The following is a 57671-nucleotide window of genomic DNA, read 5'->3' as shown; positions in this document are numbered from 1 at the left end:
AGCGACAGACCGCTCCATACCAGGACGTCCGCCGTCGGGCCGTTGTTCACCAGTGGTTCCCCGGGCCAATTGTTCGTGTAGGAATAATTGTGGCCCGGCCGTTCCGCAGCTGCAGCCCACGCGGTCCACGCAAAGAATGAGGTCAGCTGGCGGATATCCTCAGGACCGGTAATTGCGTTTGGAATCAGGCCATACTGCGTGGTCGGTGACCCAAAGTAGTCCGCGTAGTGCCCCTGGATGGCATCAAAGGCCTTAACCTGTTCTGCGGTATACACCAGGGTGTTCGTTGAACTGTCATAACGATTCGTCCGCATCATCTGGACAAGGGCGCCATGCGGATCCTGGATACCGGATTGGGTCAGATCATCGAGCACCATCGTGGCGGACCGACGCAAATAGTCAGCCGTATAGTCCGGGCCCAGATACCCGCCGTGTCCCACAATGGAGCCGTATTCCTGCAGACCCCGGCGAAGGAAAATCTGCTGCCCTGCCGTTATGTCGGCTCCGGTGAAAACGACCGTTCCCTGCGGATCCACGACCTGTTCAGGTTGCGGCATCGAGTCGGTGTAGGTACGCACCGCCAGGAATCCCATCACCAGGAAACCAAAGATCATCACCATGGCCACGGCCTGGATCCATCCCTTGGAAACCAGCAGTTCCGTTCGCTGCCGACCATTTTTTCGTGCAATCTGGACCATGGCACTCCCCCTCCGGCTCCCGTTCCAGAAAAGTCATGCGCATGCCGGCACTCAATCAACCATGTCGCCGGCATTGTGACTCTTCGTCAAAATGCCCAGCGGTTTTATCACCATGCATTTCGGGGAAACTTTTTTAGCTGTGTGGTGCAAGTGACTGAACCCTACGCCCGCAGAGGAGTACTTGGAAGTATAAAAAGATATTGCTGTTCCGCCGGGCCCTTCTGACACTCACCGAGCCCCCTCCGCGCATGTCCACCATGTCGACGGCTACAGCGCCGCTGGAATATAACTACACATACGAGGAGCACCTCAGCTTATTGCTGGCGCGCTGCCCGGATCGGTCCTATGGTGAGGACATGGTAGTGAGCAATGGAGCCGGGCAGCGGTCCAGGGCGCTGCGGTCGTCCGCGTCGCTGCATGCGGCCATGGCGGTCTCCGGCCTGATAATGGTTCTCTTTCTTCTGGCCCACATGTACGGCAACCTGAAGATCTTCGAGGGCAGGGAAGCTTTCGATGGATATTCGGGCTATCTGCGGGAGGTGGGCGAGCCGCTGCTGCCGCGTGTCGGCGCATTATGGATTATCCGGGTTGTGCTGCTGATCTGTGTCCTGGTCCATATCTACGCGGCGTTTACCCTGTGGCACCGGTCCCGTTCCGCGACGGCCGGAAAGGGCGGCTGGCGTTACGAGACCACCAAGAACCGCCGCGGCGTCCAGCGCAGTTATGCCTCGTTCACGATGCGGTGGGGCGGCGTCATCGTCGGTCTTTTCGTCATCTATCACCTCCTGCACCTGAGTGCGGATTACATCGCCCCCGGCGGCGCTTCGCCGAGTCCGTATCAGCGGATGGTTAATGGCTTCTCCATCTGGTGGGTGGTGCTCTCGTATGTGATCGCGCTGATCGCCCTCGGCTTCCATCTGCGCCATGGCGTGTGGAGCGCCTTCGCTTCATTAGGGGCCAACTCATCGGTGGCACGCAGACGCGGGCTCAACCAGCTGGCCACCGTCGTCGCGCTGCTGATCCTGGTGGGCTTCCTGATCCCGCCGCTGGTAATTTTCGCAGGATGGGTGAGGTAATGGTTGAACTCTTCACGGTCGGGGAGACCATCCGGGACACGAAGGCACCCGGTGGACCCATCCAGGAGCAATGGGAAGCCCGCCGCTTCGGCGCCAAGCTGATTAATCCCGCAAACCGGCGCAAGCTCTCGGTGATCATTGTCGGCACCGGTCTGGCCGGTGCCTCGGCGGCGGCAACATTGGGCGAGGCCGGCTACCAGGTCAAGAGTTTCTGCTACCAGGACAGCCCCCGCCGCGCGCACAGCATTGCGGCGCAGGGCGGCATCAACGCGGCTAAGGATTACCGCAACGACGGTGACAGTATCCGCAGACTCTTCTATGACACAGTCAAGGGCGGCGATTACCGCTCGCGGGAGTCAAACGTATACCGGCTCGCCGAGGTCAGTTCTGCCATCATCGACCAGTGCGTTGCCCAGGGCGTGCCGTTTGCCCGGGACTACGGCGGTCTGCTGGACACCCGCTCCTTTGGCGGGGTGCAGGTGTCCCGGACGTTCTACGCCCGGGGTCAAACCGGCCAGCAATTGCTGCTGGGTGCCTACCAGGCCCTCGAACGCCAGGTTGCGGCCGGAACGGTGGAGGTGCACACCCGGCATGAAATGCTGGATCTCATTGTCATTGACGGCAAGGCCCGGGGCATCGTGGTACGCGACATGGTGACTGGCGCCCTGGAAACCCACGTGGCCGACGCCGTCGTACTGGCAAGCGGCGGCTACTCAAACGTTTACCACCTCTCCACCAACGCCGTCGGATGTAATACGACGGCCACCTGGCGCGCTCATCGCAAGGGCGCGCTCTTTGCGAACCCATGCTTCACGCAGATTCACCCCACGTGCATACCGGTCAGCGGGGAGCATCAGTCGAAGCTGACTCTGATGAGCGAGTCGCTGCGCAATGACGGGCGCATTTGGGTGCCCAAAGAGGCCGGTGATGGCCGCGATCCGCGGGAAATTCCCGACGGCGACCGGGACTATTACCTGGAACGCCAGTACCCGGCGTTCGGGAACCTCGTCCCGCGGGACGTCGCCTCCCGGGCGGCCAAAAATCAATGTGATGCCGGTCGCGGCGTCGGCCCGGGCGGGCGCGGGGTCTACCTCGACTTCGCCGATGCGACCGCCCGGCTGGGCCGCGCCGCGATTGAAGAGAAATACGGCAACCTTTTCGACATGTACCACAAAATCACCGATGAAGACCCGTATCAAGTGCCCATGCGCATCTACCCGGCCGTTCACTACACCATGGGCGGGCTGTGGGTTGACTACGATTTGGAGAGCTCCATCCCGGGACTGTTCGTCGTTGGCGAGGCCAACTTCTCCGATCACGGCGCGAACCGCCTCGGTGCCAGCGCCCTGATGCAGGGACTGGCGGACGGATACTTCATCCTGCCCAACACCATCAACGACTATTTTGTCAAGAACCCGAGCACCGAAGCCATCGACGCATCCCACCCGGAGGCCGTCAAAGCGGTCGATGCGGTACGCGCACGCATCAACACTTTTCTGACAATCAACGGTGCGAGGAGCGTAGATTCGTTCCATAAAGAACTCGGCGCCATCGTGTGGGAGTACTGCGGGATGGAACGCAACGCCGAAGGACTGCAGCACGCCCTCGGCCTCATTGGCGCGCTCCGGGACGAGTTCTGGACCAACGTCAAAGTCACCGGCGCCAACGAGGAACTGAACCAAACCCTGGAACGGGCCGGCCGGGTCGCAGACTTCTTCGAACTGGCCGAGCTCATGTGCATTGATGCTTTCCATCGCCTTGAGTCCTGCGGCAGCCACTTCCGCACCGAGAGCCAGACCGACGACGGCGAGGCGCTGCGCGTTGATGATGACTTCGCCTACGTCGCAGCTTGGGAATTCACCGGCGATAACTCACCACCGAAGCTGCGCAAGGAAAGCCTCGAGTACCACAACGTCAAGTTGACCCAGAGGAGCTACAAATGAATGTCACCCTGCGCATCTGGCGCCAGCACGACCGGCACGCTGCAGGCCGGATGGTCAGTTACGGCGTCGAGTCAATCTCGCCCGACATGTCGTTTTTGGAAATGCTCGATGTGCTCAATGAACAGCTCACCGCTGCCGGGGACGATCCGGTGGCGTTTGATAATGACTGCCGCGAAGGAATCTGCGGGATGTGCAGCCTGGTCATCAACGGCATCGCCCACGGTCCGGAGGAGCTCACCGCCAGCTGCCAGCTGTATATGCGCCACTTCACCGACGGCGATACCATCGACATAGAACCGTGGCGTTCGCCGTCGTTCCCGATCCTGAGGGATCTGATTGTTGACCGCAGCGCGTTCGACCGGATCATCCAGGCCGGCGGCTACATCAGCGCCCCTACCGGGGCAGCACCGGACGCGGCGGCGATGCTGGTGCCCAAGAAGGACGCGGACCGGGCCTTCGACGCCGCCACCTGCATTGGCTGCGGAGCCTGCGTTGCCGCCTGCCCCAATGGTTCGGCGATGCTCTTCACGGGGGCTAAGGCAACCCACCTCGGTGCGCTCCCCCAAGGCCAGCTTGAGCGCAACTCCCGGGCGCTGGCGATGGTCAACCAGCACGACGCCGAAGGCTTCGGCGGCTGCACAGAAATCGGTGAATGCACCGCAGTGTGCCCGGTGGGAATTCCGCTGGACATGATCTCACGCCTCAACGGCGACGTGCTGTCCGCATTGCGGGACAACACCACCTGACCTGCGCCACGCATCAGTCCCTACCCGGCGGCGCGTAAAGGCGCCCTGGACTGACCGGCTGTCACGACCGACAATGACAGCAGACCATATTCCCTGCTAGCGATCCGGCGGGAGCCGGCGGAGGTCCACGATGAAGAACAGTTTTGACGCCAGGAATACCCTCACGGTCGATGATGAACGCTATGAAATCTTTCGCCTTGATGCGGTCCAGGGATCGGGCCGCCTCCCCTACAGTCTGAAGGTACTGCTGGAGAATCTCCTGCGCTGTGAGGACGGTTCATTGGTCACCGCCGCGCAGATTACGGCGCTTGCGGCGTGGGATCCGGACGCCGAGCATGGCACGGAGATCCAGTTCACGCCCGCTCGCGTACTGCTGCAGGACTTCACCGGCGTCCCGTGTGTGGTGGACCTGGTGGCCATGCGGGATGCGATGGCAGCTCTGGGAGGGGATCCACAGAAAATCAACCCGCTGATTCCCTCCGAGCTGGTCATCGACCACTCCGTCATTGCCGACGTTTTCGGCACTTCGGACGCCTTCGCGCAAAACGCCGATCTGGAGTTCTCCCGTAACAAGGAGCGTTACCAATTGCTGCGCTGGGCGCAGCAGGCCTTCAATGACTTCCTCGTCGTCCCGCCCGATACCGGCATCTGCCATCAGGTCAATCTCGAATATCTCTCCCGGGTGGTCTTTACCCGGGATGCGGTGCAGGAAGCAGATGAGACCAGCGCCGCTGCGCCACGCCAGGCGTACCCGGACACCCTTGTCGGCACCGACTCGCACACGCCAATGGTGAACGGACTCGGCGTGCTGGGTTGGGGCGTTGGTGGTATCGAAGCCGAGGCTGCCATGCTTGGGCAGCCAATGAGCATGCTGATTCCCCCGGTGCTGGGCTTCAAACTCACCGGGGCCTTGAGTGAGGGCGTGACGGCCACCGACCTTGTGCTGACCGTTGCCGAAAAACTGCGTAAGACCGGCGTGGTTGGAAAATTTGTCGAGTTTTACGGACCCGGAGTCGCCAACATACCGCTGGCCAACCGCGCAACGCTGGGGAACATGAGTCCGGAATACGGCTCCACGTGCGCCATTTTCCCGATCGATGACGTAACCCTGCAGTATCTGCGTCTCACCGGCCGGGCGGAGCACCAGATCCGGCTGGTCGAGGCGTATGCAAAGGAACAAGGTCTCTGGCACGATCCGGAGCACGAGCCCGTTTACTCCCAAACCATTGAGTTCGACCTGGCGAGTGTGGAACCGTCCATCGCCGGGCCCAAACGGCCTCAGGACCGCATCCCGCTGGCGAACGCGCGGCGCGTCGTGGGTGCCATTCTGAACGAGGGCTCGAAGGTACCCGAGGAACTGACGGGACTTGACGAAGCATCTGCCGAATCATTCCCCGCCAGCGACCCGATCGCCTTCGACTGGTCCACTGAAAATATCCCGCCGGTGGACCGGGCCGGTGCTGTACCGTCCCCGACGTACCCGTCCAATCCTGCCCGGGTGACATTCACGGACACGCAACCGGTCACCATCGACCATGGCCATGTGGTGATCGCCGCGATCACCAGCTGCACCAACACGTCCAACCCCTCCGTGATGATCGGTGCCGGACTGCTGGCGAAGAAGGCCGTGGAACACGGCCTGAGTTCCAAACCATGGGTGAAGACTTCCCTTGCGCCCGGCTCCCGCGTTGTCACCGACTATTTCGACAAGGCAGGGCTTACCCCCTACCTGAATAAACTTGGCTTCAACCTGGTCGGTTACGGCTGTACCACGTGCATCGGTAATTCCGGTCCGCTGATCCCGCAGGTGAGCCAGGCCGTGGACGCCAATGATCTGACGGTCAGTTCGGTGCTCAGCGGAAACCGTAACTTTGAGGGCCGGATCCATGCGCAGACGCAGATGAATTTCCTTGCCTCGCCGCCATTGGTGATTGCGTATGCCCTCGCCGGGACCATGAACATCGACCTGCTTACGGATGCCCTCGGCAACAATGCATCAGGTGAACCGGTCTACCTCCGCGACATCTGGCCCTCCAGCCAGGAGATTGACGAAGTCGTAGGCAAAGCCGTACAGGCCCAGATGTTCACCGCCGGCTACGCCAACGTCTTTGCCGGGGATCAGAACTGGCAGAACCTTCAGATCCCGGCCGCCGACATGTTCGCGTGGGACGAGACCTCCACCTATGTGCGCAGACCGCCGTACTTCGACGCTATGCCACGGGAACCAGAACCGCTGGATGATATATCGGGAGCCCGTGTGCTGGCCCTGCTGGGTGACTCCGTGACCACCGATCATATTTCTCCCGCGGGAGCCATCAAGAAGGACTCCCCCGCCGGCCGGTACCTGATGGAGCAGGGCGTGCAGCCCGGAGACTTCAACTCCTACGGATCCCGCCGCGGCAATCACGAAGTGATGATTCGGGGCACCTTCGCCAACATCCGGCTGCGCAATCAGCTGGTACCGGGCATCGAGGGTGGATTCACACGACACCTGCCCGACGGAGAACAGCTGAGCATTTTCGACGCATCCACGAAGTATCTCGCCGACAACGTCCCGCTGATCGTGATCGCCGGGGCCGAATACGGCTCAGGATCATCCCGGGATTGGGCAGCAAAGGGCACCCTGCTGTTGGGCGTTAAAGCGGTGCTGGCCACCTCCTTTGAGCGGATCCACCGTTCAAATCTGATTGGCATGGGCGTGCTCCCCCTGCAGTTCAGCCCTGGTGAGAGCGCGCAGACTCTCGGCCTCACTGGCGAAGAGGTGTACTCCATCACCGGGCTCGCCGGAACGGCCGGCATCCCGAAGCACGTCCAGGTGCGGGTGGAACAGGACGGAAAAATCAAGGAGATCACCGCAGCCGTGAGGATCGATACTCCCGCGGAGGCCGCGTATTTCCAAAACGGCGGAATCCTGCAGTACGTTCTGCGTCAGCTCCTGGCGGCATAAGCTCAGGCCGGGCCCGGCCGCTCATAGGGAAAGAATAAGCGACGTCGCTCAGCCATTGCGCCACGTATTGTCAATTATGTGCGACCCGGCCTGTGGACCCATCTGAAGCATGCCGCCGTCGACGGACCAGGATGCGCCGGTGACGTAACTGGCCGCCGGAGAGGCAAGGAAGGCAATCACTGCCGCGACCTCCCGTGCATCGCCGGGACGTCCAAGCGGGACACCGGGTTGCTCAATTGTCCTGGGGTCCACGTCAGTCTGATCTGACATGGGGGTGGCGATCGCGCCCGGAGCCACGCAGTTGGCCGTGATGCCATGCTCGCCAAGTTCCAGGGCGACCGTCTTCATCAGACCGCCCAGCCCGTGTTTGGCGGCGTCATAGGCGGATGCGCCGACGCGCGGCTGGGTCTCATGCACGCTGGTGACCGCAATCAGCCGGCCTCCCCGACCTGCCTTGACCATCCGCTGGGCTGCACGCTGGAGACAGATGAAGGCACCGGTAAGATCGGTGTTCACTGTCCGGCACCAGTCCTGGTACCCGAGCTCCAGGAATTTCAGTCCATCCCCGGCTCCGGCGTTGTTGACGAAGACATCCAGGCCACCGAGCGATTTGGCCAGTTCATCCACGACGTCGCCACAGTCCGGAAGTTCGGTGGTGTCCAATCTGGCGATAAAGCCCTTCTGCCCGAGTTCGCGCACCTGATGCGCCGTTTCCCGTGCACCTTCCTCATCGCTGTGCCAGGTGATGCCGATATCCATTCCGGCCTCGGCGAGCGCTACAGCGGTGGCGCGCCCAATCCCGGAATCCGCCCCGGTAACAATGGCTGTGCTGGGGGAATACGTCATGGTTTTTCCTCTCGATTAGAAGTTCGGGCCTACTAAGCAAATCCGAGTATCAGTAGGCTTCCATTGTTTTCTGCGGCGGTGTCCTAGCACAATGGACTATGACGGTCTTCTTAAGAACTCTCGAAACTGCGGTTCCGCCCACTGTCCTGATCCAGACCGAAGCACGCGACGTTTTTGCAGCGCAGGCCGGTCTGACCCGTTTGGGCACCAGATTGGTGCGGACGTGTTTTGACGCCTCAGGCATTGACACCCGGTATACGGCCGTCGGTGAGCTGACCCGTAGCCAACGAAGCGAAGACCCGGTGTTTTTCGACGCCGGGTCGAACGAAATTTTCAGCCCAAGCACCAAGGTCAGAAACGACATATTTGCCGTGGAAGCAACCCGGCTCTTCGTGGAAGCTGCCCAAAAGGCCTTGGACGCCTGTGCCGGAATCGGCGCCGCAGACGTCACTCACGTAATCACGGTTTCCTGCACCGGCTTCTTTAACCCGGGACCGGACTACAAGGTAGTCCGTGCCCTCGGGCTCAACCCTTCGGTGCAGCGGTTCCACCTCGGATTCATGGGCTGTTACGCCGCGTTTCCAGCACTGCGGGCCGCGAAGTCCTTCTGCGAGGCAGATCCAGATGCAGTTGTCCTCGTGGTCAGCGCGGAACTGTGCTCGCTGCATGTGCGTACGTCCAATAACCCGGACACGATCATGGGCTCATCGCTCTTTGCGGACGGGGCCGCCGCGGCTCTGGTCAGCGCCCGCGACCTCCCGCAGAGCAGCGCCTGCATCAGCCTGGATCGCTTTGAAACCACGCTGACGCCGGTGGGTGAGGAATCGATGGCGTGGAACATTGGAGATGAAGGCTTCGAAATGGTCCTCGGAAGCTACGTGCCGCACATCATTGACGACCATATCGTCGGAGCACTGGAGCCCCTACTGGCCTCGGATCCGTCCGTGCGGGATCTGCCATACCGGGAGATCAAGCACTGGGCCATTCATCCTGGCGGCCGCAGCATTCTGGACAAGGTGGAGGCCAAGCTTGGCCTCAGCGCGGAGCAGTTAGAGCCGGCCCGCGAAACCCTGCGCAATTACGGCAATATGAGCAGCGCAACGGTAATGTTCGTGCTCAAGCATATTCTTGATCAGCCCATCGTGGGCGCGGACGAACGTATCTGTTCGATGGCATTCGGCCCCGGTCTGACGGTGGAGACGGGACTATTCAGCAAAGTTCCTGCCCACACCGAAGCGAAGGTGGGCAGCGCGTCGGTGGCCGGCGCGGGGGAACAGACGCAGAGTGAACCGGCCGACGATGAGCGGACCGCTGCGCTGCCGGCGGGAGTTTAGCGGCGGTGCAGTTGCGGTGATGCTGGGCCAGTTGCAGATCCGCGCTGTGGATGCCGTGGAGGAAATGGACCGATCCGACTGCGATCAGCAGTTACTGGAGCGCACCTACGCGCAGTTTCCGCTGATCAACGCCGCAGTGTCCGGCTGGCGGCGCACCTATACGCAGATGCTGCGCCCCCTGCTCTCCCTTAACCGGACGTCGACGTTGCTGGACATTGGCTGCGGCGGCGGAGATGTCCCACGGCGGCTGGCACGGTGGGCGGCCCGGGATGGCCTGGCCTTGGACATCACCGCCATCGACCCGGATGAGCGGGCCTTCGCCTTCGCCGCTGCGCAGCCGCCGGTACCACGGTTGCGGTTCCGGAGTGCTTTCAGCTCCGAACTCGTGGCCGAGGGCGCCACGTTTGATTTGGTTGTCTCCAACCATGTGCTCCATCACCTCAGCGCGCCGCAGCTGCACGGTCTCCTTACAGATTCCCGGCTCTTGGCCACGCAGGCCAGCGTGCACAGCGACATTGCACGCAGCGCGCTGGCATACGCCCTGTTTTCCGCCGGAACATTACCCGTCTTCCACCGTTCGTTCATCCGCGCCGACGGCCTGACTTCCATTCGCCGCAGTTACACCGCAGCGGAGCTTAGGTTGGCAGTACCGGCGAAGTGGCGAGTCCAACCGCAGGGCCCGTTCCGAAACCTGCTCACCTACCGGCCCGAGGCTCTCCCGCCGGCGGCCGGCTCCCCGGAGTCAACGCCCGATGCATGATGTCATCATCTCCGGCGGCGGTCCGGTTGGACTCTTTCTGGGCGCCTTACTGCGCCAATCCGGGGTGGACGTCCTGGTGCTGGAAAAACGCGCGGAACGGAGCAATCATTCCCGCGCCATTGGCATTCATCCGCCGTCTTTGGCTGCCTTGGAAGGCATTGGAGCCGCCGCTCCCCTGATCGGCCAGGGCGTGAAAATCCACAGCGGCATGGCACGGACCCGAGGCAGGGACCTGGCCGGTCTGTCTTTTGCCGCTGGCCGGTCGGCTTATCCGTTTGTTCTGGCGGTACCACAGACCGTCACGGAATCGGTGTTGGAAGAGCGGCTGGGTGCCAATGGATCTGATGTCCTGCTGCGGGGGGCACAGGTGCTGCACGCGTACGACGACGGCAGGCAGGTTACGGTCTCGGCCCGCGTTCGTCGGCCGGAGCCGGAACGGCATATCGGGCAAGACAGGAGCATCGGGCAAGACAGGAGCATCGGGCCGGACTGGAGAATATGGCCGGCGCGGGGTAGCGGGCAGGTAGACGAAGCCAACGCTGAGTTCAGTGCGCGTCTACTCGTGGGTGCCGACGGCGCACGCTCGGGCCTTCGTTCGCAGCTGGGCATCGGAACCTACAGCCGCGACTATCCGGACACCTACCTGATGGGCGATTTTCAGGACAACACCGGTGACGATGCAACGGCGGTGCTCCATCTGGAACCGGGCGGCATCGTGGAGTCCTTCCCGCTGCCGGACGGCATCAGGCGCTGGGTTGTCCATACCGATGCTCTCTGCGGCCAGCCCAATGCCGGATCCCTGACCGAGCTGATCCGGGCCAGGACCGGTACGCTCGTGGATCCCGACACGAACAGCATGCTCAGCGCCTTCACCGTCCGCTCCGGACTGGCCCGCCAATTTATCCGTGGACGGGTGGCATTGATCGGCGACGCCGCACATGAGATCAGCCCGATTGGTGGTCAGGGGATGAATCTGGGCTGGCTGGATGCTGCCGCGCTCGCGCCAATCATCACCGCAGCACTTGATGGGAAGCCTTCGGCCAGCGCACTGCGCACCTTCGAACGGAGCAGGCAGCGGGCTGCCCGGCAGGCCGTTCGGCAGGCACATCTGAATATGGCCCTGGGCCGTCCGCTGCCGCGGGCCGCCCTGGCTATCCGCAACCGGACCTTGGCACAACTGATTGCCGCACCCGCGGTGCACGATTTCGTCGCCCGCCGTTTCACCATGCAGTGACATTGGCAGCCAGTGACATTGGCAGCCAGTGGTGACGGCAGCCAGTGGTGTCAGCAAGAAATGGCGTCAGCAGGCACCGGTCTCAGGAATCGACTACCCCGTCAAGGTAAAACCAGCGCCCACCGGTCCGGACGAAACGACTGCGCTCGCGCTGACTGCCAGCGCCGTCGTCGTGCTTGAAGTAGGCGCGGAACTCCACTGCCCCCTCCGTATCCAGCGGTCCGCCGGCGGTTGTGGAGAGGATGTCCAACCGGTACCAGCGCAGAGTCTGATCAAGCTCAAAGCTGTCTGGCCGGCTGCCCCCGTGCCAGCTCAGCAGCAGATACGCCGCATCGCCGACAGCAAAGGCGGTAAAGCGCGACCGCATCAGCGATTCGGCGGTGGGCGGTGCCGCGTCGCTCTCCAGGTAGCGCCCACAGCACGCGCCATAGGTTTCACCGCTCAGGCACGGGCATCTGGCATCCTTGTCCGGGTAGGCGACGCGTGGAGTCTTTTCGCCGGAATCACTTCTACTCTTGATGGGGGCCCGGATCCAATGGTCTCCAGCGGGAGCCGGTGCCTCCCCTGCCTGTCGTCCACACCTTTGGAACCATCGGCCGTGTCCACTGCCGGATTCCGGGCGGAGGGGTCGTCCTGCGCCGGTCCATACAATCCGCCCCATTCCATCGACCGCTCTTGGGATAGCTTCAGTAAAGCGCAGAACGGGCGGTAGCGCCGCACAACTGCCGTGGGCTCACAACGCGCAGTCGCGCCGGCCCAGCTGAGCATTTCGGCAAAAAAAACCGCCGGAACCCTTACTTTCATTGGATTCCAGCGGTTCATTGGTGGAGCTGAGGGGATTCGAACCCCTGACCCCCTGCATGCCATGCAGGTGCGCTACCAGCTGCGCCACAGCCCCAATCAAATGGCCCCGTCGTGGAGGTTTACCTCCTTGCCGGAGCAACTTGTCAATCTTAGAACAGTACTTATCCAGATACCAAATCGGCGTCAGTACGGCCGGATGCTCAATCCTCCACGGGTTCGGTCTGTGGTTCGGGCAAGGTGCCGGCGTTGTGCTCGGTGAGCTTCCAGCTGCCCTCAGCTCCTGGGTTTCGGGCGTTGCCGGTTTCCTGCAGAACAGACCAGTTGCAGTTGGAGAGCCCGGACAATGTGCCCCAATACTCATAGGGCAGTCCCATCAGCCGCGCGATGGCAACGCGTGCCGCACCGCCATGGGTGGCTACGATGAGTGTTTCGCCGGACTCAACCCCGCTCAGGGCTTCCAGTACGCCATCCCGCATCCGCTCGGCGACCTCGATCCGGGTCTCCCCTCCCCCTGCCCGGACGCTGATGTCATCGCGTTCCCAGCGGAGCAGGTCCGTCGGGTAATCATCTGCAATCTGTTCAAAAGTCAGCCCCTGCCAGGACCCTGCATAGGTTTCCCGCAGCCTTGGATCCGTGGAAATGTCCAGTCCCGTCAAGTCAGCCAGCGCCTGCGCCGTAGCCTTGGCACGCCGTAAGTCGGAGGACACAAGGCGGGCAGGCCCGACGGCGGCCAGCAAGGCCGCCGCCTTATCCGCCTGCGCACGGCCGACGTCGTCGAGCTCTATGTCCGCCTGGCCCTGAAAACGCTGCTCGGCGTTCCATAGCGTCCGCCCATGGCGCCAGAAAACAACCCGCCGGAAGTCGTTGGCGGGTTGCCAAATTCCTGAACTGCTCATGACCGGCCGCAGTACCTTCCTAGTTTGCGGTGTCAGACGACTGCGCGGTGGCAGACGACTGCGCGGTGTCAGACAACTGCGCGGTGTCAGACGACTGCGCGATGGCTTCCTGCTTGGCGGAGGGGTCCTTGGCTTCAAGCTGCAGATCCACTACGGGGCAGTCCTTCCAGAGCCGCTCCAGGGCATAGAAGATCCGATCCTCCTCATGCTGGACGTGGACGACGACTTCGGCATAATCCAGCAGGACCCAGCGTCCGCCGGAGCGCCCCTCCCTGCGGACCGGGCGCAGACCTGACTTGATAAGTTCCTCTTCGATGCCGTCCACGATGGCGTTCACCTGTCGCTCGCTGGGAGCCGACGCGATGAAGAAGATGTCCGTAATGGCCAGGACGTCACTCACATCCAGGGCAATAATGTCCAAGGCAAGCTTGTCCGATGCTGCCCGGGCGGCTGCCCTGACGATGGCGACGGAGCTATCTGTTGCGGTCACTGATTTCCTTCTGGTTGGGTGGGATGGCCTAGCGGGCCAGTCCGGTAATGATCATGGTAATTCCGGCAAGGAGAGCAACGCCGCCAATTGCCACCGCGCCCCACAGCATCAGGCGGTTGCGCTGCAACCGGCCCAGGCCTGCGGTGACGGCGTCCAACGGCTCAAGTCCATGGGCACTTCCGGCCGACAAGGGTGGCATCTCGGCGGGTTCAAAGGGTGTTTCCGTCCGGACTGCCGTTGTCCGGTTGCGCCCGGGGCTCTTGTGCGGTGCCGCTGCGTCTTGCGGAGCTGCGGCTTCTTGCGGCGCGGCGGCTTCTTTGGTGGCTGCGGCTTCCCGCGGCGCCGACGACGAGGTGAGCCCCGGTATGGGTGACGTCGCGGCCGATTCAAGGGCCGGTCCTTGCTGCCTTTTAGGCACCAGAGGCGAAATCACGGGGATGTGTGACGTCGTGGGAGGGCGCATGACGGGCCGATCGATTCCGGGCACCCGGACGAATTCCAGCGGTGTGACCATCGCCAGATTATGGGCTGAGGTCGGGTCATTCACAGGCGGCCGGCCCTTGGCGTTTTCCTGTGCCGGCTGTTCACTGTCCGGCGCACGGCGGTTCAGCTCCTCGGCACGGTCAGCGATGGCGCGTTGCTGTGCCAGTATCTCTGGGTCAACTGCCAGCGGATCTATGCTGACGGCCGCCGTAAGTTGATCAAGATGCTGCTGCGTATCCTGAATAAGCGCCTCCCGCGGGGCCGGTGCTTTTTCGATGCTCATAGCTTCGGTGTCGGCGCCGCGCATCGCTGCCGGACCGGACGCTTCAGGGAGACCGGACTTTTCAGAAAGACCGGTCTCTTCAGGAAGACCGGACTCTGCCGGCAGCGTTTCGGGACCGGCCGGGCCGGTGGGTGCCTGCGGAACCATTGCAGACACGTTCGTTGCTGCAGGGAGATCTGCCTCCAACCGGGCCAGCCGCAGCGCCCGCCGCGAGGGCAGTTCCCGCTCCTGCGGGGACCGCTCGGCCTTAACCGCTGAGCCGGGTGCATCTACTGGAGCATCGGCGGCACGTCGGGATCGACGACCCGCAGCTTGGACCCCTGCGTCCGTTGCTCCATCCGGCGCTGGTGCGCCAGTTGCTGGTGCGCCAGTTGCTGTTACGGCAGCTGCTGTTGCGCCAATAACGGACGTCGATGGCTCCTGCGCAGCCGGCACCGAGGGACTACCGCCTCCGGTGCTGGTCTGATCAGGAGAACTTTGCGCGGTCCTGCGTTTGCGGCGGCCGCGGGCCAATTCTGATTTCTTGCTCATTTACTACTCATTCAGTACTAGAACTCACCTGTTGACTGGATCCCACACCACTGCGCCCCGGTTCGAGATAGAGCCCGTACTTCGCAATGTATTGCACCACTCCATCGGGAACCAGATACCATACAGGATTCTGTTCCTGGACGCGGTCACGGCAGTCGGTTGAGGAAATCGACATAGCCGGCACTTCCAACAAACTCACGTCAGAACGGCCCATACCGTCGAGGACATGGCCCGGGCGTGTCACACCAACGAAGTGGGCCAATGACCACAGCTCATCGTTGTCTTTCCATGACATGATCTGAGCCATGGCATCAGCACCGGTGATGAAGAACAAGTCGGCGTCCGGGCGCATCCTGCGCAGATCGCGCAGAGTGTCAATGGTGAACGTGGGTCCGGGCCTGTCGATGTCCACCCTGCTGACGGTGAATCTGGGGTTAGATGCGGTGGCGATCACGGTCATGAGATAACGATGCTCCGGGAGGCTGACCTGGGTCTTGGCTTTCTGCCATGGCTGTCCGGTGGGCACGAAAACCACCTCATCGAGCTCAAAGACCGCTGCGACTTCACTCGCCGCCACCAGGTGCCCGTGATGAATCGGGTCGAAGGTGCCACCCATGACACCTAAACGGAAGCGCCGGTGCGGGTCCTTCACCCCGGCTGCCGGCAATGCTGTCTTAGAAATGGGGAATCTTCTCGCCCTCGCCGTGATCGTGCTTGTTCGTGTGCTGGCGGTGCGGATCGGGGCTTTCCTCTACGGCAGAATGGCGGTTTCCCATATTCGAGAAGGAGGCGGTGACGAACATCAACACCAGCAAAATGACGAAAATTGACACGCCGAACATCCACCACGGCATGAAAAGCGGCGCTTTTTCCTCATGTTCGGTGGCGGCCGCCAGAACGCCGGCAAGCTGGGTCAGCATAATTCTCCCCTAAGTATCAACAACGCATCCGTTCGACCAGCCGGGCGGCGGGTCAAACACCTTGAACTCTCATGGTACGCGAAGCATCCCGTTGCGGCAGCCGGACGCTCCGGGACCCGGCGCTAGGTACGGATTTGGCCCTCGCCGCGAACGATCCATTTGGTGGTCGTCAGTTCGCTCAGACCCATCGGCCCGCGGGCGTGCAGCTTTTGGGTCGAAATTCCCACTTCAGCGCCTAACCCCATCTGGGCACCATCGGTAAAGCGCGTGGAGGCGTTCACTATCACCGCCGCGGAATCCACCTCGGCTATGAAGCGCTCGGCATTGGATAGGTCATTGGTCACAATCGCCTCCGTGTGTCCGGTGCTCCAGCATCGAATGTGACGCACAGCAGCGTCAAGTGAATCAACCATAGCCACTGCCAGATCAAGATCCATATATTCGCGCCCCCAGTCCGCCTCGCACGCGGGTACGGCACTAAGCCCGGCGGGAAGTTCCGCCATGATGCGCTCATCCACGTGCAGCCGGACCCCTGCGGCAGACAAGGCGGACAGTACGTCAGGCAGGGCAGTGGCGTCGCGGTGCACCAGCAGGGTTTCCACCGTGTTGCAGACACTGGGTCGCTGTGTCTTGGCATTGAGCACAATATTGACCGCCATTTCAGCGGGTGCGGACTCGTCAATGAAGATGTGCACGTTACCCTCGCCCGTTTCGATGACGGGGACGGAAGCGTTGTTCAGAACGGACTGGATCAGGTCCCGCCCACCGCGCGGAATGAGGACGTCAACCCGGCCCCGGGCACGCATCAGAACATTCGCACCAGCGCGTCCGTACCGGTCCACGCTTTGCACCGCGTTAGCCGGGAGTCCGGCCGCTTCGAGAGCATCGCGGAGGATCCCGACAAGTGCTTCATTGGTGTCCGCCGCCGCGCTCCCACCCCGGAGAATTACGGCATTTCCACTCTTGAGCGCCAGACCCGCGATGTCCACGGTGACGTTTGGCCGAGCCTCGTAGATGGCGGCCACGACTCCCAACGGGACATTTACCTGGCGCATTCGCAGACCATTAGGAAGGGTCTGCCCGCGGACCACGTTTCCCACCGGATCCGGCAGTGACGCCAAATTTTTGAGTGCTTCGGATAGAGCGGCAACCCGATCCGGGGTCAGTGTGAGCCGGTCCAGCATGGCTTCAGTTGTTCCGCTCTCCCGCCCACGGGCAACGTCTCTGGCGTTGGCGGCCAGCACCGCGTCCTGGCGTTCCCGCAGGGCCGCAGCTATTGCCAACAGCCCCTGGTCCTTCCAGGCACGGTTGGCGTGTGCCATCCGGCGCGATGCCGCTCGGGCGAGGTCCGCAACGGCATGCACCGCCTCCGTTACGTCTTGATCCACAGCCAGCTCAGTCATGCAACAAGTTTAGGCCAAGGGCCGCTTAGAGCAGCACCAGATCGTCAACATGAACAACCTCGCGTTCATACTCCGGCCCCAGCTGCAGAGCCAGTTCTTTGGTTCCGCGGCCCAGCATCTGCGGGAGTTCCGCAGCCGCGTAGTTCACTAGTCCACGCGCAACTACGACGCCGCGAAGATCAGCGAGGTCGACGGCGTCACCGGCCTCAAAGACGCCGCTCACGTTCGTTATGCCGGCAGGCAGCAGCGACTTGTGCCCCTCGCGCACAGCCTTCACCGCGCCGTCGTCGAGGGTCAAAGTGCCTCGGATATCCGCCAAGTGCGCCAGCCAGAGCAGTCGCACCGGGCGGCGTACGCCGTTGACGCTGAACCAGGTTCCGACGTCCTCCCCGGCCAAGGCAGCGGCGGCGTTGGCTGCGGATGTGACCAACGCCGGAATCCCCGTATCCGCTGCGATCCCGGCGGCTTCGACCTTGGTGGCCATGCCGCCGGTGCCCAGACCACCTGCCCGGCCGATGGTAATGCCGGAAAGATCCTCCGGGCCGGCGACGTGGGCAATCCGCCGCGCACCGTTTTGGGGCGGACCGTCGTAAACCGCATCAACGTCGGAGAGCAGGACCAGCGCCTCGGCCTTGACCAGATGGGCCACCAAGGCGGCAAGCCTGTCATTGTCGCCGAAGCGGATCTCGTGCGTGGCCACGGTGTCGTTTTCGTTCACTATCGGCACCACGCCCAGATGCAACAGCCGTTCCAAAGCCCGGTGCGCGTTGACGTGCTGCGTACGCCTGGTCAGGTCTTCGGCCGTCAACAGTACCTGGCTGACCGTGACACCGTGCGCAGCAAAGGCCTGGCTGTACCGGGCCATCAGGAGTCCTTGGCCTACGCTGGCGGCCGCCTGCTGGGTGGCCAAATCCTTGGGCCGCCGGGCCAATCCGAGCGGCGCGAGCCCCGCGGCTATCGCGCCGGAGGAGACGAGGATAACTTCCGTTCCCTGCAATCGGCGCTGGGCCAGAACCTGCACCACTTCCAGCAGGGCCGGCTCCGAAATTCCACCCGCCACGGTGGTCAGGGAGGAGGAACCAATTTTGACAACTATCCTGCCCGCAGTGGACAGACCGGAGCGGTCCTGCAGCTGGGCAGCGGCAGGAGCCCCCGGCTGAGTTGGTGACTTAGGAGTCATCACCGTTGTGCTGAGCCGAAGGAAGATCCAAGGCACTGTCCTCCGCAAGCTGGCTTTCACGCAGCGGGGCAGCTTTCCGGCCCGGCCCTGGCGTATCGGTCCAGACTCCTGACTTACGCTCGGCCTCCAACTCCACCCGCGTAGCCGCCCGCGCATCCTTGCGGTCCTGCTGTTCTTCACGCTTCTGCGTCCGGGTCGGCCGGTCGCCGAAGTCCGCCATCCGGATGTCCGTACCGCGGGGGGACGCCAGATGCTCCGCTCCCCCCATCATCGTCGGCTCCCAGTCGAAGACCATGCCATCGCCCTCGCCAATTATGACGGTGTCTCCCGGGGTGGCCCCTGCCTTGAAAAGCTTGTCTTCCACCCCGAGTTTGGCCAGCCGATCCGCAAGGTATCCGACTGCTTCTTCATTGTTGAAGTCCGTCTGCAGCACCCAGCGGACCGGCTTGGCGCCCAGAATCCGGAAGAACGGTTCAAGATTTTTTTCCTCACGGCGGATGGTGAAGCCGCCATCATTGACGGCGCGCGGACGAAGTACCGGTACGGAAACCTTCGCGGCCTCGGTCTTGACCTCCTCACGGGCGGACTTGACTATTTCAGCCATTGCGAAGCCAAGCTCGCGCAGCCCCTCATGGCTGACGGCGGAGATCTCGAAGACCTTGTAGCCACGGGTTTCCAGATCACCGCGGACGTATTCAGCCATGTCGCGGCCGTCTTTGGTATCAATCTTGTTCAGCGCCACCAGTCGGGGACGAGCGTTGAGCGGCACGACCTCGCCGTCCGAACCGGCAAAGCTCATGTCGACGGCGTAGCGGTCCAGTTCCTGCTCGATAACCGCCAGGTCGCTTAGCGGGTCCCGGTCCGATTCGAGCACAGCACAATCGAGGACGTGAACCAACGCGGCACAGCGTTCAACATGGCGCAGGAAGTGGTGCCCGAGCCCTTTGCCTTCGCTGGCGCCTTCGATCAGGCCGGGCACATCGGCAATCGTGAAGCGTACGTCCCCTGCCTGGACCACGCCGAGGTTCGGAATAAGGGTGGTAAAAGGGTAATCCGCGATCTTGGGACGGGCCGCTGACATCGCTGCAATCAAACTCGACTTACCCGCGGAGGGGAAGCCCACCAGCGCAATATCAGCGATGCTCTTGAGCTCCAGGACGACGTCCCGGGCATCTCCGGGCACACCGAGGAGGGCGAAACCGGGCGCCTTGCGCTTTTGCGACGCCAAGGATGAGTTGCCGAGGCCTCCCTGGCCGCCGGCGGCAGCAATATATTCGGTGCCTTCGCCGACCAGGTCGGCCAGTACGTCGCCGTCCTTGGTCTTGACAACAGTTCCGGTCGGCACATCCAGAATCAGGGTTTCACCGGTCTTGCCGTTGCGCCAGTCCCCCATCCCGGGGCCACCGTTGCTGGCGTGCCGGTGCGGGGCGTGGTGATAATCGAGCAACGTGGTCGTATTATCCGACACGCGCAGGATGACGTTGCCGCCATCGCCGCCGTTGCCGCCATCGGGCCCGCCCAAGGGCTTGAATTTCTCCCGCTTGACTGAGACGCAGCCATGGCCACCTGTCCCCCCGGATACGTGCAATACAACCCGGTCAACAAAGCTGGCCAATGGATTCTCCTTGAATAGTTCTGCCCTCGCGTTAATTCTATCCGCCGGCAGTAAAGCAATTAATGCAACCCGGTTCAGGCACCCCTAGGCTGCCCAGCGTAGTTAAAAGGCAATGATGTTAAAAACCACTGTGGGTATTGAACAGTGCTGCGGATGTTGAAAAGCACTGTGGGTATTGCCAAGCACAGTGGTTTAAACGCCAGTGGAGCTGGCCAAGCGGCCCGCTCCACTGGAAAAACGTTTGGTGCTTCTGTGCCTGGTACTACGTGCCTGCTGCTACAGTGCAGCTGCCGCCGTAACAATGTTCACAACACGGCGGCCGCGGGCGGTGCCGAATTCAACGGCTCCTGCCGTCAGCGCGAACAACGTGTCGTCGCCACCGCGGCCGACGCCGGCGCCGGGGTGGAAGTGCGTTCCACGCTGGCGGACGATGATCTCGCCAGCGGAAACTACCTGACCACCGAAACGCTTCACGCCCAAGTACTGAGCGTTGGAGTCACGGCCGTTGCGAGTGGAACTCGCACCCTTTTTATGTGCCATTTGAAATGCCTACCTTTTCGACTGAAGACGACTAAACCACGGAATCGCACTGCCACGGTCTAAGAAACCGCAGCGAACTGAGAAACTATGCGATCGAGGTGATCTTTACCTTGGTCAGTTCCTGACGGTGGCCCTTGCGGACCTTGTAGCCGGTCTTGTTCTTGAACTTCTGGATGACGATCTTCGGGCCGCGAAGATCCTCCAGAATTTCAGCCGTAACCTTAATCTTCGCCAGGTCCTCAACGGCGGAGGTGATTTTCTCACCATCAACCAGGAGCAAAGCGGGCAGCTCAAATGTGCTGCCGGCTCCACCGGGGACGCGGTTCAGGGTTACGAAGTCTCCGACGGAAACCTTCTCTTGGCGGCCGCTTGCGCGGACAATCGCGTACACCACTGTGGAACTCACTTCTCTCGACGTTTATAACAAAGTTTACGTGCGGATCCGGAAAATACTTTGCCGGATGCCTGCTGTGCCTCGACGCCGAGGACCTCACAAAGGAGTAAATGCCCTGAACTGGCGTAAGCACCGAAGATCAAGAATACGCTAGATCTGCCCTCGGCCGCAAATGAGGCGGGCTCCCGGAGACCTGCCGTGATAAGCGCCACTTTCTCAGTTGCGCCTACAACGGGACGTACAGCCTGGTACCGGAGAACCGTGCTTGGCCAGCTTATCCTGTTGTCGGTCCCTTAGCGCTCAGGCAGGCGGCGCGGCGGATGAGTGTTTTGCGCGTACAGCCGTGGAGCGTCGAAGAAGGCCAGTTCGTACTTCGCCGATTCCCCGAATGCACGGCGCATTCGCTCCCGGTCTGCCGGCGAGGCGTTTCGCGCTGCAGCGTCTGTGATGGCAATTGCCTCTCCGGCCGCGGCCGCAAACGCTTCATCGGCATAAGTGAGCAGCCACGCGGAGTACGGGTGGGAGCCAGCGCCGCCGTCGGCGCCGTCTTTGCCGCCGTCGTCGTCCGGAAAGTCGATCAGGAACTGCCTGTGCAGCGCCGCTCCGATATCGGCATACAGCCAATAGCAGGGCAGGACGGCGGCGACTACCTCCCCGTAGCTGCCGCCGGAGCCGGCGGCCAGCAGATGATCCACGTAGGCCTTGGTCACCGGCCCCGGCATGGCGGGCGACGCCTGCGCGCCCAGCCAATTACGGTGCAGCTGCGCCTCCACCTCGAGGCACTGCCGGGACGCGGTGGCCCAGAACAGCTGTTCCGCCTCGGTGGGCGCCAGGGCACTGGCGCGGGCCAGGACGCGTGAATATCCATTCAGATAAAGCGCGTCCTGTGCCAGGTAATAGGCGAAGTCCTTTTTCGCAAGGCTTCCATCGCGCAGACGTTGGATGAATTCCAGCCCGGAGATCGCCGTTCGCACGGCAGCGCTGTCCAGCCACAGTTGGCTGGAGAACTCGTTGCCTTCCGGTGCACGCGTCGAGAAGAGCGCATGGAAGTGATGCACCGGACCATGACCGCTTCCCACCTGGAGTTCGTCGGCATGCTCAAGAGCGCCGCTCAACCAGGACTTCACCCGCCGCAGGGCGGCCGGCCAGTCCCCCAGCTGCGGCTGAACAGTAGCCAGGCCAGCCGACAGCGAGCAGCCAGTGCCGTGCGTATTGCGCGTTTGAACCCGCGCTGCAATGATTTCATATACGGAGCCGTCCGGGGCAACCAGCGCGTCCGGGCAGTCCGGTGAATGAAGATGGCCGCCCTTCACCAGTACCCGTATATCGCTGCCGATGGCCAGGCGCTTCCCCTGCGCCAGCGCCTCCTCCCAGCTTTCCGCCGGGGCTTGACCCAGCAGTACGGCGAGTTCCGGGAGGTTGGGGGTAACAAGGTCCGCGTGGCGCAGCAGCCGTTGCAGCGCTTGTTCAGCGTCCGCTGCCAACAGCCGGTCACCGCTGCTGGCCACCATCACGGGATCGAGGACGACGACGGCCGGCCGGGTCCGTTCCACCCATCGGGCTACGGTGTTAATCACTGCCGCGTCGCCCAACATTCCAATTTTGACCGCGTCGATCACGATGTCCTCCGCCACAGCGGCGAGCTGCTCCTGAAGGAACGCGACCGGGGGAACGTGCACGGAGCGCACGCCTTGCGTATTTTGCGCGGTCAGCGCAGTAATGACTGCCATGCCGTAGCCGCCGTTGGCCGCGATGCTTTTTAGATCCGCTTGAATGCCGGCCCCGCCGGAGGGATCGGAACCCGCGATACTGAGCACTCGCGGAATCCGCCGCTGTGAGCTATCGGGCCATGGATTGATGTGGGTTTCGCTGGTCATCAGGACATCCCTTCGCCGGTGCTGGCCGGCCAGGTTCGACGGGTCTGGATCTCAGCCGGCCCTATGGCGCGGCACCCCGTGTCAAAACCCACCCTAACCGACGGACGGAAAGAACCCCTTCTCTACCAACAGCGCCCGCACCGAACTGCTTCCGTCTGCCGGACTTGCGCGCTTGCCCGGCAACTGCACTGGTCCAGCAGCTCTTCGGCCGGCCGCACGACACAGACGAACGTGCAGAACCCTGGCATCCGCACTCTGTACGAGGGGTTGCCGGGGTTCTGCGAGGATGTGCTGCCCGGCGTTTTAGAGCTCGGAAGCCGGCACGCCGACACCGAGAATAATTGGTTCGGCTGGCTTCGCACCCGGCTGAACTGCAGCGGTGCGCGGAGCGTGGTCCGGTTTAGCGGGGACGTGGACCACGTGTTCCTGCCGTGCGGAGCCCTCTGCTGTGCCCGCCGGCGCCGCCGTGTGCTGCTGAACTTCATTGGCGTTAGCCGAACCTTGGGCACGGCTGGCACCGCGGTTACGCCGTCCCCGTCGTTCGCTGGTGCGCAGCGGCCGGCCACTGGCATCCAAGCCGGAATGGTCCGGGACCTCGCCGGCTGGCCCTTCGGCAAGGTGCTCCAGCACGTCCGCCAGCCCGGCCAGAGCCCGGGCCGGGTCCACCGGAGCCCCGGCTGGCCGGTTGTTGCCGCGTGGTAGTTCGATGGCTTCGCCGCCAATGGTCAGCTGCCCGCCCCGCAGATCCTGGGCCGTCGCGGTGCCGTTGCCGCTATTTGCCTCCTGCGGGACGACACCGTGTGCCGGCACCGCAATGTGATCACCGGCAGCGCCCTGTTCCGGCGCATGATGCCCGGCATCCTCATGATGCGCCGCGTGCGTCGCAGCGGCAATCGTCGCCAGCGCGGTTCGGGCCGCAGTGGCCTTCGCCTGACGCTCGGCATCGCTCAATTCAGTCACGGGAGCATCCGAAATTTCCGCTTCTGCACCCTGCTGCCCGCGGCGGCGTTTCTTCTCGCGCTGCTGGCGTGCCGGCTCCTGCCGGGGCTGCTCGTGACGCTGCTGGTCCTGCCGGGCCTGCGGATGGTGCTGCTCCGCCGCCGTAGCGGTATGCATGCGGCGATGCTCAACCGGGACGTCCTGGGTCACGACGCCGCGGCCGGCGCAGGCCTCGCACTGCTCGCCGAAGACCTCCAACAGTCCCGTCCCCATCCGCTTACGGGTCATCTGGATCAGGCCAAGCGAGGTCACTTCCGCCACCTGGTGCTTGGTCCGGTCACGGCCCAGGCACTCAACCAGCCGGCGGAGCACCAGATCCCGGTTGGATTCAAGCACCATGTCAATAAAGTCGATGACGATGATGCCGCCAATATCCCGCAGCCGCAGCTGCCGAACCACTTCTTCGGCTGCTTCCAGGTTGTTCTTCGTGACGGTTTCCTCGAGGTTTCCGCCGGAGCCGGTGAACTTGCCGGTGTTAACATCCACGACGGTCATCGCTTCGGTGCGGTCGATGACCAGGGAGCCGCCGGACGGGAGGAATACCTTGCGCTCCAGCGCCTTCGCGATCTGCTCTTCAATGCGGAACGCCGCGAAGATGTCCTCGTTCTTGGTCCATTTCTCCAGCCGGTCGACCAGATCGGGGGCCACATAGGTCACGTACGCTTCGACGGTGTCCCAGGCCTCCTCGCCGGAAACTATCAGCTTGCTGAAGTCCTCGTTGAAGACATCACGGACCACTTTAATGGTCAGGTCCGGCTCGCCGTACAGCATCTCCGGAGCCAGAATCCTGGTGGAGGTTGCCTGAGCCTCGATGCCTTCCCACTGCGCACGCAGCCGGTTAATATCATGCGTGAGCTCTTCCTCACTGGCACCCTCGGCCGCAGTGCGGACAATGACCCCGGCGTTCTCCGGCAGGTGATCCTTCAGGATTCGCTTGAGTCTATTGCGTTCTACGTCCGGGAGCTTGCGGGAAATGCCTGTCATCGATCCGCCGGGCACGTACACCAGGTAGCGGCCGGGCAGCGAGATCTGGCTGGTCAGCCGTGCCCCTTTATGACCCACCGGATCCTTGGTCACCTGCACCAGAACGGAATCTCCGGACTTGAGCGCATTTTCGATCCGACGTGCCTGGCCATCCAGTCGGGATGCATCCCAATTAACTTCGCCGGCGTAAAGCACGGCGTTGCGGCCGCGGCCAATGTCGACGAAGGCCGCTTCCATGCTGGGGAGTACGTTCTGAACCTTGGCCAGGTAGACGTTGCCGATCAGTGAATCCTGCTGCGTCTTGGAGACAAAGTGCTCGGCCAGAATGCCGTCTTCGAGGACCCCAATCTGGATCCGCTCGTCCCGTTGGCGCACTACCATGGTGCGGTCAACGGATTCCCGGCGGGCCAGGAACTCGGCTTCGGTAATGACCTGGCGCCGGCGTCCCGTGTCACGGGATTCACGGCGGCGCTGTTTCTTCGCTTCCAGTCGCGTGGAGCCGCGCAGACTGGTCACCTTGTTGGAGACCGGTGCCTCGGTGGGCTGCCGCGGGGCACGAACCCTGGTCACAGTGTTGGGCGGGTCTTCATCGCTGCCGCCGGTGAGTTCAAGGTCCGCATCCCCCCGGCGCCTGCGACGACGGCGACGCGAGGTTACGCCGTCGGCTCCCCGGCCGCCGTTGTCCCGATCGTTGTTATCCCGATCGTTGTTGTCCCGATCGTTGTTGTCCCGATCGTTGTTATCCCGGTCGTCGTCGTCCCGGTCGTTATCGTCCCGGCCGTTATCGGCTGTGTCATCAAGGGATGCGGCGCCGTCCGAACGCGGCCCGGCGTCCTCGGAGCGCCCCCGACGGGTCCGGCCACGACGCCTGCGTCGCCCGCCACTCTCGCCGACGTCGGAATCGTCGTCGGATTCCACCAGGTCCACAGTGGTGGTTTTAGCCGTGGATGCCGCCGAGCTCAGATCGGGCGCTTGGAACAGCACGGAGAGACCCGGTGCCAGGAAGAGGGATGCTTGCTCTGCTGTCCCACCGGGTGCCGTCACGGGCACGGCGGGCGCGGTTGCTTCGCCCGGCCCCGCGGGCACAGCTGCTTCGCCCGGCCCGGCGGGTGCAGTCGCCTCGGCCGGCACGGTTGCCACGGTGGTGGCTATGGTGGTTTCCGGAACGGAGTCCACTGTGGCCGAAACCGCCGAGCCCGGGGAAGCTACCGGGGAGGATGCCCGGCGGCGGGCCGGCCGCTTAGGTGCCTTTGTTTCTGATGTCTGTCCGGCAGTAGCCGCTACCGGGCCGGCTGCGGTTTCGGACGTCGCTTCCGGAAGTTCCGGAAGTTCCAAGGTTGCCTGCACAGCAGCAGAATCCTGTGAAGCCGTCGCTTCGACTACTTTCTTCGCCCTGCTCCGGCGGACGGGTGCTTTCCTGGTCCGCGGCTGACCCTCTGTGCTGCCAGCGGAGGGAGCTTCCGTGGTTTCGGCAAGTCCGGAGTCCTCCGGCGTATGCACGGGTTCCGGAAGGCTCTCCTGTTTGACCGTTTTACGCCTGCTCCGCGCCGGACGCTTTACCGTCGTCGTGGTAACTGTTTCGGCAGCGGCGCCGGTGCTCCCGGCCGTTTCATTGACTGCGTTTCCATTAGCCGTTGTGTCATTAGCGGCTAAATCATTGCCGGCTGCGTTTGCTTCTGCGAAAGGCTGATCATTATCCATCTGTGGCGTCGCTCCAGCCCCGAAGGCGTCGCCACATCCGGCGCCCGCTAGGGCGAAATAGTCAAAACCCTCGGGCGTTGACAGAAGTCATATGGATACTTCCAAGGTCGCACGAGCATTGGGTGCGGTATCACTTGAAAGCCAATTGCATGTTCCCTCTCCCACTGGTCATTCTGCCCAGCGGGGCCGCTCGGTGGATACCGGAACACGACGGGTATCTTCACCCCGTGCGCTTGACGGTGCATCACCGGCGAGCTTGAAACTCTGCGATTGGACCGGAACCCGCATGTGGTACGGGTGCCAGCCAAAATCATTATCTCATACAGCGTGGACTGCGGCCGGTATTGGAGCCGGCTGGCACCCGGTTTCGCCCAGCTGGCCGGGTTAGAATCGGACAGATCCGCTTACCGAGGAAACAGGTGAAAATGGCCCGGTCACAAAATGCCGCAGGCAATACGTTATCAACAGACCCTACCGCGGGGCGCACGGACCGCAACGGTTCCCGAACGAATACGGCGTCCCGTGTGACTGCGTCGGCGCGCTTTGCAGGCAAGGACGACGACGAAGCGGACCTCCCGATGCTGACGCGCAGGAAACCCTTCGGCTGGCTGCTTCTGGTCACGGGCGTGGTGTCCTGGCTGGCCTCCGGTGTCCTGGTGCTGGACCGGCTGGAGCTCTATAAAGACCCCAACGCGATTACCAATTGCGATGTGAATCCCTGGATTTCCTGCGGCAAGGTCATGGCCACGCACCAGGCCGAGCTCTTCGGATTTCCCAATCCGCTGATCGGGGTGTTTGCCTTTGCCGTGATCATCACCACCGCCATGGTGCTGCTGGCCGGTGCGCAGCTGAGCCGCTGGTACTGGGTCGGGCTGCAGGTCGGAGTCACCCTCGGGATGATCATGATCGCCTGGCTTTGGTCGCAGGCGCTTTATGCGATCGGCATCCTGTGCCCATACTGCATGGTGGTGTGGGCGATGATGATTGTGCTCTTCGTCTGGACCACAGTCCGGAACCTCCAGCACGGCATCATCCCCGCCCCGGCGCCAGTGACAAGGTTCCTCGCCGATTGGGCCTGGGTGATTGTTGGGCTGCTGTACCTTGGCGTCGCGGCGAGCATTTTCTTCCGGTTTATGAATCTGTTCCTCGGCGGCGGCGTCGGATAACAGCAGGGGCATCAGATAACAGCGGCAGCGCCGGATAACAGCGGCAGCGCCGCGGGTTGCCTGTTCCGGCGAGTGAGTCCATCCGCCCCTGAATGCGGCGGCGCAGACAGGGGCGGATGGACTCACTCAGCTTTTGAGGCTAAGCAAACCAGATGCCAATTTCGCGCTGCGCCGATTCGACCGAATCGGAACCGTGCACCAGGTTCTGCTGGACCTTCACCCCCCAGTCACGGCCCAGATCCCCGCGGATGGTGCCCGGTGCCGCCGTCGTCGGATCGGTAGTTCCGGCCACGGCGCGGAAGCCTTCGATCACGCGGTGGCCTTCGAAGATCGCGGCAACGACTGGTCCACTGAGCATAAACTCCACCAGCGGTTCGTAAAACGGCTTCCCCACGTGCTCTTCATAGTGCTGCTCCAGCTGGGCCCTCGTGGCGGCAGTTTTTTTCAGCTCCACCAGCGTGTAGCCCTTCGCCTCGATCCGGGCCAGAATACCGCCGGTTAAATTGCGGGCGACGCCGTCGGGCTTGACCAGTACCAGGGTGCGCTCAATGCTCACAGTTACTCCAATTTTAGTTTTGCTGAAAATTCTGTTGTTACCGGGGGATTTAATAGTCAGTTTATTGGTTCCCCGGGGTGGTTTTGCTCCCACTTGGCCTGTTCACGGTCCCGTACCGCGTTCTCGCGGTCGATCCGGATCCCGGCCCGCAGTGCGTACCACCAAGTGAGGGCAAAGAGCACGCCAATGATAAACATCATCGGCTCCAGGAATCCGGTGGCAATCAGGAGCAGCTGGAGTATCCAGCCTACGGCCGGTCCCCACTTGCGGGACATGAAAGCGCAGGAGCCGATCAGGATCAGGCTCAGGAGAATGCCCGCCGCCAGAACCAGCGGCTGCGGCACATCCCTGGCCCGGAGCCCAAAGACAACCAGCGTCGCGAAAAACGCGACAAACGCCTCCAAGGCCAGGACCACGGAGGCAAACATGACCTTCGTGGAGCGCCGTTTTTTCTCCATGCCGGGCTGCCACGCTCGTTGCGCCTTCGTTGGCCGAGCCATCTACACACCTTCCTTACCGAGCAGAATCCGGGCCTCGGCCACGAGCGTGATGGAGCCGGTGATCAGCACTCCTCCGGAGAGGTCATTGTGGCTTTCCGAGCGTTCCACCGCCCATTCGATGGCATCGTCCAGGGCTTCTGCAATATGAATGTTTTCTTCGCTCCAGCCAAGGTCCGATGCCAGCTCGGCAAGTTCGCCGGCGGGAATTGCCCGCGGGGATTTCGATTGCGTCAGGCAGATCTCCTCCGCCTCGTCGCCGTAGGATTCCCGGAGCTGATGCAGAATTCCTTCCGCGTCCTTCTCTTTTAGGATGCCCAGGACCAGCACCAGCTTGCTGAAGGCAAAAGCCTCCTGCAGTGCCTGGGCACTGGCAGCGATGCCGGCGGGGTTGTGCGCAGCGTCCACCACTACCGTCGGCGCGGTGCGGAGGACTTCAAGCCGTCCCGGTGAGCTGACCGATTCGAAAGCGGTACGGACGACGTCGATATCCAGTTCCCTGGTTCCGCCGCCAAAAAACGCCTCAAGAGCCGCAACGGCGACGGCCGCGTTCTCTGCCTGGTGCGCCCCGTGCAGCGGAAGCACCAAATCCGGATAACGGCCCGCCAGTCCCTGCACCGTCACCATTTGGCCGCCGACGGCGACCGAGCGGTTCTCCACGCCGAACTCGACCCCTTCGAAGCGGAACTCTGCGTTCTTTTCCCGCGCCGCTTCCAATAGCGTCTGGGCCGCGTCCACCGGTTGTGCCGCGCTGACCAGAAAGGCACCCTCTTTGATGATCCCGGATTTTTCCACCGCAATATCCCCGGTGGTGTCTCCCAGAAGCTCGGTGTGGTCCAGCGAAATCGGCGTCACCACCGCTACCTGCCCGTCAGCGACGTTCGTGGCATCGGTTATTCCGCCCAAGCCGACCTCAAGCACGGCAACGTCAACCGGTTCGTCGGCAAAGACCGCAAAGGCCAGAATTGTCAGGCACTCAAAGTACGTCAGCCGCGGCTGCGAATCCGCTGCGAGCTCGGCATCCACTATCGCCAGATACGGGCGGATCTCGTCCCAGATGCGCACGAACGTCTCATCCGGCACGGGCGCGCCGTCGATGCTGATCCGTTCCGTAACCTTGGAAAGATGCGGGCTGGTGTATCGGCCCGTCCGCAGTCCGTGGGCCCGCAGCCCGGCTTCGATCATCCGCGCCGTCGAGGTTTTACCATTGGTTCCGGTGATGTGGATGACGGGGAAGGCCTTGTTCGGCTCCCCCAGCACGTCCATCGCGCGGAACAACGGAGCCAGCCGCGGTTCCATTTTGTTTTCCGGTGCGCGGCCCAGCAGTTCCGCGTAGACGCTTTCCACCGAGAATTCGTCGTGCATGCTCTCTGCTCCGCTCACTGGACAACCATCCCTTCAACTGCTGTTTCCACGGCAGCCGCTGTCGCTGTAGTGCGTGCCACTGTGACGGTGATGTCCACGTCGCCGGGGACCAGTTCGAGTCCTACGGAGAGCGTCTCCGCCCGCACCAGTCCGGCATTGGCGTGCAGCGCGTCAATGACCTCCTGAGGGCCGGAAACCGTCGTGAAAATGCGGTCACTGACCTGCAGATCAGCGTCCTTGCGGGCCTGCTGGATGGTGCGGACCATGTCCCGTGCCACGCCCTCGGCTTCCAGCTCCGGGGTGATCTCAGTATTGAGCACCACGAACCCACCGCCGGGGAGCATCGCCACCGCCGCCGCTGTGCCGCCGTCGGACTGCGCCACCACTGTTTCCAGCGTATATTCCTGCGCTTCCAGTTCCAGTCCGCCGGCCGTGACGGTACGGTCCGCACTGACGGACCAGTCGCCGGATTTTGCGCCCTTGATGGCGCGCTGGACGTCCTTGCCCAAACGCGGTCCGGCCACCCGGGCATTGACCACCAGTTTTTCTTCGATGCCGAAGTGCTCCGGGGCTGCCTGCGAGGAATCCAGCAGCCGGACGGTGCGGATGTTCAGTTCGTCCGCGATGACGGCGGCGTACGCTGCCAGGGCGGCAGCGCCGGGGACGACGACGGTCAGTTCCTGCAGCGGCAGGCGCACCCGCAGTTTCGCGGCCTTGCGCAGGCTGGAACCGGTGGAACAGATCATCTGCGTGCGGGTCATCTGCTGCACCAACTCCGGATTGGCACCGAACATGTGCGCGTCCGGCCAGTCGGTCAGGTGCACCGAGCGTTCGCCGGTCAGTCCGCGCCAGATTTCCTCGGTGACCAGCGGCAGCAGCGGCGCAGCCACCCGGCAAACGGTTTCCAGCGCGGTGTAGAGCGCGTCAAACGCGTCCCGGTCTTCATCGAAGAACCGCTGCCGGCTGCGGCGTACATACCAGTTGGTGAGCATATCCAAATAGCTGCGCAGCTCACCGCACGCCCCGGAGATGTCGTAGCCGTCCAGCGCCTGGCTCACCCCGCGGACCAGCTCCCCGGTCTGGGACAACAGGTATTCATCCAGCGGATCACTATAGCCGTCGTGACGGATCCTGGCGTCGTAGCCGGCCCCGTTCCCGGCGGCGTTGGTGTACAGCGTGAAGAAGCTGTACACATTCCACAACGGCAGAATGACCTGCCGAACACCATCCCGGATGCCCTGCTCGGTGACAATCAGGTTACCGCCGCGCAGGATCGGACTGGCCATCAGGAACCAGCGCATGGCGTCGGAACCGTCCCGGTCCAGCACCTCGGACACATCCGGATAATTGTGCAGACTCTTGGACATCTTCTGCCCGTCCGAGCCCAGGACAATGCCGTGACTGACCACGTTGCGGAAGGCCGGCCGGTCAAACAGCGCGGTGGAGAGCACATGCAGCATGTAGAACCAGCCGCGGGTCTGCCCGATGTACTCCACGATGAAGTCTGCCGGATTGTGCGACTGGAACCAGTCGGCATTCTGGAACGGGTAATGCACCTGGCCGTATGGCATCGAGCCGGAATCAAACCAGACGTCGAGCACATCCTCCACCCGGCGCATGGTTGACTGGCCCTGTTCCGGAGTGCGGGGATCGTCTGGATTGGGCCGCGTCAGCTCATCGATGAACGGCCGGTGCAGGTCCACCTGCCCTTCCTTATTCAGCGGCAGGCGGCCAAAGGCGTTGTGCAGCTCGGCCAGGGATCCGTACACCTCTGTGCGCGGGAAATCCGGGTCATCGGACTGCCAGACCGGGATCGGGCTGCCCCAATACCGGTTCCGGCTGATTGACCAGTCCCGGGCGTTCGCCAGCCATTTGCCGAATTGACCGTCCTTGACGTTCCCGGGGATCCAGTTGATGTCCTGGTTCAGCTCCACCATCCGCTCGCGGAACGCGGTCACCTGCACGTACCACGAGGACACCGCCCGGTAGATCAGCGGGTTGCGGCAGCGCCAGCAATGCGGGTAGCTGTGCTCATAGCTGGCCTGCCGGATCAGTCGCCCCTCCGCGCGCAGCACCCGGGTGATCGGCTTATTCGCCTCAAAGACCTGCAGCCCCACGATCCCGCCGAGCGCGCCGCCGGCAAACAGCGGCAGGAACCTGGCGCCGTCGTCGACCGACAGCACGACCGGAATGCCTGCCTGCTCGCAGACCTTTTGATCGTCCTCACCGTAGGCCGGTGCCTGATGCACAATCCCGGTACCGTCGGTGGTCGTAACGTAGTCGGCCAGCAGAATCCGCCAGGCGTGCTGGGTGCCGTATTTCTCTGTGTCCTCGAAGGTATCCCAGAGCGGTTCGTATTCCAGACCCGCCAGCTCGGCGCCCAGGAGCGTCTCGGTGACCGCCTCCGCGGCCGCGGCGCCGTCGTCATAGCCGAGGTCCTTGGCATAGCCGGCAAGCAGATCCGAGGCGATCAGGAATCCCTTACCGCTCGCCGCGCCGGTCGCGATGCCGTGCGGACCGGACGGAACGACCACGTAACTGATCTCAGGTCCGACGGCGAGAGCGAGGTTAGTGGGCAGCGTCCAGGGCGTGGTGGTCCAGGCCAGCGCCTGCACTCCGGCGAGCCGCCGGGAGATCCCGGACTCTCCGGCCTTGAGTGGGAAGCTGACGGTGACCGTCTGGTCCTGGCGCATCTTGTAGACGTCATCGTCCATCCGCAGCTCATGATTGGACAGCGGCGTTTCATCCTTCCAGCAGTAGGGCAGCACCCGGTACCCGCTGTAGGTGAGGCCCTTTTCGTGCAGCTGTTTGAAGGCCCAGAGCACGGATTCCATGTACTCGACGTTGAGCGTTTTGTAGTCATTGTCGAAGTCCACCCAGCGTGCCTGGCGGGTGACGTATTCCTGCCATTCGCCGGCGTATTTCATCACGGAGGAGCGGCAGGCATCGTTGAATTTGTCGATCCCCATTGTTTCGATCTGCTGCTTATCCGTCATACCCAGTTGCTTCATCGCCTCCAGCTCGGCGGGCAGTCCGTGCGTGTCCCAGCCGAAGCGGCGCTCCACCCTCCGCCCGAGCTGGGTCTGGTAGCGGGCCACCAGGTCCTTGACGTAACCGGTCAGTAGATGACCGTAATGCGGCAGGCCGTTGGCAAAGGGAGGGCCGTCGTAGAAAACGAACTCATTGCCCCCGGGCGGTTGATCCTCCAAAGCGGAGGGCCGGTTGTCGATGCTGGCCTGGAAAGTGCCGTCCCGGGCCCAGTATTTGAGGATGCGTTCCTCGATCTCGGGGAAACGCGCGGCAGCCGCAACGTGCGTGGCACCCGGGCGGGGCGCGGTGCCGGGTTCGTGCGACGCGGGTTCGTGCAGCTCGGGGTCGTGCAGCTCGGGTTCGTGCGACGCGGGTTCTGTACTGGCCTTCGGGTAGTGGGTCATCTCATCATCCTGTGGGAAAAGTGAACAATTCTGCATTCAGGATGCGAGGACGGCGCCCATCCCGATCCGCACGGTGATTCCCACCAGGGGCGTCCCGCTGCGGTCCGGGCGGATACCGCGGTACCACCTCACTTACCGCCGCCGCTGCACTTTATGTGCCATTCGGCGTCGGCCGCTCATTAGCTGCTGTAACGGGCTTACCCGTCCGGTTCTACTGGTTGCACGCCGTCTACTGCGCAAAACTTTCTTCCGGAGGCTCACCGGTGATGGCCGGATCAACGCTGGTCCTTCTAGTCTAGGGGACCGGCAGGTAAAGTGCCTATCGGCCCGGGTGGCAGGAGCGGGTCCTTGGCCCGCCGCAGCACCCGCTACTCCTTCCCTGCCGTCCGATAGGTCGCTATGCTGGCGCCATGGAGCCTCGGGTGGTGCCAGCAGTTACGCAGGAGCGCCGGCCCCGCCGGCTTGGCTTCCTCATGGCTGCAGCCCTTGTCCTCGGGCTCCCGGCGGTACTGCTGACCCTGGTGCGTCTGGTTCCGGCCGATCTTGGCACACCGTGGATCCAGCTCGTCACGTTCACTCCCTATTTGGCGCTCCCGCTTGGCGGAGCTCTGGTGGGTGCTTGGGTAGCCTTTCGAAGGAGCGGGCACAGGTTCTTCCGCGTGCTCGCCGCTGCCTGTGCCTGTGCCCTGGTGCTGCAGCTGTTCTGGGTAGTACCGCGTCTCCTTCCGCCCCAGCCGGAACCAGCCGGACCGTCGCTGACGGTCATGTCAATCAACGCCCGCGACGCAAAAGCCTCGCCCGCGGACATTGTGGCCGCCGTCCGGCGGCACAAGGTGGATGTCCTCGTCGTGGTGGACCTCAACCGTTATCTCGCCCGCGACCTGCAGAAGGCCGGTCTTGGGCGAGAGCTGCCGCAAAGTGACGTTCGCCGGGTTCCCGGCGGGAGCGGGCTCTATTCGCGCTTCCCAATGCGTCCCGAGAGCATCCCGGGCCCGGAAGACAACAGTCTGCGGCAGGCCACGATTGTGCTGGCGAACGGTGCCTCCGAGATCCCCGTGCTCTTTTCTGCCGTCCACATCACCTCACCCCGGCCGCAACAAGTGGACGAATGGTCACGCACCTCCGCGCTGGTCAGGGGCGCAAGCCGACCGGGCACTCGAGCCGTAATGCTGGGAGATTTTAATTCGACCCTTGATCACGCGGGCTTTCGCGAATTGCTGGCCACCGGGTTCACGGATGCTGCCTCCGCGGCCGGGCAGTCACTGGTACCGACATGGCCCATTGGTGCGGCAGTTCCGCCCTTCGCAACCATTGATCACGTGCTGAGCAGCCCGGATCTGCGCCCGATCTGGTACACCACCGAGATAATCGGCGGCAGCGATCACGCCGCGGTACTGGCCAGGCTTAGTCTGCCCACCGACTGAATTGGTCCGACTGAATTGGTCCGCCCCCGCAGATCCGGCACAACTTAATGAACGCGCCGTCGCTGCTGCAGCCGTGCTGGAACGATTCCGCGGCGGCAGCGCCGCGGCCTTGCGTCCGCCCGAACGTCACGAACCGCTGCGGATCACCTTATACGCCGCTGCCTGGGCAACAGGGCGGACGACGATCTGGTCCATGTTAATGTGATGCGGAAGATTCAGCGCGTAAGCGAGGACATCGGCGACGTCGCCGGCCGTGAGCGGTTTGTCCACGCCAGCGTATGTCTTCTGCGCCGCGGCCTCGTTCCCACCGAGCCGGTTCAAGGCGAATTCCTCGGTGTGCACCATGCCCGGCAGGACCTCAATGACGCGCAGGTTGTTCTCAACCTCCTCCAGCCGAAGCGCCTTGGTGAGCGCATGCTGGGCAAACTTTGCAGCGTTATAGCCCCCGCCCCCCGCATAGGCCTCGATGCCTGCTGTCGATGTCAGGTTCAGCACCGTGCCCTCGCCGTGGTCGCGCAGCGCCGGCAGGAACGCCCGGATCATCCGCATCGTGCCGAGAACATTCACCCGGTACATCCAGTCCCAGTCATCCTGCTTGCCGTCGGCCATCTTGTCCGCTCCACGTGCACCGCCGGCAATGTTGACCAACGTGTCCAAGCCGCCGCGGCCGGCCACAAACGTCTGCAAAGCCGCCACGGCGCCGTCGTCCGTCACATCGGCCGTGAACGGCACTGCACCTGTATCAGCGGCCAACGCCTCGAGCCGGTCTGTCCGGCGGGCGACGGCGACGACGTACCATCCGTCCGCACACAGCTTGCGAACCGTGGCAGCACCGATGCCCGAGCTCGCCCCCGTCACCACTGCGCGCCGGAGACGCCCCGGCGCTGCAGACGGGGAAACGGACGGGGATGCGGATGAGGCGGATGCGGAAAGCGGGGATTCGGTCATGGTTCTAATCTAGTCCGGGATCTGCCCAACACCGGGGACATGAAAGAATCGGAACATGGCTGACCATCTTCCGGGCACAGACACGCCCGCCGCACCCACGTCCTCCGTCCCCGATAAGCCCGCCTTGGAGGGGCTCGAAGCCGTGCTGACCAAGCGCTGGCGGGAACAGGGGACGTACAAGTTTGATCGGAACACCAGCAGGGAGCAGGTCTATTCGATCGATACTCCCCCGCCCACCGCGTCCGGGTCACTGCATGTGGGTCACATGTTCTCCTACACGCAGACCGACGTCCTGGCCCGCTATCAGCGGATGCGCGGCAAGAACGTTTTCTACCCGATGGGCTGGGATGACAACGGTCTGCCCACCGAACGGCGGGTGCAGAACTATTACGGTGTCCGATGCGACCCGAAGCTGCACTACGACGCGGCGTTCACCCCGCCTGCACAGCCGGCAAAAAACGAACGTGACTTCATCCAGATTTCGCGCCGGAACTTCATTGAGCTGTGTGAAGAGCTTGCCGTGGAAGACGAAAAGGTTTTCGAGGACCTGTTCAGTACCTTAGGGCTGTCGGTGGATTGGGAGCTGACGTACCGGACCATTGATGGCTCCTCCCGTGCCGTGAGCCAGCGGGCTTTCCTGGCCAATCTGGCCGCCGGAGACGCCTACATGGCCGAAGCGCCGACCCTCTGGGATGTCACGTACCGCACCGCCGTTGCCCAGGCGGAGTTGGAGGACCGGGAACGTCCGGGCGCTTTCCATCGGGTGGCCTTCCACCGCGCGGACGGCGACCGGGTTTTCATTGAGACCACCCGGCCCGAATTGATTCCTGCCTGCGTGGCCCTGGTGGCGCACCCGGATGACGAGCGGTATCAGGCCTTGTTCGGCAGCACGGTCTTTTCGCCTCTCTACGGCGTGGAGGTAGAGGTCAAAGCCCATCCGCTGGCCAAGGCGGACAAGGGTTCCGGCCTGGTTATGGTCTGCACCTTCGGGGACCTGACCGACGTCACGTGGTGGCGCGAACTGCAGCTGCCGACCCGGGCCATCGTGGGCCGGGACGGGCGCATCCTCGCCGATACGCCGTCATGGATAAAGGGCGACGGCGTCGCGCACTATGCGGCGCTGGCCGGCAAGACCACGTTCAGCGCCAAGGAAACGGTAGTGGCACAGCTGCGCGAAAGCGGAGACCTGGACGGCGAGCCGAAGCCGATTACGCATTCGGTGAACTTCTACGAACGCGGCGACAAGCCACTGGAGGTCGTTACCAGCCGGCAATGGTACCTGCGTAACGGCGGCCGCGACGCCGACCGGCGCGAAAGACTCATTGGCCGGGGCAAGGAAGTCGCGTTTCACCCGGCATTCATGCGCTCGCGCTATGAGAACTGGGTGCAGGGGCTCAACGGCGACTGGCTGGTTTCCCGGCAGCGCTTCTTCGGCGTCCCGATACCGGTCTGGTACCCGCTCGACAGCGCCGGTAACCCGGACTACGCGCAGCCGATCCTCCCGGCGGACCAGACCCTGCCGGTGGATCCCGTCGCGGAGCCGGCTCCCGGCTTTGACGAAGCACAGCGCGACGTCCCCGGCGGATTCACCGGGGACGCGGATGTCCTGGATACGTGGGCGACCTCCTCATTGACCCCGCAGATTGTTGGTGGCTGGAGCCGGGACGAGGACCTCTTCGCCAAGGTCTTCCCCTTTGATCTGCGTCCGCAGGGCCACGACATCATCCGGACCTGGCTGTTTTCCAGTGTGGTCCGTGCCGATGCTCTGCAGTCAGCCGCACCTTGGAAGCACGCCGCCATTTCCGGTTGGATCCTGGATCCGGACCGCAAAAAAATGTCCAAGTCCAAGGGCAACGTAGTGGTTCCCACGGACGTGCTCAAGGACTTCGGCTCGGATGCGGTGCGTTATTGGGCCGCTTCCGCCAAGCTCGGGGCGGACACCGCGTATGAAATCGGCCAGATGAAGATCGGCCGACGACTGGCCATCAAGCTGCTCAATGCGTCCAAGTTTGTGCTCAATCTCGGCGCCACCGAGGCATCGGTGCTCAGCGCGACGGGTCCCGGCGCATCGGGACCGGCGACTAACCCCGGGGCTGGTCTCCGCAACGCGGAAAAAGCGCCCGCGTCGGGGCCCGCCACCAACTCCTTGTCCAATCCTTTGGATATGGCGCTGCTGGCTCAGCTGGCGGACGTCGTCGATCAGTCCACGGCAGCGTTTGAGGCCTATGACTATGCCCGGGCGCTGCAGTTGACGGAAACGTTCTTCTGGTCCTTCACCGACGACTATGTGGAGCTCATTAAGGACCGGGCCTATGGCGCCGCCGGTGACGCCGGGCAGGCCTCCGTGCTCGCGACGCTGGCCACCGCACTGGATTCCCTGCTGCGGCTTTTCGCGCCGTTCATCCCGTTCGCCACCGATGAGGTCTGGTCCTGGTGGCGCAGCGGGTCCGTGCACCGCACGCCATGGCCGGTAGCCTACCGCCCGTCGACCAATGCCACGGGCGAAGGTTCAGGGGATGTCACCATGCTGGCCACCGTCGGAGCGGCACTGAGCGGAATCCGTAAGGCCAAGTCCGAGGCCAAGGTCAAGCAGCGGACCGAGGTCCTCAGCGCCACTATCTGCGCCCCGGCCGGAGCGTTGGCCCGGCTGCAGGCAGGTCACGGCGATCTGCGCGCCGCAGGTAATGTCCGGGAGCTCACCCTCGCCGAGGGAGCCGAACTGGCCGTAACCGACATCGTTCTCGCACCCGTGGAGGAGCCGGTTCAGGAACCCAGCCAGAGGTAACTGAGCGACCCGCTCACCACGATGCACCGGGGACAATCAACGCAGCCGCAGGTGCTCTGCCCAAGCCCGGGAAGGGCGTTTGCGGCTGCTGGAAGCCAAACCTGCCTAGTTCCCGGTCCCGGCGAAGTCGACCGAGTCCGTGGTTACGGTTCCGCCTTGGAGCTCTCTCATATTGCCAGTAGAGGTTCGTGTGCGCGATCACCAGATCCGGTGCCGGTGCACCCCATTCGCTCTGATCCTCGGTGGTATGGGCGTCACTGACCAAGGTTGCATCGTAGCCGCGGATGATCGCCCCGTGCAGTGTGGACCGGATACACGCATCCGTCTGCGCCCCTGTCACGATCCTGACGCGTCAGCTCGAAGACGTACCGCCAGCCATCGCTGTCCTGGGGCAGTTCATCGTCGCAGTGCTGAAACCAGATGACCGGTGCGCCCTACACTCTTGCCTTCTCCACAAGAGCGGCAATGTTGGCAATCACGCGCTCACGATTGTAAGCACCGGCTACGACGTCATTCTGGACATCAATAACCAACAGCGCTGTCCGTGGGCGCTCTGACAGAGACATCATGGCGGTTTCTTCTGCACTTATTTACGGATGCCGGTAAAGACAGCTAAGTCTACTCGGCCTGCGGGTCTTCGGTGCGGCTGCGCTTGAGTTCGAAGAAGTAGGGGAACCCGGCGAGAGTGACGGTTGCATCCCACAGCCGCCCGGCATCTTCGCCACGGGGGATACGGGTGATCACCGGGCCGAAAAACGCCGTTCCGTTAAAGGACACCACGGGAGTACCGACGTCCGCACCCACTAAACTGATGCCGGACTCATGGCTGGCGCGAAGCGGCCCGTCGTACGTGTCCTCGGCAGCGAACCTCTGCAGATCGGATTCGAGCCCCACCTGAGCCAGCGCCTTGGCAATGACTTCCGTATAGTCCTGATTGCCGTTCACATGGATTTCGGTGCCCATCGCGTCGTAGAGCTCCTTGACGTATTGGGCACCGTGCAACTCCCGTGCCGCGGTGATCACGCGCACCGGACCGAGGCCGCGTTTCATCAGCGCTTCGTAGTCATCGGACAGGCCGCCTCGTCCCGCATTGAGCATCGAAAGGCTCATTACATGCCACTGAACGGAAATATCCCGGACCTTTTCCACCTCGCCGATCCACCGGGACGTTGCCCAGGCAAACGGGCACAGCGGGTCAAACCAGAAATCTGCGCTATTGGTCTTTGCCGTTTCGGAGTTCGAATTCGCGGATTCAGTCATGGGTCTCTCCTCATTGGATCATCTGGAAACAGTGCAGATCTGGTGTGGGACAGGAAACTGCAGCGGCCCGCAAAACGGCAGCGGATCTGAATCAGCGGCGTCAGGCCGACTTATTACGCCGCTTCGCCACCACGTCATGCGGGATCAGGGTCGGCTCGGTGGTCGAGTTCACCACTTCGGCGGTGATCACCACGCTGGCGATATCGTCCCGACCGGGCAGGTCGAACATCACCGGCTGCAGTACCTCTTCCATAATGGCCCGCAGCCCACGGGCCCCCGTGCCCCGATCCAGCGCCTTATCGGCAATCGCGTCGAGGGCATCGTCTTCAAAGACCAACTCCACACCGTCGAGCATGAACATTTTCTGGTACTGCTTGACCAGAGCGTTCTTCGGCTCGGACAGGATTTGGATCAGCGCCGCACGATCCAGATGCGAGACGGTGGTGATGACCGGCAGCCGGCCGATGAATTCGGGAATCAGCCCGAACTTCAGCAGGTCCTCCGGCATGACATCACCGTAGCTGGCTTCGACACGCTTAAGTGCGCTCAGCGGGGCGCCAAAGCCAATGCCCTTCTTCCCGGCCCGTGAACCAATGATTTCTTCCAGCCCGGCAAAGGCGCCGGCCACAATGAAGAGCACATTCGTGGTGTCGATCTGAATAAATTCCTGGTGCGGATGTTTCCGCCCGCCCTGCGGCGGCACGGAGGCGACGGTTCCCTCAAGAATCTTCAGCAGCGCCTGCTGCACGCCCTCCCCGGAGACGTCCCGGGTGATGGATGGATTCTCGCTCTTGCGGGAGATCTTGTCGATCTCGTCTATGTAGATAATTCCCTGCTCGGCTTTTTTGACGTCGTAGTCAGCGGCCTGGATCAGCTTCAGCAGGATATTTTCAACGTCTTCGCCGACGTAACCAGCCTCAGTCAATGCGGTCGCATCGGCGACGGCGAACGGAACGTTGAGCCGTCGGGCGAGTGTCTGCGCCAGGTACGTTTTACCGCAGCCGGTGGGTCCAATGAGCAGAATGTTGGACTTGGCCAGTTCTACTTCCTCGTGGGCTCCGCCCTCGGCAAGGGCATTACCCCGTGAACCGTGGCCCGCCTGAATCCGCTTGTAATGGTTGTAGACGGCCACCGCCAGGGAACGCTTCGCCGGCTCCTGACCAATGACATATTCCTGCAGAAAGTCAAAGATCTCACGCGGCTTGGGAAGTTCAAAACTGCCCAGATCGGCTACTTCGGCCAATTCCTCTTCGATGATCTCGTTGCACAGTTCAATGCATTCATCGCAGATATAAACACCGGGACCGGCGATGAGTTTCCGGACCTGCTTCTGGCTCTTGCCACAAAAAGAACACTTCAGTAGATCAGTGCTCTCACCCATCCGAGCCATCTGTGTTTCCCTTTCGCATTGGGCGCGAATGCGCCTTGGCCCGTGAAACGGACCGTTGGTACGGGCGGTCATGCCCCGTACCCTTTCTCCACTCTAAGCCACAAAACCGGTCCTGCGTGGAAGCCAAACGCCGGAGCGGCGCACTTTTCCTGCCCGCCCCGACGGTACTCATCGGCAGCTACTTGGTGATGGCCTGCGGCTTAATCTTCCGGGGAGCCAGCACCTCGTCGATCAGGCCGTATTCCTTGGCCTCAGCCGCGGTGAGGATCTTGTCCCGCTCGATGTCGTTATTGACCTGCGCCGGGGTCCGCCCGGAGTGGTGGGCGAGCGTGTCCTCCAGCCAGGTGCGCATGCGCATGACCTCATTGGCCTGGATTTCAATATCAGAGGCCTGACCTCCATCGCCACCGGACAGGGCCGGCTGGTGAATCAGCACCCGGGCGTTTGGCAGCGCCAATCGCTTGCCGGGCGCCCCGGCGGCAAGCAGTACCGCTGCGGCGCTGGCCGCCTGGCCCAGGCACACGGTCTGGATCTCCGGCCGGACAAACTGCATGGTGTCGTAAATAGCAGTCATAGCGGTAAAAGATCCACCGGGCGAGTTGATGTAAAGGGTGATGTCACGATCCGGATCGGTCGATTCCAGCACCAGCAACTGCGCCATCACATCGTCTGCGGAGGCGTCGTCAACCTGAACGCCAAGGAAAATGATCCGGTCCTCGAACAGCTTGGTGTAAGGATCCTGACGCTTGAAGCCGTAGGGTGTGCGCTCCTCGAACTGAGGCAGCACGTACCGGTCTGTGGGCATATTGGCTGCGAAGCCACCGGCTGATGCTCCGAAATTATAGGTCATTGTTCTCTAAGCTCCTGAAGTATGGGAAATCGGCGTAGACGGGGAACTGTGACTATTCCTGGGCAGTTCCACCACCGCCGGAGACGGAGCCGGCATGCGCTGCGATCTTGTCGAAGAAGCCGTACTCCAGCGCCTCTTCAGCCGTGAACCACTTGTCGCGGTCGTTGTCCTTAAGGATCTTTTCCACCGACTGTCCGGTCTGTTCGGCGGTCAGGTCAGCCATGACCTTCTTCATGTGCAAAATCAGTTCCGCCTGGATCTTAATGTCCGACGCGGTTCCACCGATCCCACCGGAGGGCTGGTGCATGAGAATACGTGCGTGCGGGGTGGCGTAGCGTTTGCCCTTGGTACCGGAGGACAGCAGGAACTGACCCATCGAAGCCGCCAAACCGGTAGCTACCGTCACCACGTCATTGGGGATGTACTTCATCGTGTCGTAAATCGCCATACCCGCGGTTACGGACCCGCCGGGCGAGTTGATGTAGAGGAAGATGTCCTTTTCCGGATTCTCGGCGGAGAGCAGCAGCAACTGGGAGCAAATGACGTTCGCATTATCGTCGCGGACCTCCGAGCCCAACCAGATAATCCGCTCCTTGAGCAGTCGATTGAAAATGTAGTCATCGCGGCCCGACGCGTCCTGCGTCGCCATCGTCGGCGCTGTACTTTGCTGTGTCATGGTGAAACTGCCTCTCGATCGTGACTGCGTGCCGGCTCTACATCTACTTCAACGAGCACTGTCATCCTGCGAACATCTCTTCCATGGACAGTAGCGGTTTCGACCGACATTTTGTTTCGTGAAACCTACCTGTTCGCTGACGGCGCATCACCGTCAGCAGGATGGACGACGGCGGCGCACGCGGACTTAAAGCATGCCGCCGCCGGCCCCAAAGGGAGCCGGCGGCGGCATCAATACCGGTCACAGTGCAGCGGCAATGGTGTCCTAAAAGCACGTTCCTGCCCTAAAAGGACATGACCGTCCGAAAGGACCCGACCGTCTAAAAGGACCTTTCTGCCCTAATAGAGCGCCGAGGAAGGCAGCTGCCCAACGGTGCCGCTAGAAGCGGGCTGCGCCCGGGTCATCGCCGGCAGGAGCGTCTTCTTCAGCCGATTTTGCTGCATCAACCGCTGCATCATTTGCGTCTTCCGCTGCGTCGACGTCGTCGGCCTCCAGCGTCTCGATTTCGTCGTTGGCTTCCACATCGTCGGCTTCGGCCTCGTCGTCACCGGCGCTCACAAAAGAGCTCAGATCCACCGCCTCGCCGTTGGTGTCGGTGACGTTGGCCTGCGCCAGAACCGCGGCCAGCGCCTTGCGGCGGCGGACCTCGGAGACAATCATCGAGACCTGACCGGTGGAGTCAAGCATCTGTGCGAACTGGTTCGGCTCCATGCCGTACTGGCTGGCGGAGGAAACGATGTATTCGATCAGTTCGTTCTGGCTGACACCGATTTCTTCCTTGTCCGCAATGGAGTCAAGGATGATCTCATTGCGGAATGCGCGCTCGGTGTTCGTTCTGACCTCGGCACGATGTTCTTCCGTGTCATGGTCCTCGCCACCGTGGCCGCCTTCGCCGTTGAAATGCTGTTCCAGCTGCTCGGCGATGACGGATTCCGGAATAGGAACTTCGATCATTTCCAGGAGCTTATCCAGGACCTTGTCCCGGGCCTCGACGCCCTGGTCTACAACCTTGGCTTCGGCGACCTGCTTGGCCAGATCCTCGCGCAGCTCTGCAATCGTGTCGAATTCACTGGCCAACTCGGCAAAATCATTGTCAGCTACCGGAAGCTCGCGCTCCTTGACAGAGCGCACCGTCACCGTCACCTGAGCGGCTTCACCTGCATGGTCCCCGCCGGCCAGCTTGGTATCGAAGACGGTCACTTCATCCACGCTCAGACCGGTGACCGCCTCATCGAGGCCCTCCAGCATGGTGCCGGCGCCAACCTCATAGGAAAGCCCTGAAGCGGAGTCGACCTCCTCGCCGTCGATCCGGGCGGCGATGTCAATCGAAAGGAAATCACCCTCAGCGGCCGGACGATCAAGGGTCTTCAGCGTGCCGAAGCGGCCGCGCAGCTCATCAAGGGACTTGTCGATGTCCTCATCCGCGGTCTCAGCCGCTGCCACCTCGACAGCGATTGCGCTGTAGTCAGGGAGTTCAATCTCGGGACGGACGTCCACCTCGACGTGGAACTTCAGCCCGCCTTCGGTCGCGGCCGGGTCCGGGACCTCGGTGATTTCAACCTCGGGGCGGCTGAGCGGGCTGATGCCCGCTTCCTGGACCGCAGCCTGGTACCAACCGTTGAGACCGTCATTGACCGCCGTCTCCAGGACATACCCGCGGCCAACGCGCTGGTCAATCAGACGATTCGGGACTTTGCCCTTGCGGAAGCCCGGTACCTGGACCTGGGTAGCAATCGTCTTGTATGCCTCATCGATGCTGGGCTTCAATTCCTCGAAAGGAACCTCAACATTGAGCTTGACCCGAGTGGGTGTGAGGTTTTCGACGGCGCTCTTCACAGCATGTACTCCTGAAATGGTCGATAGGTGATTGGTCAATAGCAGCATGTGTCCGGCGTTTGTGCTGTCGGACAATGCTGAGTCGGGGCGACGTGATTCGAACACGCGACCCCCTGGTCCCAAACCAGGTGCGCTACCAAGCTGCGCCACGCCCCGCAATGCACCGGTAAGTCTACGGGCAAAACATGGTCTGTGCACAATTCCCGGCATAATCCGGTCTCCAGCCAGCTGCCATTTGACAGCACCTGCCCCCGGTATGGTGTAGTTATACCCGGCCGACGGAGCGAACGTGTTTCGCCGCGGCCGGCATGGGGGCGTAGCTTAATGGTAAAGCCTCAGTTTTCCAAACTGATGACGCGGGTTCGATTCCCGTCGCCCCCTCTCCTCGATTCCTTTTCAGATCCCGCATCCGGGCGTCCCCTCCCCGCATTCACGCCAACAGTTCAGGTCAGCAGTTCACGCCCCGGGGCCTGATGCCTGGCACTGCGGACACCAATACAGCTTCCGGTTTCCGAGCTCGATCAGGGCAATCTCAGTTCCGCAGATCCGGCACGGAAGTCCTTCCCGCTTGTAGACGTAGTGTGCCTCCCCCACCGGCACCGGTATTGCTGGTGAAGCCCGGTCCGCCGGAAGGGTCGTAATAATCCGGCCGTCGCGGACGCCGTCGCGCATCAGCAAGACAAGGTCCAGCCACAAGGCGGCAAGCCGTTGGGCCGACAACGCAGAACCGGGCAACCACGGGTTAAGGCGCTGCCGGAAGAGAACCTCAGCCCGGTAAACATTGCCGACGCCGGCCAGAACCTGCTGATTCATCAGCAACAGCGCCACGGCGGTTCGGCTGGCACCGGCGCGCCGGGAAAATGCGGCGGCATCGCCGGGACAGTTATGCAGGGGATCCGGACCCAACTTGCCGATCGCGGTCGCCACCTGCGCAGGGGTGAGGACCTCACAGGCGGTTGGTCCGCGCAGATCCGCCCAGCCGTGCCCGGAGACCAGCCGGACCCGGACGGCGCCTTTGGGCTCCGGTGGCCCGGCGTACCCTTCGGGATCAGTCGTACTGCCGGGCTCGATTCCGATTTCACCGGGCGTCCCGGTACGGGCACGTTGGATTTCCCGCTCGCCGATCCGCCGCGGGGCACCAATGCTTGAGGCGCCTGCGAAGGTCTTATCCCCGCCGAAATCCCAGGCCCCGTAGAGGCCCAGGTGCACGCGGAGCACCAGCTCGTTGTCGAAACCGAGGAAGAGCTGTTTGCCGTGCGCGTCCGCGTGCAGCAACACCTGCCCGTCCAACAGCGCTGCGCCGGAAGCGAAGCGCCCCTGCGGGCTGGAAACACTAAGCCGCTGGCCGGCAAAGACATCCTGGAACTGACGGGCGAGGCGGTGGATTGAGTGACCTTCAGGCATATTTATTTCCTTGGATCCGCCGGTTGGGCAGCAGGCTGTGCTGTCTGTGCAGTCAATGCAGTCCTTGGGCTACTGCGTAACCTGACCGGTGGCCTCATAAGAGCTGATCTTGGCAATGCGGCGTACATGGCGCTCGTCGCCGCTGAAGGGTTCCGCCAGAAACGCCTCAATGATCTGTGTTGCCTCCTCGACGGAGTGCTGGCGTCCGCCAACCGCGACTACGTTGGCGTCGTTGTGCTGCCGGGCCAGCCGTGCGGTGTCAAGATTCCAGGCCAGTGCCGCACGGACTCCGTGGACCTTGTTCGCCGCTATCTGCTCGCCGTTACCGGAGCCGCCCAGCACGATGCCCAGTGCATTGATGCCCTTCGCCTGATCCGCCATTACGGCTCGGGCCGCATTGATACAAAATGCCGGGTAGTCATCCTGGGCGTCGTAGACCTTCGGCCCATGGTCCACCATTTCGTACCCGGCGGCGCCCAGGTGCTCGATCAGATGCGCGCTTAATTCCATGCCGGCGTGATCGGTGGCGATGTGGATGCGGACGGGGCTCATGGAGGGGTCCTTTTCGTGGCGGTTTCTGATCCGGCTGCGTGGCGGTATCGCGTGCTTCCTGCTTCCCAGCCTACAAGTTGCCCGGACTATTCCGGCAACGGTGCCGGCCCTTCGGCGCTCTGCCGTCCTGCATACTTGTTGAGCAGTGTTGCCAGTTCGTCGCCGACTTCCCTGCTCGGTGCGCCAATGATGACGGCTGAGCCGTTTTCCAACCGGACGACGACGGCGGGACCACTGGCCGCCATAAAGGACGCAGTAGCGTCACGCCGGCGCAGCCCCCATCCGCCATAGTCGCGAGCACGCGTATCCAGCACAGCCGCTGCCTCCACCGTCGACGCCGGAGCACGCAGCACCGGGAGCACTCCCGCCAGCAGCACCCGTGCGCCATCCCGATCGGCGTCCACCAGCGCCGTGAGCGAAAAAATTACTGCCAGCGCCAGGCCGAAGACCAGCGCCCCCAGCCATGGCAACGCTACGGCGATCAAAGCACCGGGTAAAACTCCGGCGAGCAGGATCATGATCAGAACCGAACTGCGCGGACGGATCCAATACATCAGCCGGTTGCGCGCCAGCTCCGGATCCAAGGCAACCAGCAGCGCCTCGTCGTCATGCCGCGTCCACTGCTCCTCCGGCTTGTAAACCATCGCTATCACCACCCCGAGAGACAAGGCCGCGCCGCTGCCCATCGCCAGAACCACGGGGTCCGGCTGGCCGCTGGGAACACCGCCGCTACCGGCCTGAGCCACCAAGGTTGACCCGAAAAGCGCCGTCAGAAACAGTTCCGCGGCGAAGGCGGCGCCGAGCAGCAGCCGGCGGACCGCCCGCGGCAGCGACGTCCGCGCCGCCTGAGTTCCGAGGGCAATTCCCACAATGGCTATGCACGCCGCACCTACGCCCAGGAAGCCGACCGGAGTCAACGGCGAACCACCGAACGGCAGCAGGGCACCTTTGGGGACTTCGCCCCGCAGGGTGTAACCGGCCAAACCAAAGCAGATCGCCAGGACCAAGGGAAAAATAACCGTAAATCGCAGCGCGCGCTTGTCCACGGCCGCGCGTTCCCCTGCGTCCATTCGGGCTCCCTTTGGACGCTCCCTGCGATTCATGTACTCTCCAGCGTTCTGGTGGTCTTGCTCCAGCCTAATCCTCAGCGCGCTTGTCCCGCCGTGCCGTCGGCTTGTCGTTTCCGAATGACAAACATGTCAGCTATCCGCCGCCGGAGCGAAATAAGTGGAACAATGAACCCAATGTCGCAGGCGATCCCAATCGGCGGCATCCCGTCCGCCAAACAATGGAGGCCACGCAAGTGCCTGAGAACCAACTGACCGGAATGAATCTAACGCGCGACCAGGCACGGGAACGGGCTTCGCTGATAGCCGTGGACTCCTATAACGTCACGCTTGACCTCACCGGCGGCGACACAGTGTTCTCCTCCGTCACCGTGGTGAGATTCCGCGCCACGGCAGGCGCCTCGACGTTCATCGATGCCATCACCGACTCGGTGCACTCGGTGACGCTGAACGGCGTCGAGCTTGATCCCAGGGACGTTTCAGACGGCGTCCGCATCCAGCTGCCGCAGCTGGCAGCGACCAACGTCCTGACCATCGTCGCCGACGCCCTGTACATGAATACCGGGGAAGGCCTGCACCGCTTCGTTGATCCGGTGGACGGGGAAGTTTACCTTTACAGCCAGTTCGAGGTCCCGGACAGCCGGCGCATGTTTGCCGTCTTCGAACAACCGGATCTGAAGGCAACCTTCACCTTCAACATCACAGCCCCCGCTCACTGGGATGTCATCTCTAACTCACCGACGCCGGAACCGCTGACGGTGGGCCAAAACGCCACGTGGAACTTTGCGCCCACGCCGGTGATCTCCTCTTACATCACGGCACTGATCGCCGGTCCGTACCAGAACGTCCGCAGCGAGCTCACCAGCTCCGACGGCCGCACCGTTCCGCTGGGGGTCTTCGCCCGCAAATCCCTCATGCAGTACCTGGACGCGGAAAATATCTTTGAACTGACGCGCCAGGGCTTTGAATTCTACGAGCAGCAGTTCGGCACGCCCTATCCTTTCGCCAAGTACGATCAGCTCTTCGTTCCGGAATTCAACGCGGGTGCAATGGAGAACGCCGGAGCGGTGACGTTCCTGGAAACGTATGTGTTCCGCTCCAAGGTGACCGACGCCGTCGTCGAACGTCGCGCGATCACCATCCTCCATGAGCTGGCACACATGTGGTTTGGCGATCTGGTGACCATGCGCTGGTGGAACGATCTGTGGCTTAACGAGTCCTTCGCGGAGTTCATGTCCACGCTCGCGGCGGCGGAAAACACCCGGTACACCAACGCCTGGACCACTTTTTCCTCGATGGAAAAGTCCTGGGCCTACCGGCAGGACCAACTGCCCAGCACACACCCGATAGTCGCCGAAATCAAGGACCTGGATGATGTGCTGGTCAATTTTGACGGCATCACTTATGCCAAGGGTGCTTCCGTGCTCCGCCAGCTGGTGGCCTGGGTGGGGCAGGAGGAATTCATGGCGGGTGTGCGTGCCTACTTCGGCCGGCATGCCTGGGGCAACACTGAGCTGGCGGATCTGCTGCGCGAGCTGGAGGTCTCCAGCGGCCGCGACCTGAAGAACTGGTCCGCGCTATGGCTGGAAACGGCCGGCGTGAACACTCTGCGCCCGCAGATCACGGTGGATGACGACGGTATTATCACCGGATTTGCCGTGCTGCAGTCGGCTGTGCGGGAGTATCCCACGCTCCGACCGCACCGCGCCGCCATCGGCTTCTACAATCTGGCCGACGAGGGAGAAAATTCGGGCAAGCTGGTCCGCACCCACCGGGTGGAGCTGGATGTGGACTCCGACCGCACCGAGGTTCCCGAGCTGGTCGGCATGGCGCGACCGGCGCTGGTCCTGCTCAACGACGACGATCTGGCGTACGCAAAGGTCCGGCTGGATGAGACCTCCCTGGCCGTGGCCAAGGCGCATCTGAAAGACTTCGCGGATTCGCTGCCGCGCACGCTGGTCTGGGGATCGGCCTGGGACGCGGCGCGCGACGGCGAAACCCCGGCCCGCGAATACGTGGATCTGGTGCTGGCCAATATTGCCGCCGAGTCCGATTCCTCGGTGGTCACGGTGCTGCTGCGCCAGCTGGCCACGACACTGGCCTTCTACATTGCCCAAGACCATTGCCAAGCCGTCACGGAGCAGACCGCCGACATGCTCTTCACCCTCGCCGGGCAAGCTGCACCGGGATCCGATTCGCAGCTGCAGTTCGTTAAATCCTTTGGCTCGCTGGCCCGCAGCCCCCAGCAGCTCGATGCCGTCGCCCAGCTATTCACCGGTGACGGCGGACTGGCCGGCGTTGAGGTCGATCAAGACCTGCGCTGGGAGCTGCTCACCTCCCTGGTCACCGGGGGCCGGAAGGGCGCGGCCGACATCGAGGCCGAGCTGGCACGCGATCACACCCAGACCGGTGAGCTTGCCGCGGCGGGTGCCCGCGCCGCGATTCCGACGGCGGAGGACAAGACAGCGGCCTGGGACGCCGTCGTCGTGGCCGGCGACATGCCTAACGCGGCACAGCGCTCAGCTATCAGCGGCTTCGTCCGGGTAAATGACACCAAACTGCTGGAGCCCTTTGTGGCCAAATATTTTGCTGCCATCCGCGAGGTTTGGGCCACGAAATCACACGAGATCAGTTCCACGATTGTCACCGGTCTTTACCCATCCCAGTTGGTGGCGCAGAGCACCATCGACGCCACTGATGCCTTTTTATCCGAGCTGGGTGCGGACACACCGTCGCTGCGCCGTTTGGTGCTGGAGAGCCGGGATGGCGTCGTCCGTGCGCTGAAGGCGCGCGCGGCAGACAAGTAAGCACAGCCGCCGGGCGGGGCTGGTTTCGACTGCCCGGCCCGGCTGCGGCCGACCCGACCTACACTGGGTGCATGGTCAACAACGAGCATTCCTATGCAGTATCCGTTTCCTGGACGGGTAATCGCGGTACCGGCACATCCGGGTACCGCGATTACGGGCGGGGCCATGAGATCTCTGCCGTGGGACTGCCGACCCTGCAGGGGTCAGCGGATCCAACCTTCCACGGCGACCGGGACCGCTGGAATCCGGAATTATTGCTGCTGACGGCGCTGGCCCAGTGTCACATGCTCTCGTACCTGCATGTCGCAGTGAACCACGGGCTAGTAGTGACCAGTTACCGTGACGAGGCGGTCGGTATGCTGGCGCTGAATCCCGACGGCAGTGGACAATTTGTCTCCGCAACCCTTCGACCTGTCCTCGGCCTTATGGACCCCGGCCAGGCAGAGCTGGCCGCCAGGCTGCACGCGGAGGCTGCGCAAAAGTGCTTCATCGCCCGCAGCGTGAATTTCCCCGTCCACCACGAACCGCTGATCAGCTAAGAACCAGCAAGTATGCACTACCCCCAGGACCGCCAGGCCGAGAGTGCAGCCGGCCCGGTCAACGGCGCTAGGGTTAAAGGAAAGGGAAATCCACAGGATCAATGGAAAGGCTCATCATAGTGACGTGGAATTGGGATCTGGCCTGGAGCCGGCTGCTGGCTGTGGGAATCGCCATTCTGGTCAACTTCATTATCTGGGCCGTGCTGCGCTTGGTCATCTCGCGCATCGTGCGGCGGATCCGCCTCGGCAGCAGCATTCTCAATATCCGGGGATTCAGGTGGGCCCAGCCCGTTCTGCGCACGCTTGACAGCGAACGCCGGGTTAAGCGCGCAGAGACCATTGGTTCGCTGTTGAATTCCGTGGTAACCGTAGTGATAGTGGTCATCGCGGTCATCTACGTCCTACAGGTCCTGGGCGTCAACATCGCACCCGTCCTGACCAGCGTCGGTATTTTGGGAATCGCCATCGGTTTTGGCTGCCAGCAGCTGATCAGAGACTTCCTGGCCGGCATCTTCATCACCATGGAAGACCAATACGGCATTGGAGATTCCATCGAAACCAGCGATGTCGTGGGCGTGGTGGAGTCCGTCGGACTCCGCATCACCCGGGTCCGCGCGCCGGATGGCGCGATCTGGTACCTGCGCAACGGGGAAATCCTCCGGCTCGGAAACCGATCGCAGGGGAACTACATCGCACCTGCATCCGACTCCCCCGCGCCGGACAACCCGGTACCTTCGTCGGATCCGGTCGGAGGCACAGCCAGATGACGGTTGACAACACGGCCGGCAATACCTCCGGGGGCGCAGGCACCAGCACGGACACCGGGACAGGCATCGGCACGGGCACCGGCACGGACACGGACACGAACGGCGGCAGCTTTTACGATGCTGTGGGCGGTCACAAGACCTTTGTCAGGCTGGTGCACGTCTTTTATCAGGGGATCGCGCAGGATCCGCTGCTGCGCCCGATGTACCCCGAGGATGATCTGCATCCGGCCGAAGAACGCATGCGCATGTTCCTGGAGCAGTACTGGGGAGGGCCCCGAACTTATTTGGAGCAGCGCGGCCACCCGCGACTGCGGATGCGCCATGTCCCGTTCGTCGTAACGCCGCAGGCCCGCGACCGCTGGCTGGTGCATATGCGCGCCGGCGTCGACGCGCTGAACCTCCCGCCGCTGCAGGAGGCGACGCTCTGGGATTACCTGGAACGGGCGGCCCATTCGATGGTGAACTCAGCCTAGCCACGACCCAGCCGCTGCCGATGTGCTGCCCACTTAAATTGACTGGTCAGGCTTCCGCGCCCGGGCGGATCAGGACGTGGCCGCGGCCGGTGCTCAGGCGCAACCAGCGAGCGGACCGGAACAGCACCGCGGTATCCCCCGGTGTCAGGAACCCGAGGACATGGGCGGCAAAGGCGGCGCCAGCGGGCAACGCCTGAACCATTCCGGGGATGAGACGTCCCCAAACGGCGGCACGGGCATTATTGACAATCATGGCGCCGGGATTCGCCGGAATGATTTGAGCCACCTCCCGCGCACCATCGCCGGCGATCCGGATCAGTTCCTCCGGGTCGATCTCCGTGACGCGTTCCCAACCTCCCCGGGGCGCACTGATGCCGGCCCAGGACTCGTGCAGCGTCGTCGGCGGCACCGCAAGTCTGACGTCGTCGTCGGACATTCGAGCCAGCCGATCCGAAACCGCGGCCAGCGGCACCGTGGCATCAAGGTCCGCCGGCACAGCCAACGCCATGGTGCGCAGCCCCAGAATAGTGGGAGTCCCCTCACCCAACAGTTTCGGGCGCATCACGCAGACATAGGCGGCCAGAACGGTACCGGCCGCAACCAGCCGCGTGGCGCCGTCGTCCGCTGCCCGCGCCCTGGAGACAAAGGTGCGCAGATCAGCCACCGTGCCCTGGTCCGCGAGTTCAAGGACCGGCTGCGGCGTGAAGCCGCTCATGCTTTGGCACCAAGCGGAGCCGCCGAGACGGCCGCGGTCTGGCGACGCCGAAAATGCACGTCCTCGCCCAGCCAGGTTTCCAAGGCATGGCGTTGCGTTGCACTGAGCCGGACCGGGCGTCCGGTCGCACGCGACACCACGACTATGCCGGAGCTGGCCTGCGCGTAGATTACGGAGCCGTCCCGTTCCGCCACGGTGTAACCGAAATCGAAACTGGAACCGCCGAGCCGAGTAACCCAGATATTGACAAAAACCGGTTCCGGACGGAAGACCAGCGGCACAAGATACTCGATCTCGTGCCGGCCAACCAGCGTAAACAATTCCGCACCGACCAGATCCTCAAAGGAATCCGCCGCACCCGCCCCCGGTCCTGCAGCCGTGCCCAACGGCGTGTGGAACAGCTGGACACGGGCGTCCTCGAGATATTGCAGATAAACCACGTTATTAACATGCCCATAAGAATCAATATCGCCGAAACGGATCTGCAGCGGAATCTGGATTACTGTTGCCATCCCTCCATCATCGCCCAGCGCGCCGAAGCCAGCGAATCGTGTTTCCGGCCACGAATGTTTGAGCGCCTTGGAAATGGCACATAGAGTCAATTCATGACGGAATCCACCGCGGTACAGGAACCAATGACGACTCTGCTGGAGCTGCTGGATCTCAGTGAGGCCGACGGCGCGCAAACGGACGAGGAAATCTTCGTCGGCGTCTCGCAGAAACAGCCTGCGCAGCGTGTGTTCGGTGGTCAGGTGCTTTCGCAGTCGCTCATAGCCGCAATCAGGACCGTTGATGCAAACCGGCCCGTGCATTCAATGCACGGCTATTTCCTGCGTCCAGGAGACGCCAATCAGCCGATCACCTTCGGCGTGCAGCGGCTCCGCGACGGGCGATCGTTCTCGGCCCGGCGAACGCACGCCTATCAGAACGGCGTTCCCATCCTGTCCATGATCGCTTCATTTCAGGTCCCGGACACGGGCATTGAACACCAGGATACGATGCCGCTGGACGTCCCCGATCCAGAAACCCTGCCCAGTGCCGCGCACCTACTGGGCAGCATCGACCACCCGGTGGCGCAATCCTGGGCGTTCGGCCGGCCCTTCGACATCCGGCATATCGAGAGCGACATTTACCTTCATGTGGACGGCAACCACGCAGCACACCAGGGCGTGTGGATTAAAACCATCGGCACCATGCCCGATGACCCGAATCTGCATCGTGCAGCGCTCGCCTATGCCAGCGACTACACGCTGCTGGAGCCCTCCCTCCGCCGGCACGGGATCAGCTGGATCACCAAGGGGCTCAGCATCGCAAGCCTGGACCACGCAATGTGGTGGCACCGTCCGGTCCGCGTGGACGAATGGCTCCTCTATCTGGCCGAATCCCCCAGCGCTTCCGGGGCCCGTGGGCTCAATACCGGGAAGGTCTTCAACCGTGCCGGGCAGCTGGTAGCTTCGGTGGCGCAGGAAGGCATGATCCGTCTTCCCGACAAATCTTCCGCCTAGGTGAGGTGTTGGCGGGCAAACAACAGCAGCCCGCGTAGTAACGGTAATGCCAAAAGCACTGCACCTTTTTTGGAAATTGTTTTTGCGAAAAGCAACGGCCGGTCCCCAGGGGCCGGCCGTTGCTTATTCACCTCCCGCGCTAGTCGCGCGTCAGGCGGCGGTGCGTGACGCTATGCGGACGCGCGGCGTCTGCACCCAATCGCTCAATCTTGTTGGCCTCGTACGAGTCGAAGTTACCCTCGAACCAATACCAGTTAGCCGGATTGTCATCGGTGCCCTCATAGGCCAAAATATGCGTCGCCACCCGGTCCAGGAACCAGCGGTCGTGCGAAACGACGACGGCACAGCCTGGGAATTCCAGCAGCGCATTCTCCAGGCTGCTCAAAGTTTCCACGTCCAGGTCGTTAGTCGGCTCATCGAGCAGGAGCAGATTCCCGCCCTGTTTCAAAGTCATCGCCAGATTGAGCCTGTTGCGCTCGCCTCCGGAGAGCACTCCTGCCTTTTTCTGCTGGTCCGGGCCCTTGAAGCCGAAGGCTGCAACGTAGGCGCGGGAGGGCATCTCCACCTGACCGACCTGAATGTAGTCCAAACCATCGGAGACGACTTCCCACAGGGACTTGTTGGGATCAATCCCGCCCCGGCTCTGATCAACGTAGGAAATCTTGACCGAGTCCCCGACCTTTAGCTCGCCGCTGTCCAGCGGTTCAAGACCAACGATGGTCTTGAAAAGCGTCGTCTTACCCACACCGTTGGGGCCGATCACCCCGACGATGCCGTTGCGGGGAAGGCTGAAGGACAATCCGTCGATCAGGACGCGATCGTCATACCCCTTCTGCAGATTCTTCGCATCCAGTACCAATCCGCCCAGCCTCGGTCCCGGGGGAATCTGGATTTCTTCAAAGTCCAGCTTCCGGGTGCGGTCCGCCTCGGCCGCCATTTCCTCGTAACGGGCCAGACGTGCCTTGGATTTGGTCTGCCGGCCCTTGGCGTTGGATCGGACCCAGTCCAGTTCCTCGGTAAGCCGCTTCGCCTGCTTCGCGTCTTTCTTACCCTGTACTTCCAGGCGGGCGCGCTTCTTTTCCAAGTAGGTGGAGTAGTTGCCCTCGTAGGGGTACAGGTGGCCACGATCCACTTCTGCTATCCACTGGGCCACGTGGTCCAGGAAGTACCGATCGTGGGTGACGGCGAGGACAGCGCCGGTATAACTGGTCAGGTGCTGCTCAAGCCAGAGCACGCTTTCCGCGTCAAGGTGGTTGGTCGGTTCGTCCAGCAGGAGCAGATCCGGCTTCTGCAACAACAGTTTGCACAACGCAACCCGCCGACGTTCGCCACCGGAAAGAACAGTGACATCCGCATCTCCGGGTGGGCAGCGCAGAGCGTCCATCGCCTGTTCGAGCTGGGAATCCAAATCCCACGCGTCGGCGGCATCAATGGCTTCCTGCAGTTTGCCCATTTCCTCGAGCAGCACATCGAAGTCGGCGTCCGGGCTGGCCATTTCCTCGGAGATGGCGTTGAAACGTTGAATCTTCCCGTAGATTTCTGCGACACCTTCCTGGACGTTTCCCAGCACGGTTTTATCCTCATTCAGCGGCGGTTCCTGCAGCAGGATCCCCACAGAGTATCCCGGGCTCAGCCGCGCCTCACCATTGGACGGCGTGTCCAGCCCGGCCATAATCTTCAAAATTGTTGACTTACCGGCACCGTTGGGACCCACGACGCCGATCTTTGCCCCTGGGAAGAAGGACATGCTTACGTCGTCGAGGATTACTTTTTCGCCAACGGCCTTGCGTGCCTTGGTCATTGTGTAGATAAATTCCGCCATGCATCAAGGCTAGCCGCTGCCGGAGGAGAACTCACATTCGGTGATTACGGTTGACCTTATCTGCGGGCCGGGACCACACCGGCAATTCTCCGAACCATGGGAGGGCCCGAATTTCCGCCTGAAGCCGGGCAGTGCTCCGAATACACGCTCCCGCTGGCCCGCCGTAATACGCGCTCCCGCTGGCCCGCCGTGGTTCATCCGTTCCTTTAGTGCTAATACGGCGGTTCCGCCGGCACTACCTCCCCGGTGGCCGTATTGACAAAACCACCCTCTTCCAAAGCAGAGACGTCGTCGGGAACCTCCACAGCGGTGCCAGCGGGACCATCGTTTGGATCCCCGGCAGCTGCGGCGGTTTCATCGTCTTCGCCGGAGCCGCTCCCGTTCTCCAATCCCTCGCCCGGCTCTCCCCCGGCTCCGGTTTCCCTGTGCGGGGCGGCATGCCGTTGGAAAACCGCCGTGCCCCAGAACAAATCGTGTCCCAAGGTGTCAGCGTCCAGGTTTACCGATGTCCCGGTACGCCCGTCATCACGGACCCACTGCCGGATCTTTAGCCGGCCGGTCACGATGACACGTTGACCCTTGTTGACGCTGAACGCCGTGTTCTGAGCCAGCTGACGAAAGGTCGATACGTGAAACCAGTTGGTGTCCCCATCCACCCACTCATTGGTGGCTTTGTCCTGCTTGCGCTCAACCGAGCCCAGTTCAAAGCTGGCGATACAGACTCCAGCCTCCGTAGTGAAGCGCCGTACTTCCGTTGCGACGAACCCGCGGACCGTAATTACATCAGTCATCTCATTGCCTTCCCTCGTGCCACCGTTCGCGGCTTTGTGCAGATGCATTAAGCAAACTGCGCCAGAGGACGGCGGACCAGAGGTTGGAGTGGCTCTGTGTTCACAGCCGGTGGCAGGAGTGCCTGTGGAGGAGAATATGATAGTTGCTTTGCTGCCGGTAGGCCGCCGGAATAGTTGGGCAAGCAACGGCAGGGGGGCCGACAACGGTGGGTCTTGGGTGGTTCCGGTGTGAATATCACCGGAAAGCAAAGCTCAGGACTCCGGATATAGCGGCTGACTGGTTTGGCGGTTCCTTGATTTCCCGGGGTTTCCAGTGGCTTGGTGGCTGTTAATTTTGCTCATTTTCCGATATAATTAA

Annotated in this window: 48 protein-coding genes, 3 tRNA genes and 1 pseudogene (1 of these 52 running past the window's edge); 16 read left to right on the top strand and 36 right to left on the bottom strand. The window is 62.6% G+C overall.

What is annotated here, in order from left to right:
* A protein-coding gene (locus IV500_RS16455; protein ID WP_196397897.1) for a nitric-oxide reductase large subunit crosses the window boundary here: on the bottom strand, positions 1 to 698 show its beginning. It extends 1705 nt beyond the left edge of the window; the window shows 698 of its 2403 coding nt (coding positions 1-698); its start codon is at positions 696 to 698; its stop codon lies off the left edge, out of view.
* A gap of 248 nt (positions 699 to 946) precedes the next feature.
* Between IV500_RS16455 and IV500_RS16450 the strand changes: the two genes are divergently transcribed.
* From IV500_RS16450 to IV500_RS16435, 4 genes are all read left to right on the top strand, one after another.
* The gene (locus tag IV500_RS16450; RefSeq protein ID WP_230855079.1) at positions 947 to 1774 is read left to right on the top strand and encodes a succinate dehydrogenase cytochrome b subunit; all 828 of its coding nucleotides are present in this window, start codon (positions 947 to 949) and stop codon (positions 1772 to 1774) included.
* Positions 1774 to 3717: a fumarate reductase/succinate dehydrogenase flavoprotein subunit gene (locus tag IV500_RS16445; RefSeq protein ID WP_196397896.1), complete on the top strand. Its 1944-nt coding sequence runs from the start codon at positions 1774 to 1776 to the stop codon at positions 3715 to 3717. The genes IV500_RS16450 and IV500_RS16445 overlap by 1 nt, the downstream gene beginning before the upstream one ends.
* Positions 3714 to 4463, top strand: a complete 750-nt coding sequence (locus IV500_RS16440; RefSeq protein WP_196397895.1) for a succinate dehydrogenase/fumarate reductase iron-sulfur subunit — start codon at positions 3714 to 3716, stop codon at positions 4461 to 4463. The genes IV500_RS16445 and IV500_RS16440 overlap by 4 nt, the downstream gene beginning before the upstream one ends.
* A 130-nt stretch (positions 4464 to 4593) precedes the next feature.
* Positions 4594 to 7410: an aconitate hydratase gene (locus IV500_RS16435; protein ID WP_196397894.1), complete on the top strand. Its 2817-nt coding sequence runs from the start codon at positions 4594 to 4596 to the stop codon at positions 7408 to 7410.
* Between the two features lie 48 nt (positions 7411 to 7458).
* Here the strand turns inward: IV500_RS16435 and IV500_RS16430 are convergent, their stop codons facing one another.
* A complete protein-coding gene (locus tag IV500_RS16430; RefSeq protein WP_196397893.1) occupies positions 7459 to 8256 on the bottom strand; it encodes an SDR family oxidoreductase in 798 nt (265 codons plus the stop codon).
* 98 nt (positions 8257 to 8354) lie between these two features.
* Here IV500_RS16430 and IV500_RS16425 point away from each other — a divergent pair, with 98 nt between their 5' ends.
* Genes IV500_RS16425 through IV500_RS16415 form a run of 3 tightly spaced genes read left to right on the top strand, consistent with a single transcriptional unit; the run spans position 8355 to position 11584 of the window.
* A complete protein-coding gene (locus IV500_RS16425) occupies positions 8355 to 9590 on the top strand; it encodes a type III polyketide synthase (RefSeq protein ID WP_196397892.1) in 1236 nt (411 codons plus the stop codon).
* On the top strand, positions 9541 to 10350 hold the full coding sequence (locus IV500_RS16420) for a class I SAM-dependent methyltransferase (RefSeq protein ID WP_312875966.1): 810 nt from the start codon (positions 9541 to 9543) through the stop codon (positions 10348 to 10350). The genes IV500_RS16425 and IV500_RS16420 overlap by 50 nt, the downstream gene beginning before the upstream one ends.
* Positions 10343 to 11584, top strand: coding sequence for an FAD-dependent oxidoreductase (locus tag IV500_RS16415; protein WP_196397891.1), 1242 nt, complete (start codon positions 10343 to 10345; stop codon positions 11582 to 11584). The genes IV500_RS16420 and IV500_RS16415 overlap by 8 nt, the downstream gene beginning before the upstream one ends.
* A gap of 82 nt (positions 11585 to 11666) precedes the next feature.
* Here the strand turns inward: IV500_RS16415 and IV500_RS21605 are convergent, their stop codons facing one another.
* The 14 genes and pseudogenes from IV500_RS21605 to IV500_RS16345 form a co-directional block, all read right to left on the bottom strand.
* Complete coding sequence (locus IV500_RS21605; protein ID WP_196397890.1) at positions 11667 to 12245, bottom strand: YchJ family protein; 579 nt, start codon at positions 12243 to 12245, stop codon at positions 11667 to 11669.
* A gap of 161 nt (positions 12246 to 12406) precedes the next feature.
* A tRNA-Ala gene (locus tag IV500_RS16405) sits at positions 12407 to 12482 on the bottom strand.
* Positions 12483 to 12588: 106 nt separating this feature from the next.
* The gene (locus tag IV500_RS16400; RefSeq protein WP_196397889.1) at positions 12589 to 13284 is read right to left on the bottom strand and encodes a histidine phosphatase family protein; all 696 of its coding nucleotides are present in this window, start codon (positions 13282 to 13284) and stop codon (positions 12589 to 12591) included.
* A gap of 97 nt (positions 13285 to 13381) precedes the next feature.
* Positions 13382 to 13774: pseudogene (gene rsfS / locus IV500_RS16395) on the bottom strand (ribosome silencing factor); the annotation flags it as partial.
* 28 nt (positions 13775 to 13802) lie between these two features.
* On the bottom strand, positions 13803 to 15071 hold the full coding sequence (locus tag IV500_RS16390; protein ID WP_196397887.1) for a hypothetical protein: 1269 nt from the start codon (positions 15069 to 15071) through the stop codon (positions 13803 to 13805).
* Between the two features lie 7 nt (positions 15072 to 15078).
* The gene (gene nadD, locus IV500_RS16385; protein WP_312875965.1) at positions 15079 to 15723 is read right to left on the bottom strand and encodes a nicotinate-nucleotide adenylyltransferase; all 645 of its coding nucleotides are present in this window, start codon (positions 15721 to 15723) and stop codon (positions 15079 to 15081) included.
* A gap of 22 nt (positions 15724 to 15745) precedes the next feature.
* Positions 15746 to 15991 carry a hypothetical protein gene (locus IV500_RS16380; protein ID WP_230855076.1) on the bottom strand — a complete coding sequence of 82 codons (246 nt, stop codon included), beginning with the start codon at positions 15989 to 15991 and terminating at the stop codon, positions 15746 to 15748.
* Positions 15992 to 16113: 122 nt separating this feature from the next.
* The gene (locus IV500_RS16375) at positions 16114 to 17394 is read right to left on the bottom strand and encodes a glutamate-5-semialdehyde dehydrogenase (RefSeq protein WP_196397886.1); all 1281 of its coding nucleotides are present in this window, start codon (positions 17392 to 17394) and stop codon (positions 16114 to 16116) included.
* A 25-nt stretch (positions 17395 to 17419) separates the two neighbouring features.
* A complete protein-coding gene (gene proB, locus IV500_RS16370; RefSeq protein WP_196397885.1) occupies positions 17420 to 18574 on the bottom strand; it encodes a glutamate 5-kinase in 1155 nt (384 codons plus the stop codon).
* Positions 18564 to 20189 carry a GTPase ObgE gene (gene obgE, locus IV500_RS16365; protein ID WP_196397884.1) on the bottom strand — a complete coding sequence of 542 codons (1626 nt, stop codon included), beginning with the start codon at positions 20187 to 20189 and terminating at the stop codon, positions 18564 to 18566. Before obgE ends, proB begins: the two co-directional genes overlap by 11 nt.
* 276 nt (positions 20190 to 20465) lie before the next feature.
* The gene (rpmA, locus tag IV500_RS16360) at positions 20466 to 20729 is read right to left on the bottom strand and encodes a 50S ribosomal protein L27 (RefSeq protein ID WP_196397883.1); all 264 of its coding nucleotides are present in this window, start codon (positions 20727 to 20729) and stop codon (positions 20466 to 20468) included.
* A gap of 85 nt (positions 20730 to 20814) precedes the next feature.
* Positions 20815 to 21123, bottom strand: a complete 309-nt coding sequence (gene rplU / locus IV500_RS16355) for a 50S ribosomal protein L21 (protein ID WP_196397920.1) — start codon at positions 21121 to 21123, stop codon at positions 20815 to 20817.
* Between the two features lie 293 nt (positions 21124 to 21416).
* Positions 21417 to 23000, bottom strand: coding sequence for a bifunctional hydroxymethylpyrimidine kinase/phosphomethylpyrimidine kinase (gene thiD, locus IV500_RS16350; RefSeq protein ID WP_196397882.1), 1584 nt, complete (start codon positions 22998 to 23000; stop codon positions 21417 to 21419).
* 303 nt (positions 23001 to 23303) lie between these two features.
* Positions 23304 to 26684: an Rne/Rng family ribonuclease gene (locus IV500_RS16345; protein WP_196397881.1), complete on the bottom strand. Its 3381-nt coding sequence runs from the start codon at positions 26682 to 26684 to the stop codon at positions 23304 to 23306.
* A gap of 578 nt (positions 26685 to 27262) precedes the next feature.
* Here IV500_RS16345 and IV500_RS16340 point away from each other — a divergent pair.
* On the top strand, positions 27263 to 27850 hold the full coding sequence (locus IV500_RS16340) for a vitamin K epoxide reductase family protein (protein WP_196397919.1): 588 nt from the start codon (positions 27263 to 27265) through the stop codon (positions 27848 to 27850).
* A gap of 139 nt (positions 27851 to 27989) precedes the next feature.
* On the opposite strand, the gene ndk is transcribed toward IV500_RS16340, so the two are convergent.
* The 4 genes from ndk to ileS are packed head-to-tail and all read right to left on the bottom strand — an operon-like array spanning position 27990 to position 33702.
* Positions 27990 to 28406: a nucleoside-diphosphate kinase gene (gene ndk / locus IV500_RS16335; RefSeq protein WP_196397880.1), complete on the bottom strand. Its 417-nt coding sequence runs from the start codon at positions 28404 to 28406 to the stop codon at positions 27990 to 27992.
* A gap of 56 nt (positions 28407 to 28462) precedes the next feature.
* Positions 28463 to 28906, bottom strand: a complete 444-nt coding sequence (locus tag IV500_RS16330) for a DUF4233 domain-containing protein (protein WP_196397879.1) — start codon at positions 28904 to 28906, stop codon at positions 28463 to 28465.
* Positions 28907 to 30268 carry a bifunctional folylpolyglutamate synthase/dihydrofolate synthase gene (locus IV500_RS16325; protein ID WP_196397918.1) on the bottom strand — a complete coding sequence of 454 codons (1362 nt, stop codon included), beginning with the start codon at positions 30266 to 30268 and terminating at the stop codon, positions 28907 to 28909.
* A gap of 14 nt (positions 30269 to 30282) precedes the next feature.
* Positions 30283 to 33702, bottom strand: coding sequence for an isoleucine--tRNA ligase (gene ileS / locus IV500_RS16320; RefSeq protein ID WP_196397878.1), 3420 nt, complete (start codon positions 33700 to 33702; stop codon positions 30283 to 30285).
* A gap of 422 nt (positions 33703 to 34124) precedes the next feature.
* On the opposite strand from ileS, the gene IV500_RS16315 reads away from it, so the two are divergent.
* Complete coding sequence (locus IV500_RS16315; protein ID WP_196397877.1) at positions 34125 to 35126, top strand: endonuclease/exonuclease/phosphatase family protein; 1002 nt, start codon at positions 34125 to 34127, stop codon at positions 35124 to 35126.
* 126 nt (positions 35127 to 35252) lie between these two features.
* Here IV500_RS16315 and IV500_RS16310 read toward each other — a convergent pair whose 3' ends face one another.
* Positions 35253 to 36074 carry an SDR family oxidoreductase gene (locus IV500_RS16310; RefSeq protein WP_196397876.1) on the bottom strand — a complete coding sequence of 274 codons (822 nt, stop codon included), beginning with the start codon at positions 36072 to 36074 and terminating at the stop codon, positions 35253 to 35255.
* Positions 36075 to 36129: 55 nt separating this feature from the next.
* Here IV500_RS16310 and valS point away from each other — a divergent pair, with 55 nt between their 5' ends.
* Entirely contained in the window at positions 36130 to 38859 is a 2730-nt protein-coding gene (gene valS / locus IV500_RS16305; protein ID WP_196397875.1) for a valine--tRNA ligase, read from the top strand.
* Between the two features lie 13 nt (positions 38860 to 38872).
* Here the strand turns inward: valS and IV500_RS22185 are convergent, their stop codons facing one another.
* From IV500_RS22185 to IV500_RS16270, 8 genes are all read right to left on the bottom strand, one after another.
* A complete protein-coding gene (locus IV500_RS22185; protein WP_312875964.1) occupies positions 38873 to 39199 on the bottom strand; it encodes an isochorismatase family protein in 327 nt (108 codons plus the stop codon).
* 94 nt (positions 39200 to 39293) lie between these two features.
* A complete protein-coding gene (locus IV500_RS22180) occupies positions 39294 to 39428 on the bottom strand; it encodes an isochorismatase family protein (RefSeq protein WP_312875963.1) in 135 nt (44 codons plus the stop codon).
* 49 nt (positions 39429 to 39477) lie between these two features.
* Entirely contained in the window at positions 39478 to 40119 is a 642-nt protein-coding gene (locus IV500_RS16295; RefSeq protein WP_196397874.1) for a mycothiol-dependent nitroreductase Rv2466c family protein, read from the bottom strand.
* Between the two features lie 100 nt (positions 40120 to 40219).
* A complete protein-coding gene (clpX, locus tag IV500_RS16290; RefSeq protein WP_196397873.1) occupies positions 40220 to 41509 on the bottom strand; it encodes an ATP-dependent Clp protease ATP-binding subunit ClpX in 1290 nt (429 codons plus the stop codon).
* 178 nt (positions 41510 to 41687) lie between these two features.
* A complete protein-coding gene (locus tag IV500_RS16285) occupies positions 41688 to 42359 on the bottom strand; it encodes an ATP-dependent Clp protease proteolytic subunit (RefSeq protein ID WP_196397872.1) in 672 nt (223 codons plus the stop codon).
* A gap of 52 nt (positions 42360 to 42411) precedes the next feature.
* Positions 42412 to 43035: an ATP-dependent Clp protease proteolytic subunit gene (locus tag IV500_RS16280; protein ID WP_196397871.1), complete on the bottom strand. Its 624-nt coding sequence runs from the start codon at positions 43033 to 43035 to the stop codon at positions 42412 to 42414.
* A gap of 378 nt (positions 43036 to 43413) precedes the next feature.
* Positions 43414 to 44871, bottom strand: a complete 1458-nt coding sequence (tig, locus tag IV500_RS16275) for a trigger factor (protein WP_196397870.1) — start codon at positions 44869 to 44871, stop codon at positions 43414 to 43416.
* An 82-nt stretch (positions 44872 to 44953) separates the two neighbouring features.
* A tRNA-Pro gene (locus IV500_RS16270) sits at positions 44954 to 45027 on the bottom strand.
* Positions 45028 to 45181: 154 nt separating this feature from the next.
* Between IV500_RS16270 and IV500_RS16265 the strand changes: the two genes are divergently transcribed.
* Positions 45182 to 45252: transfer RNA gene (locus IV500_RS16265), tRNA-Gly, on the top strand.
* A 75-nt stretch (positions 45253 to 45327) separates the two neighbouring features.
* Here the strand turns inward: IV500_RS16265 and IV500_RS16260 are convergent.
* The 3 genes from IV500_RS16260 to IV500_RS16250 all read right to left on the bottom strand — a co-directional run bounded on the left by IV500_RS16260 (position 45328) and on the right by IV500_RS16250 (position 47897).
* Complete coding sequence (locus IV500_RS16260) at positions 45328 to 46275, bottom strand: Fpg/Nei family DNA glycosylase (protein ID WP_196397869.1); 948 nt, start codon at positions 46273 to 46275, stop codon at positions 45328 to 45330.
* A 69-nt stretch (positions 46276 to 46344) separates the two neighbouring features.
* Positions 46345 to 46827 carry a ribose-5-phosphate isomerase gene (locus IV500_RS16255; protein ID WP_196397868.1) on the bottom strand — a complete coding sequence of 161 codons (483 nt, stop codon included), beginning with the start codon at positions 46825 to 46827 and terminating at the stop codon, positions 46345 to 46347.
* 86 nt (positions 46828 to 46913) lie between these two features.
* A complete protein-coding gene (locus IV500_RS16250) occupies positions 46914 to 47897 on the bottom strand; it encodes a phosphatidylglycerol lysyltransferase domain-containing protein (RefSeq protein WP_196397867.1) in 984 nt (327 codons plus the stop codon).
* A 257-nt stretch (positions 47898 to 48154) separates the two neighbouring features.
* Between IV500_RS16250 and pepN the strand changes: the two genes are divergently transcribed.
* The 4 genes from pepN (at position 48155) to IV500_RS16230 (ending at position 52480) form a co-directional block, all read left to right on the top strand.
* A complete protein-coding gene (pepN, locus tag IV500_RS16245; protein WP_196397917.1) occupies positions 48155 to 50701 on the top strand; it encodes an aminopeptidase N in 2547 nt (848 codons plus the stop codon).
* A 71-nt stretch (positions 50702 to 50772) separates the two neighbouring features.
* Positions 50773 to 51240 (top strand): OsmC family protein, encoded by a 468-nt coding sequence (locus IV500_RS16240; RefSeq protein WP_196397866.1) that lies wholly within the window; start codon positions 50773 to 50775, stop codon positions 51238 to 51240.
* Positions 51241 to 51341: 101 nt separating this feature from the next.
* Complete coding sequence (locus IV500_RS16235; RefSeq protein ID WP_196397865.1) at positions 51342 to 52007, top strand: mechanosensitive ion channel family protein; 666 nt, start codon at positions 51342 to 51344, stop codon at positions 52005 to 52007.
* A 65-nt stretch (positions 52008 to 52072) separates the two neighbouring features.
* Positions 52073 to 52480, top strand: a complete 408-nt coding sequence (locus IV500_RS16230; RefSeq protein ID WP_312875967.1) for a globin — start codon at positions 52073 to 52075, stop codon at positions 52478 to 52480.
* A 46-nt stretch (positions 52481 to 52526) separates the two neighbouring features.
* Here IV500_RS16230 and IV500_RS16225 read toward each other — a convergent pair whose 3' ends face one another.
* Together IV500_RS16225 and IV500_RS16220 are read right to left on the bottom strand one after the other, a co-directional pair.
* On the bottom strand, positions 52527 to 53195 hold the full coding sequence (locus IV500_RS16225; protein ID WP_196397863.1) for a DUF8185 domain-containing protein: 669 nt from the start codon (positions 53193 to 53195) through the stop codon (positions 52527 to 52529).
* Positions 53192 to 53707, bottom strand: coding sequence for an acyl-CoA thioesterase (locus IV500_RS16220; protein ID WP_196397862.1), 516 nt, complete (start codon positions 53705 to 53707; stop codon positions 53192 to 53194). The genes IV500_RS16225 and IV500_RS16220 overlap by 4 nt, the downstream gene beginning before the upstream one ends.
* Positions 53708 to 53800: 93 nt before the next feature.
* Here IV500_RS16220 and IV500_RS16215 point away from each other — a divergent pair, with 93 nt between their 5' ends.
* Positions 53801 to 54700, top strand: coding sequence for an acyl-CoA thioesterase (locus IV500_RS16215; protein WP_196397861.1), 900 nt, complete (start codon positions 53801 to 53803; stop codon positions 54698 to 54700).
* A gap of 139 nt (positions 54701 to 54839) precedes the next feature.
* Here the strand turns inward: IV500_RS16215 and ettA are convergent, their stop codons facing one another.
* Positions 54840 to 56522 (bottom strand): energy-dependent translational throttle protein EttA, encoded by a 1683-nt coding sequence (gene ettA, locus IV500_RS16210; protein ID WP_196397860.1) that lies wholly within the window; start codon positions 56520 to 56522, stop codon positions 54840 to 54842.
* A gap of 212 nt (positions 56523 to 56734) precedes the next feature.
* Entirely contained in the window at positions 56735 to 57313 is a 579-nt protein-coding gene (locus IV500_RS16205; RefSeq protein WP_196397859.1) for a single-stranded DNA-binding protein, read from the bottom strand.
* Positions 57314 to 57671: the final 358 nt, after the last annotated feature.

It is taken from the genome of Arthrobacter terrae (assembly GCF_015708085.1).
Lineage (GTDB): Bacteria > Actinomycetota > Actinomycetes > Actinomycetales > Micrococcaceae > Arthrobacter_M > Arthrobacter_M terrae.
This window is presented reverse-complemented; position numbering and strand designations above follow the sequence as displayed.

Coding starts and splice junctions, on each gene's coding strand:
- IV500_RS16430 (WP_196397893.1), bottom strand. CDS start 8,256: ATGACGTATTCCCCCAGCACAGCCATTGTTACCGGGGCGGATTCCGGG.
- IV500_RS16325 (WP_196397918.1), bottom strand. CDS start 30,268: ATGCACGACGAATTCTCGGTGGAAAGCGTCTACGCGGAACTGCTGGGC.
- IV500_RS16255 (WP_196397868.1), bottom strand. CDS start 46,827: ATGAGCCCCGTCCGCATCCACATCGCCACCGATCACGCCGGCATGGAA.
- IV500_RS16450 (WP_230855079.1), top strand. CDS start 947: ATGTCCACCATGTCGACGGCTACAGCGCCGCTGGAATATAACTACACA.
- IV500_RS16425 (WP_196397892.1), top strand. CDS start 8,355: ATGACGGTCTTCTTAAGAACTCTCGAAACTGCGGTTCCGCCCACTGTC.
- IV500_RS16330 (WP_196397879.1), bottom strand. CDS start 28,906: ATGGCTCGGCCAACGAAGGCGCAACGAGCGTGGCAGCCCGGCATGGAG.
- IV500_RS16215 (WP_196397861.1), top strand. CDS start 53,801: ATGACGGAATCCACCGCGGTACAGGAACCAATGACGACTCTGCTGGAG.
- IV500_RS16440 (WP_196397895.1), top strand. CDS start 3,714: ATGAATGTCACCCTGCGCATCTGGCGCCAGCACGACCGGCACGCTGCA.
- IV500_RS16375 (WP_196397886.1), bottom strand. CDS start 17,394: ATGACTGAGCTGGCTGTGGATCAAGACGTAACGGAGGCGGTGCATGCC.
- IV500_RS16250 (WP_196397867.1), bottom strand. CDS start 47,897: ATGGACGCAGGGGAACGCGCGGCCGTGGACAAGCGCGCGCTGCGATTT.
- IV500_RS21605 (WP_196397890.1), bottom strand. CDS start 12,245: ATGGGGCGGATTGTATGGACCGGCGCAGGACGACCCCTCCGCCCGGAA.
- IV500_RS16280 (WP_196397871.1), bottom strand. CDS start 43,035: ATGACACAGCAAAGTACAGCGCCGACGATGGCGACGCAGGACGCGTCG.
- rpmA (WP_196397883.1), bottom strand. CDS start 20,729: ATGGCACATAAAAAGGGTGCGAGTTCCACTCGCAACGGCCGTGACTCC.
- IV500_RS16380 (WP_230855076.1), bottom strand. CDS start 15,991: ATGCTGACCCAGCTTGCCGGCGTTCTGGCGGCCGCCACCGAACATGAG.
- IV500_RS16310 (WP_196397876.1), bottom strand. CDS start 36,074: ATGACCGAATCCCCGCTTTCCGCATCCGCCTCATCCGCATCCCCGTCC.
- pepN (WP_196397917.1), top strand. CDS start 48,155: ATGAATCTAACGCGCGACCAGGCACGGGAACGGGCTTCGCTGATAGCC.
- ileS (WP_196397878.1), bottom strand. CDS start 33,702: ATGACCCACTACCCGAAGGCCAGTACAGAACCCGCGTCGCACGAACCC.
- IV500_RS16295 (WP_196397874.1), bottom strand. CDS start 40,119: ATGACTGAATCCGCGAATTCGAACTCCGAAACGGCAAAGACCAATAGC.
- IV500_RS16220 (WP_196397862.1), bottom strand. CDS start 53,707: ATGGCAACAGTAATCCAGATTCCGCTGCAGATCCGTTTCGGCGATATT.
- IV500_RS16345 (WP_196397881.1), bottom strand. CDS start 26,684: ATGGATAATGATCAGCCTTTCGCAGAAGCAAACGCAGCCGGCAATGAT.
- IV500_RS22180 (WP_312875963.1), bottom strand. CDS start 39,428: ATGATGTCTCTGTCAGAGCGCCCACGGACAGCGCTGTTGGTTATTGAT.
- IV500_RS16400 (WP_196397889.1), bottom strand. CDS start 13,284: ATGAGCAGTTCAGGAATTTGGCAACCCGCCAACGACTTCCGGCGGGTT.
- thiD (WP_196397882.1), bottom strand. CDS start 23,000: ATGACCAGCGAAACCCACATCAATCCATGGCCCGATAGCTCACAGCGG.
- IV500_RS16390 (WP_196397887.1), bottom strand. CDS start 15,071: ATGAGCAAGAAATCAGAATTGGCCCGCGGCCGCCGCAAACGCAGGACC.
- IV500_RS16205 (WP_196397859.1), bottom strand. CDS start 57,313: ATGACTGATGTAATTACGGTCCGCGGGTTCGTCGCAACGGAAGTACGG.
- IV500_RS16260 (WP_196397869.1), bottom strand. CDS start 46,275: ATGCCTGAAGGTCACTCAATCCACCGCCTCGCCCGTCAGTTCCAGGAT.
- IV500_RS16285 (WP_196397872.1), bottom strand. CDS start 42,359: ATGACCTATAATTTCGGAGCATCAGCCGGTGGCTTCGCAGCCAATATG.
- clpX (WP_196397873.1), bottom strand. CDS start 41,509: ATGGCTCGGATGGGTGAGAGCACTGATCTACTGAAGTGTTCTTTTTGT.
- IV500_RS16435 (WP_196397894.1), top strand. CDS start 4,594: ATGAAGAACAGTTTTGACGCCAGGAATACCCTCACGGTCGATGATGAA.
- IV500_RS16225 (WP_196397863.1), bottom strand. CDS start 53,195: ATGAGCGGCTTCACGCCGCAGCCGGTCCTTGAACTCGCGGACCAGGGC.
- IV500_RS16445 (WP_196397896.1), top strand. CDS start 1,774: ATGGTTGAACTCTTCACGGTCGGGGAGACCATCCGGGACACGAAGGCA.
- IV500_RS16240 (WP_196397866.1), top strand. CDS start 50,773: ATGGTCAACAACGAGCATTCCTATGCAGTATCCGTTTCCTGGACGGGT.
- ettA (WP_196397860.1), bottom strand. CDS start 56,522: ATGGCGGAATTTATCTACACAATGACCAAGGCACGCAAGGCCGTTGGC.
- IV500_RS16340 (WP_196397919.1), top strand. CDS start 27,263: ATGCTGACGCGCAGGAAACCCTTCGGCTGGCTGCTTCTGGTCACGGGC.
- proB (WP_196397885.1), bottom strand. CDS start 18,574: ATGACTCCTAAGTCACCAACTCAGCCGGGGGCTCCTGCCGCTGCCCAG.
- IV500_RS16235 (WP_196397865.1), top strand. CDS start 51,342: ATGGAAAGGCTCATCATAGTGACGTGGAATTGGGATCTGGCCTGGAGC.
- IV500_RS16415 (WP_196397891.1), top strand. CDS start 10,343: ATGCATGATGTCATCATCTCCGGCGGCGGTCCGGTTGGACTCTTTCTG.
- valS (WP_196397875.1), top strand. CDS start 36,130: ATGGCTGACCATCTTCCGGGCACAGACACGCCCGCCGCACCCACGTCC.